63 protein-coding genes and 1 tRNA gene (2 of these 64 only partly in view) are annotated in these 56,555 nt (G+C 58.2%); 10 read left to right on the top strand and 54 right to left on the bottom strand.

Features of this window, described 5'->3' with window-relative positions; all coding sequences use genetic code 11:
* The 7 genes from thiL to nrdR form a co-directional block, all read right to left on the bottom strand.
* A protein-coding gene (gene thiL / locus UIA24_RS10115; protein ID WP_102051704.1) for a thiamine-phosphate kinase crosses the window boundary here: on the bottom strand, positions 1–279 show its start. The gene continues 681 nt to the left of window position 1, outside the view; the window shows 279 of its 960 coding nt (coding positions 1–279); its start codon is at positions 277–279; the stop codon falls past the left edge of the window.
* An 18-nt stretch (positions 280–297) separates the two neighbouring features.
* Entirely contained in the window at positions 298–798 is a 501-nt protein-coding gene (gene nusB, locus UIA24_RS10120; RefSeq protein WP_065759167.1) for a transcription antitermination factor NusB, read from the bottom strand.
* Positions 795–1,271: a 6,7-dimethyl-8-ribityllumazine synthase gene (ribH, locus tag UIA24_RS10125; protein WP_065759168.1), complete on the bottom strand. Its 477-nt coding sequence runs from the start codon at positions 1,269–1,271 to the stop codon at positions 795–797. Before ribH ends, nusB begins: the two co-directional genes overlap by 4 nt.
* 89 nt (positions 1,272–1,360) lie before the next feature.
* Positions 1,361–2,452, bottom strand: coding sequence for a bifunctional 3,4-dihydroxy-2-butanone-4-phosphate synthase/GTP cyclohydrolase II (ribBA, locus tag UIA24_RS10130; RefSeq protein WP_065759169.1), 1,092 nt, complete (start codon positions 2,450–2,452; stop codon positions 1,361–1,363).
* Between the two features lie 18 nt (positions 2,453–2,470).
* Entirely contained in the window at positions 2,471–3,136 is a 666-nt protein-coding gene (locus tag UIA24_RS10135; protein WP_065759170.1) for a riboflavin synthase, read from the bottom strand.
* Between the two features lie 43 nt (positions 3,137–3,179).
* On the bottom strand, positions 3,180–4,310 hold the full coding sequence (ribD, locus tag UIA24_RS10140) for a bifunctional diaminohydroxyphosphoribosylaminopyrimidine deaminase/5-amino-6-(5-phosphoribosylamino)uracil reductase RibD (protein ID WP_330522789.1): 1,131 nt from the start codon (positions 4,308–4,310) through the stop codon (positions 3,180–3,182).
* A gap of 2 nt (positions 4,311–4,312) precedes the next feature.
* Positions 4,313–4,777, bottom strand: a complete 465-nt coding sequence (gene nrdR / locus UIA24_RS10145; RefSeq protein ID WP_065759210.1) for a transcriptional regulator NrdR — start codon at positions 4,775–4,777, stop codon at positions 4,313–4,315.
* Between the two features lie 106 nt (positions 4,778–4,883).
* On the opposite strand from nrdR, the gene UIA24_RS10150 reads away from it, so the two are divergent.
* From UIA24_RS10150 to trxA, 3 genes are read left to right on the top strand one after another with little or no spacing between them, the layout of a single operon-like run.
* Positions 4,884–5,330, top strand: coding sequence for a YbaY family lipoprotein (locus tag UIA24_RS10150; protein ID WP_102051706.1), 447 nt, complete (start codon positions 4,884–4,886; stop codon positions 5,328–5,330).
* Positions 5,327–5,992: a class I SAM-dependent methyltransferase gene (locus tag UIA24_RS10155; RefSeq protein ID WP_330522790.1), complete on the top strand. Its 666-nt coding sequence runs from the start codon at positions 5,327–5,329 to the stop codon at positions 5,990–5,992. Before UIA24_RS10150 ends, UIA24_RS10155 begins: the two co-directional genes overlap by 4 nt.
* Before the next feature lie 31 nt (positions 5,993–6,023).
* Complete coding sequence (gene trxA / locus UIA24_RS10160) at positions 6,024–6,896, top strand: thioredoxin (RefSeq protein ID WP_330522791.1); 873 nt, start codon at positions 6,024–6,026, stop codon at positions 6,894–6,896.
* 44 nt (positions 6,897–6,940) lie between these two features.
* Here the strand turns inward: trxA and UIA24_RS10165 are convergent, their stop codons facing one another.
* Positions 6,941–7,285 (bottom strand): hypothetical protein, encoded by a 345-nt coding sequence (locus UIA24_RS10165; protein ID WP_330522792.1) that lies wholly within the window; start codon positions 7,283–7,285, stop codon positions 6,941–6,943.
* Between the two features lie 130 nt (positions 7,286–7,415).
* Between UIA24_RS10165 and UIA24_RS10170 the strand changes: the two genes are divergently transcribed.
* From UIA24_RS10170 to UIA24_RS10190, 5 genes are all read left to right on the top strand, one after another.
* The gene (locus tag UIA24_RS10170) at positions 7,416–7,997 is read left to right on the top strand and encodes a DUF2796 domain-containing protein (RefSeq protein WP_330522793.1); all 582 of its coding nucleotides are present in this window, start codon (positions 7,416–7,418) and stop codon (positions 7,995–7,997) included.
* Positions 7,998–8,717, top strand: coding sequence for an ABC transporter ATP-binding protein (locus UIA24_RS10175; protein ID WP_330522794.1), 720 nt, complete (start codon positions 7,998–8,000; stop codon positions 8,715–8,717).
* Positions 8,717–9,982: an ABC transporter permease gene (locus tag UIA24_RS10180; RefSeq protein WP_330522796.1), complete on the top strand. Its 1,266-nt coding sequence runs from the start codon at positions 8,717–8,719 to the stop codon at positions 9,980–9,982. The genes UIA24_RS10175 and UIA24_RS10180 overlap by 1 nt, the downstream gene beginning before the upstream one ends.
* A gap of 11 nt (positions 9,983–9,993) precedes the next feature.
* Positions 9,994–10,506 (top strand): DUF3299 domain-containing protein, encoded by a 513-nt coding sequence (locus UIA24_RS10185; protein ID WP_330522797.1) that lies wholly within the window; start codon positions 9,994–9,996, stop codon positions 10,504–10,506.
* Positions 10,507–10,615: 109 nt separating this feature from the next.
* Entirely contained in the window at positions 10,616–11,293 is a 678-nt protein-coding gene (locus UIA24_RS10190; protein ID WP_102051714.1) for an OmpW/AlkL family protein, read from the top strand.
* 48 nt (positions 11,294–11,341) lie between these two features.
* Here the strand turns inward: UIA24_RS10190 and UIA24_RS10195 are convergent, their stop codons facing one another.
* The 9 genes from UIA24_RS10195 to fdnG form a co-directional block, all read right to left on the bottom strand.
* A complete protein-coding gene (locus tag UIA24_RS10195; protein WP_102051715.1) occupies positions 11,342–12,271 on the bottom strand; it encodes an NAD-dependent epimerase/dehydratase family protein in 930 nt (309 codons plus the stop codon).
* A complete protein-coding gene (locus UIA24_RS10200) occupies positions 12,264–13,148 on the bottom strand; it encodes a sugar nucleotide-binding protein (protein WP_065759182.1) in 885 nt (294 codons plus the stop codon). The genes UIA24_RS10195 and UIA24_RS10200 overlap by 8 nt, the downstream gene beginning before the upstream one ends.
* Before the next feature lie 78 nt (positions 13,149–13,226).
* A tRNA-Sec gene (locus tag UIA24_RS10205) sits at positions 13,227–13,322 on the bottom strand.
* A gap of 3 nt (positions 13,323–13,325) precedes the next feature.
* Positions 13,326–15,248, bottom strand: coding sequence for a selenocysteine-specific translation elongation factor (selB, locus tag UIA24_RS10210; protein ID WP_330522798.1), 1,923 nt, complete (start codon positions 15,246–15,248; stop codon positions 13,326–13,328).
* On the bottom strand, positions 15,245–16,675 hold the full coding sequence (selA, locus tag UIA24_RS10215) for an L-seryl-tRNA(Sec) selenium transferase (protein WP_330522799.1): 1,431 nt from the start codon (positions 16,673–16,675) through the stop codon (positions 15,245–15,247). Before selA ends, selB begins: the two co-directional genes overlap by 4 nt.
* Positions 16,676–16,767: 92 nt before the next feature.
* Positions 16,768–17,691: a formate dehydrogenase accessory protein FdhE gene (gene fdhE, locus UIA24_RS10220; protein ID WP_330522800.1), complete on the bottom strand. Its 924-nt coding sequence runs from the start codon at positions 17,689–17,691 to the stop codon at positions 16,768–16,770.
* A 4-nt stretch (positions 17,692–17,695) separates the two neighbouring features.
* The gene (locus tag UIA24_RS10225; protein WP_065759186.1) at positions 17,696–18,349 is read right to left on the bottom strand and encodes a formate dehydrogenase subunit gamma; all 654 of its coding nucleotides are present in this window, start codon (positions 18,347–18,349) and stop codon (positions 17,696–17,698) included.
* Positions 18,346–19,296 carry a formate dehydrogenase subunit beta gene (gene fdxH, locus UIA24_RS10230; RefSeq protein ID WP_099775963.1) on the bottom strand — a complete coding sequence of 317 codons (951 nt, stop codon included), beginning with the start codon at positions 19,294–19,296 and terminating at the stop codon, positions 18,346–18,348. The genes UIA24_RS10225 and fdxH overlap by 4 nt, the downstream gene beginning before the upstream one ends.
* Positions 19,296–22,361 (bottom strand): formate dehydrogenase-N subunit alpha, encoded by a 3,066-nt coding sequence (gene fdnG, locus UIA24_RS10235; RefSeq protein WP_330522801.1) that lies wholly within the window; start codon positions 22,359–22,361, stop codon positions 19,296–19,298. Before fdnG ends, fdxH begins: the two co-directional genes overlap by 1 nt.
* Before the next feature lie 468 nt (positions 22,362–22,829).
* Between fdnG and UIA24_RS10240 the strand changes: the two genes are divergently transcribed.
* A complete protein-coding gene (locus tag UIA24_RS10240) occupies positions 22,830–26,780 on the top strand; it encodes a M10 family metallopeptidase C-terminal domain-containing protein (protein ID WP_330522802.1) in 3,951 nt (1,316 codons plus the stop codon).
* A gap of 808 nt (positions 26,781–27,588) precedes the next feature.
* Here the strand turns inward: UIA24_RS10240 and UIA24_RS10245 are convergent.
* Together UIA24_RS10245 and UIA24_RS10250 are read right to left on the bottom strand one after the other, a co-directional pair.
* On the bottom strand, positions 27,589–28,098 hold the full coding sequence (locus tag UIA24_RS10245; protein WP_065759190.1) for a single-stranded DNA-binding protein: 510 nt from the start codon (positions 28,096–28,098) through the stop codon (positions 27,589–27,591).
* 9 nt (positions 28,099–28,107) lie between these two features.
* Complete coding sequence (locus tag UIA24_RS10250) at positions 28,108–29,502, bottom strand: MFS transporter (RefSeq protein ID WP_102051725.1); 1,395 nt, start codon at positions 29,500–29,502, stop codon at positions 28,108–28,110.
* A gap of 129 nt (positions 29,503–29,631) precedes the next feature.
* On the opposite strand from UIA24_RS10250, the gene uvrA reads away from it, so the two are divergent.
* Entirely contained in the window at positions 29,632–32,466 is a 2,835-nt protein-coding gene (gene uvrA, locus UIA24_RS10255; protein WP_065759192.1) for an excinuclease ABC subunit UvrA, read from the top strand.
* A gap of 58 nt (positions 32,467–32,524) precedes the next feature.
* Here uvrA and bfr read toward each other — a convergent pair whose 3' ends face one another.
* The 35 genes from bfr to rpoC form a co-directional block, all read right to left on the bottom strand.
* Positions 32,525–32,989, bottom strand: a complete 465-nt coding sequence (gene bfr / locus UIA24_RS10260; protein ID WP_065759193.1) for a bacterioferritin — start codon at positions 32,987–32,989, stop codon at positions 32,525–32,527.
* Positions 32,990–33,144: 155 nt separating this feature from the next.
* Complete coding sequence (locus tag UIA24_RS10265) at positions 33,145–34,593, bottom strand: catalase (protein WP_330522803.1); 1,449 nt, start codon at positions 34,591–34,593, stop codon at positions 33,145–33,147.
* Positions 34,594–34,765: 172 nt separating this feature from the next.
* Positions 34,766–35,152, bottom strand: a complete 387-nt coding sequence (gene rplQ / locus UIA24_RS10270) for a 50S ribosomal protein L17 (protein WP_065759195.1) — start codon at positions 35,150–35,152, stop codon at positions 34,766–34,768.
* 41 nt (positions 35,153–35,193) lie between these two features.
* Positions 35,194–36,195, bottom strand: a complete 1,002-nt coding sequence (locus tag UIA24_RS10275) for a DNA-directed RNA polymerase subunit alpha (RefSeq protein ID WP_017901544.1) — start codon at positions 36,193–36,195, stop codon at positions 35,194–35,196.
* A 22-nt stretch (positions 36,196–36,217) separates the two neighbouring features.
* Positions 36,218–36,838, bottom strand: coding sequence for a 30S ribosomal protein S4 (rpsD, locus tag UIA24_RS10280; RefSeq protein WP_065759196.1), 621 nt, complete (start codon positions 36,836–36,838; stop codon positions 36,218–36,220).
* A gap of 15 nt (positions 36,839–36,853) precedes the next feature.
* Positions 36,854–37,243, bottom strand: a complete 390-nt coding sequence (rpsK, locus tag UIA24_RS10285; protein ID WP_065759197.1) for a 30S ribosomal protein S11 — start codon at positions 37,241–37,243, stop codon at positions 36,854–36,856.
* Positions 37,244–37,273: 30 nt separating this feature from the next.
* Positions 37,274–37,630: a 30S ribosomal protein S13 gene (rpsM, locus tag UIA24_RS10290; RefSeq protein WP_095159996.1), complete on the bottom strand. Its 357-nt coding sequence runs from the start codon at positions 37,628–37,630 to the stop codon at positions 37,274–37,276.
* A gap of 131 nt (positions 37,631–37,761) precedes the next feature.
* A complete protein-coding gene (rpmJ, locus tag UIA24_RS10295) occupies positions 37,762–37,878 on the bottom strand; it encodes a 50S ribosomal protein L36 (RefSeq protein ID WP_002555468.1) in 117 nt (38 codons plus the stop codon).
* Positions 37,879–37,906: 28 nt separating this feature from the next.
* On the bottom strand, positions 37,907–39,238 hold the full coding sequence (gene secY, locus UIA24_RS10300; RefSeq protein WP_065759199.1) for a preprotein translocase subunit SecY: 1,332 nt from the start codon (positions 39,236–39,238) through the stop codon (positions 37,907–37,909).
* Entirely contained in the window at positions 39,239–39,673 is a 435-nt protein-coding gene (rplO, locus tag UIA24_RS10305; protein ID WP_065759200.1) for a 50S ribosomal protein L15, read from the bottom strand. It abuts the gene before it with no gap.
* Positions 39,674–39,676: 3 nt separating this feature from the next.
* Positions 39,677–39,853 (bottom strand): 50S ribosomal protein L30, encoded by a 177-nt coding sequence (gene rpmD, locus UIA24_RS10310; RefSeq protein WP_010220317.1) that lies wholly within the window; start codon positions 39,851–39,853, stop codon positions 39,677–39,679.
* A gap of 2 nt (positions 39,854–39,855) precedes the next feature.
* Positions 39,856–40,356: a 30S ribosomal protein S5 gene (gene rpsE, locus UIA24_RS10315; RefSeq protein WP_065759201.1), complete on the bottom strand. Its 501-nt coding sequence runs from the start codon at positions 40,354–40,356 to the stop codon at positions 39,856–39,858.
* Positions 40,357–40,359: 3 nt separating this feature from the next.
* Positions 40,360–40,710, bottom strand: a complete 351-nt coding sequence (rplR, locus tag UIA24_RS10320; protein ID WP_011531893.1) for a 50S ribosomal protein L18 — start codon at positions 40,708–40,710, stop codon at positions 40,360–40,362.
* Between the two features lie 10 nt (positions 40,711–40,720).
* Complete coding sequence (gene rplF / locus UIA24_RS10325; protein WP_065759202.1) at positions 40,721–41,254, bottom strand: 50S ribosomal protein L6; 534 nt, start codon at positions 41,252–41,254, stop codon at positions 40,721–40,723.
* Between the two features lie 12 nt (positions 41,255–41,266).
* Positions 41,267–41,659 carry a 30S ribosomal protein S8 gene (gene rpsH / locus UIA24_RS10330; protein ID WP_010220313.1) on the bottom strand — a complete coding sequence of 131 codons (393 nt, stop codon included), beginning with the start codon at positions 41,657–41,659 and terminating at the stop codon, positions 41,267–41,269.
* A 206-nt stretch (positions 41,660–41,865) separates the two neighbouring features.
* A complete protein-coding gene (gene rpsN, locus UIA24_RS10335; protein ID WP_065759203.1) occupies positions 41,866–42,171 on the bottom strand; it encodes a 30S ribosomal protein S14 in 306 nt (101 codons plus the stop codon).
* Between the two features lie 13 nt (positions 42,172–42,184).
* Entirely contained in the window at positions 42,185–42,724 is a 540-nt protein-coding gene (rplE, locus tag UIA24_RS10340) for a 50S ribosomal protein L5 (RefSeq protein WP_009397500.1), read from the bottom strand.
* Positions 42,725–42,744: 20 nt separating this feature from the next.
* A complete protein-coding gene (rplX, locus tag UIA24_RS10345) occupies positions 42,745–43,059 on the bottom strand; it encodes a 50S ribosomal protein L24 (protein WP_008374158.1) in 315 nt (104 codons plus the stop codon).
* An 11-nt stretch (positions 43,060–43,070) separates the two neighbouring features.
* A complete protein-coding gene (gene rplN, locus UIA24_RS10350) occupies positions 43,071–43,439 on the bottom strand; it encodes a 50S ribosomal protein L14 (protein WP_002555479.1) in 369 nt (122 codons plus the stop codon).
* Between the two features lie 23 nt (positions 43,440–43,462).
* On the bottom strand, positions 43,463–43,729 hold the full coding sequence (gene rpsQ, locus UIA24_RS10355) for a 30S ribosomal protein S17 (RefSeq protein WP_008374160.1): 267 nt from the start codon (positions 43,727–43,729) through the stop codon (positions 43,463–43,465).
* 2 nt (positions 43,730–43,731) lie between these two features.
* Positions 43,732–43,923 (bottom strand): 50S ribosomal protein L29, encoded by a 192-nt coding sequence (gene rpmC / locus UIA24_RS10360; RefSeq protein WP_065759204.1) that lies wholly within the window; start codon positions 43,921–43,923, stop codon positions 43,732–43,734.
* Positions 43,923–44,336 carry a 50S ribosomal protein L16 gene (gene rplP / locus UIA24_RS10365; RefSeq protein WP_003255479.1) on the bottom strand — a complete coding sequence of 138 codons (414 nt, stop codon included), beginning with the start codon at positions 44,334–44,336 and terminating at the stop codon, positions 43,923–43,925. Before rplP ends, rpmC begins: the two co-directional genes overlap by 1 nt.
* A 12-nt stretch (positions 44,337–44,348) precedes the next feature.
* Positions 44,349–45,035 carry a 30S ribosomal protein S3 gene (gene rpsC, locus UIA24_RS10370; protein WP_010220308.1) on the bottom strand — a complete coding sequence of 229 codons (687 nt, stop codon included), beginning with the start codon at positions 45,033–45,035 and terminating at the stop codon, positions 44,349–44,351.
* A gap of 13 nt (positions 45,036–45,048) precedes the next feature.
* The gene (gene rplV, locus UIA24_RS10375; RefSeq protein WP_003103908.1) at positions 45,049–45,381 is read right to left on the bottom strand and encodes a 50S ribosomal protein L22; all 333 of its coding nucleotides are present in this window, start codon (positions 45,379–45,381) and stop codon (positions 45,049–45,051) included.
* A gap of 11 nt (positions 45,382–45,392) precedes the next feature.
* Positions 45,393–45,668, bottom strand: coding sequence for a 30S ribosomal protein S19 (gene rpsS / locus UIA24_RS10380; protein WP_002555486.1), 276 nt, complete (start codon positions 45,666–45,668; stop codon positions 45,393–45,395).
* 16 nt (positions 45,669–45,684) lie between these two features.
* Positions 45,685–46,509 carry a 50S ribosomal protein L2 gene (gene rplB, locus UIA24_RS10385; protein WP_065759205.1) on the bottom strand — a complete coding sequence of 275 codons (825 nt, stop codon included), beginning with the start codon at positions 46,507–46,509 and terminating at the stop codon, positions 45,685–45,687.
* A gap of 14 nt (positions 46,510–46,523) precedes the next feature.
* A complete protein-coding gene (rplW, locus tag UIA24_RS10390; protein ID WP_065759206.1) occupies positions 46,524–46,823 on the bottom strand; it encodes a 50S ribosomal protein L23 in 300 nt (99 codons plus the stop codon).
* Positions 46,820–47,422 (bottom strand): 50S ribosomal protein L4, encoded by a 603-nt coding sequence (gene rplD / locus UIA24_RS10395; RefSeq protein WP_065759207.1) that lies wholly within the window; start codon positions 47,420–47,422, stop codon positions 46,820–46,822. The genes rplW and rplD overlap by 4 nt, the downstream gene beginning before the upstream one ends.
* Before the next feature lie 12 nt (positions 47,423–47,434).
* On the bottom strand, positions 47,435–48,070 hold the full coding sequence (rplC, locus tag UIA24_RS10400) for a 50S ribosomal protein L3 (protein ID WP_065759211.1): 636 nt from the start codon (positions 48,068–48,070) through the stop codon (positions 47,435–47,437).
* Between the two features lie 81 nt (positions 48,071–48,151).
* Positions 48,152–48,463, bottom strand: a complete 312-nt coding sequence (gene rpsJ, locus UIA24_RS10405) for a 30S ribosomal protein S10 (protein ID WP_003186070.1) — start codon at positions 48,461–48,463, stop codon at positions 48,152–48,154.
* A gap of 142 nt (positions 48,464–48,605) precedes the next feature.
* Positions 48,606–49,799, bottom strand: a complete 1,194-nt coding sequence (tuf, locus tag UIA24_RS10410) for an elongation factor Tu (protein WP_099775969.1) — start codon at positions 49,797–49,799, stop codon at positions 48,606–48,608.
* A 30-nt stretch (positions 49,800–49,829) separates the two neighbouring features.
* Positions 49,830–51,962 carry an elongation factor G gene (fusA, locus tag UIA24_RS10415; RefSeq protein ID WP_065761366.1) on the bottom strand — a complete coding sequence of 711 codons (2,133 nt, stop codon included), beginning with the start codon at positions 51,960–51,962 and terminating at the stop codon, positions 49,830–49,832.
* A 30-nt stretch (positions 51,963–51,992) separates the two neighbouring features.
* Positions 51,993–52,463 carry a 30S ribosomal protein S7 gene (gene rpsG, locus UIA24_RS10420; RefSeq protein ID WP_003246741.1) on the bottom strand — a complete coding sequence of 157 codons (471 nt, stop codon included), beginning with the start codon at positions 52,461–52,463 and terminating at the stop codon, positions 51,993–51,995.
* A gap of 120 nt (positions 52,464–52,583) precedes the next feature.
* Positions 52,584–52,955 carry a 30S ribosomal protein S12 gene (gene rpsL / locus UIA24_RS10425; RefSeq protein ID WP_003186084.1) on the bottom strand — a complete coding sequence of 124 codons (372 nt, stop codon included), beginning with the start codon at positions 52,953–52,955 and terminating at the stop codon, positions 52,584–52,586.
* A gap of 203 nt (positions 52,956–53,158) precedes the next feature.
* On the bottom strand, positions 53,159–56,555 hold the 3' portion of the coding sequence (rpoC, locus tag UIA24_RS10430; protein ID WP_065761367.1) for a DNA-directed RNA polymerase subunit beta'. It continues 803 nt past the right edge of the window; only the last 3,397 of its 4,200 coding nucleotides appear in the window; its start codon lies beyond the right edge, outside the window; the stop codon is at positions 53,159–53,161.

Raw genomic sequence — 56,555 nt, forward strand, 5'->3', positions numbered from 1 at the left:
CGGCAGGGTCAGGGCAAGGGTAAACGCGAGGGGGGTAGCGCCCATCGCCGCCAGGTCACTGGCGGCAACGGCCAGCGAACGCTGGCCGAGCAGGAACGGGTCACTGTTGTGCGGGAAATGCACACCGACAACCAGCGTGTCGGTAGACACCGCCAACTGTTCGCCCGCTGGCAAGGCCAGCAGGGCACAGTCGTCACCGATGCCCAAGGCAACTCCTTCGCCACCTTGCGCACACGGTGCGGCGGCGAAGTAGTGACGGATCAGCTCGAACTCACCCATTGGCCAGCAGCGCCGAGATCAGCGCTTGTATGCCCGTACTTCGGCTTCACGAAGCCGTGGAGCCAGCTTGTCGAGCACACCGTTGACGAACTTGTGGCCATCGGTGGCACCGAAGACCTTGGCCAGCTCAACACCTTCGTTGATCACAACGCGAAACGGCACGTCGACCCGCTTGATGAACTCCCAGGTGGACAGCCGCAGCACAGCCAGCTCTACCGGGTCGAGTTCTTCCAGTGGCAGGTCGAGGCACGGAGCCAGGGCCTTGTCGATCTCTTCCTTCATGACCGGAACCCCGTGCAGGATCTCCCGGAAGTAGGCGCCGTCGACATCGCTGAAATCGTTATCGACCCGGAACTGCGCTTCGATCTCGTTCAGCGACTGCTTGGCCATGTGCCACTGATACAGGGCCTGGGTCGCGAGCTGACGGGCTTCGCGACGCTTGGCGCTTTTCGATGGTTTGCCAGCATCCGCAGGTTTTGGATCGCGCGGGTTGAAACGATCGCTTTCGTCGCTAATCACTTGGCCTCCAACTGCGCCAGCAGGCTGACCATTTCCAGGGCGGACAGGGCTGCTTCAGCGCCCTTGTTGCCGGCCTTGGTGCCGGAGCGCTCGATGGCCTGTTCGATCGAATCGACAGTCAAGACACCGAAGGACACCGGTACGCCGAACTCCATGGACACCTGGGCCAGGCCCTTGGTGCACTCGCCTGCCACGTATTCGAAATGCGGAGTGCCGCCACGGATCACCGCGCCCAGGGCGATGATGGCCGCGTATTCACTTTGCTGGGCGACTTTCTGTGCAACCAGCGGGATCTCGAACGCACCCGGGGCACGGATGATGGTGATGTCGCTTTCGCTGACGCCATGGCGAACCAGGGCATCAACGGCACCGCTCACCAGGCTTTCGACGACGAAGCTGTTGAAGCGGCCAACCACCAAAGCATAGCGACCTTTGGGGGCGATGAAGGTACCTTCAATGGTCTTCAGAGTCATTCCGGGATTCTCATCTTAAAGAGCCAGGCCGCACCGACGCGGCCTGTGGGAGGTTTGGTCACGAACACGCAGTGCAATAAACGCCTGCTTTATTCGGAGGGCACGTATTCTACAACTTCCAGATCGAATCCGGATATCGCATTAAATTTCATCGGCGAACTCATCAGGCGCATTTTGCGTACGCCGAGGTCACGGAGAATCTGCGAACCCGCACCGACGGTGCTGTAGGTTGTCGGGGTTTTCACCTGAGCGCTGTCGGCGGTCTCACGGATATGCGCCAACAGCACGTCACCGTCCAACGGGTGGCCGAGCAACAACACAACACCACTGCCCGCCTCTGCCACCGCGCTCATTGCGGCACGCAGGCTCCAGCGGCCGGGCTGCTTGACCATCAGCAGGTCACGCAGCGGGTCCATGTTGTGAACCCGAACCAGGGTCGGTTCTTCTGCGCAGATATTGCCCAGGGTCAGTGCCAGGTGCACATCACCCTCGACCGAGTCACGGTAGGTCACCAGGTTGAATTGGCCCAATTCGCTGTCCAGCGGCTGCTCGGAAATCCGCTGAATGGTACGTTCGTGGATCATCCGGTAGTGAATCAGGTCGGCGATGGTGCCGATCTTGATGCCGTGCTCGGCGGCAAACGCTTCCAGCTCCGGGCGACGGGACATGGTGCCGTCGTCATTCATGACCTCGCAGATCACGCCACTTGGCTCAAAACCGGCCATGCGCGCCAGATCACACGCAGCCTCGGTATGGCCTGCGCGGGCCAGCGTACCGCCGGCTTGCGCCATCAGCGGGAAGATATGGCCTGGGCTGACGATGTCTTCGGCCTTGGCATCACGCGCGGCGGCAGCCTGAACGGTACGCGCACGGTCAGCAGCGGAGATACCGGTAGTGACACCTTCGGCAGCCTCGATCGAGACCGTGAACTTGGTGCCAAAGCCCGAACCGTTGCGCGGTGCCATCAACGGCAACTTGAGCAGTTCACAGCGCTCGCGCGACATCGGCATGCAGATCAGGCCCCTGGCATGCTTGGCCATGAAGTTGATGTGCTCAGCCTTGCAGGCCTCGGCGGCCATGATCAGGTCGCCTTCGTTCTCGCGATCTTCGTCATCCATCAGGATGACCATTTTGCCCTGGCGGATGTCTTCAACCAGTTCTTCGATGCTGTTGAGCGCCACGCGGCACCCCCTTCTCATTCAGGATTTCAGGTAGCCGTTGGCGGCCAGGAAACTTTCAGTGATACCGCTGCCCTTGGTCGACTCGGCGGCTTTGTCGCCGAGCAACAGACGCTCCAGGTAGCGGGCCAGCAGGTCGACCTCAAGGTTGACCCGACGACCAGCGCGGTAGTCGGCCATGATGGTTTCGGCCAGGGTGTGGGGCACGATTGTCAGCTCGAACTCGGCGCCATCGACGGCGTTCACCGTCAGGCTGGTGCCGTCGACGGTAATCGACCCCTTGTGCGCAACGTACTTGGCCAGTTCCTTTGGCGCACGAACACGGAACTGGATGGCGCGAGCGTTATCGCTACGCGATATGATTTCGCCGACACCGTCGACGTGGCCGCTGACCAGATGACCGCCCAATCGGGTGGTCGGCGTCAGGGCTTTTTCCAGGTTGACCCGGCTGCCGCTCTTGAGGTCGGAGAAGGCAGTGCAGTCCAGGGTTTCGCGGCTGACATCGGCCCAGAAGCCGTCGCCAGGCAGCTCGACTGCCGTCAGGCAGACACCATTCACCGCAATGCTGTCGCCAAGTTTCACATCGCCCAGGTCCAGCTTGCCGGTTTCGACATAAACCCGCACATCGCCACCTTTTGGGGTCAACGAGCGAATGCTGCCGATAGATTCGATAATGCCTGTGAACATGAGTCCTCCTCGAGAACAGGCCGCGCGTGGCGCAAGCCGAAAATTATACGCCGGACGTCGGCACAGGGATCGCGGTGACTCGCCAGTCATCGCCAACCGCTCGCATTTCAGTGATTTTCAGCGCCGGCGCCTCGCTCATGCGGGCAAGCGGCCAATCAAGCAGCGGCCTGGCGCTGGAGCCGAGGAACTTGCCGGCAATGAACAGTTGATACTCGTCTACCAGCCCTGACTGCGCAAATGCCCCCGCAAGCCCCGGGCCGGCCTCGACCAGCACCTCATTGACGCCTCGGGCAGCCAGCTCACGCAGCAATGCACGCAAGTCGACGCGCCCCTCCTGAGTGGGCAGTCGCAGCAGCTCCAGGCCCGCCTGAGCATAGCGCTCATCGTGTGCGGCGGCAGTCGCCACCAGCGCAGGACCGGCCTTATAAAACGCTGCCTCCAACGGCAGGCGCAAACGCCCATCGATCAACACCCGCAGCGGCGGGCGAGCCAGCGCCAATGCGGTATTTTCCGCATCCAGCCCCAGTTCTTCGCCACGCACAGTCATCCGGGCATTGTCCGCGATCACACTTTCAGCGCTGGTCAGCACCACACTGGAACGCGCACGCAAACGTTGAACGGCCGAGCGTGCGGCGGGGCCAGTAATCCACTGGCTCTCGCCACTGGCCATGGCGGTGCGGCCATCGAGACTCATCGCCAGTTTGACCCGCACATAAGGCAGGCCGTGCTCCATACGCTTGAGAAAGCCCGGGTTCAACGCGCGTGCCTCGGCCTCAAGCACCCCGCTGGACACCTCAATACCGGCATCGGCCAAGCGCTTCAGGCCTTGACCGGCAACCTGTGGATTGGGGTCCTGCATGGCCGCAACAACCCGCGCCACACCCGCGTTGACCAGCGCTTCGGCGCAAGGCGGTGTGCGGCCATGATGGCTGCACGGCTCAAGGGTGACATAGGCGCAGGCGCCACGGGCCAGTTCGCCCGCCTGGCGCAATGCATGAACCTCAGCATGCGGTTCACCGGCACGGACATGCCAGCCTTCACCCACCACCTGACCATCACGCACAATCACGCAGCCGACGCGAGGATTAGGGTGGGTTGAGTACAGCCCCTTGCGCGCCAGTTCCAGGGCGCGGGCCATGTAGTGAGCATCCAGCACAGCGCGTTCAGTGGGCATGATCACTCTTTAGCCGGCTCTCGGGCCAGACGGTCAATCTCTTCACGGAATTCATCGAGGTCCTGGAAGCGTCGGTAAACCGAGGCGAAACGGATGTAGGCGACTTCATCGAGCTTCTGCAGCTCGGCCATCACCAATTCGCCCACGACCAGCGACTTGACCTCACGCTCGCCGGTTGCCCGCAGCTTGTGCTTGATATGCGCCAGTGCCGCTTCCAGTCGCTCGACGCTGACCGGGCGCTTCTCCAGCGCACGTTGCATACCGGCGCGCAGCTTGTCTTCATCGAACGGCTGTCGGCTACCATCCTGCTTGATCAAGCGAGGCAGGACCAATTCGGCGGTTTCAAAGGTGGTAAATCGTTCACCGCAGGCGACGCATTCGCGCCGACGGCGCACTTGCTCACCCTCGGCGACCAGTCGCGAGTCGATGACTTTGGTGTCGTTGGCACCGCAGAAGGGACAGTGCATGGTGGCAGGCAACAAAAAAAGGGAGGGCCATGGTAGCGCATCTCACTGGCAAGACAAGCCAAAGGGTTTACCATCCAGTGAGGAAACGTCCTCAAGGAACCTCTTCATGCGCTTTCGAGCACTCATTCTGCTCAGTTTTGTCGGCCTGCTCGTCGCCTGCAGTAGCGATGCGCCCAAACAGACGCAGACAGAAACCTCCCCGACCACCGGCACCTTGCCTGCGGCCCCCGGCCCTCTGCCGGCCTATCAGCGCGAACTCAGCGGCACCCTGCTGGGCATACCGGCCAACGCCGATGTTGAGCTGGCGTTGCTGGTCATTGACGAACGCGGTCGTCCGCAGCGCTTGCTGGCCAGCAGCTCACTCGCAGGTAACGGTCAGGCACTGCCCTTTCATTTACGCTTCAACCCGGAAGCCTTCCCCAGTGGAGCACGTGTTGAACTGCGCGGTCGGGCCAGTCAGTCAGGGCAACTGATCCTGCACTTGCCGGCACTGCGGGTTACCCAGGCAACCACCCAGGCCACCGGGCCGCTGCGCTTTGAGAAGGCGCCATGACGGCAGCACCGTCATCACTGCAAGGGGCATTGAGTGGACTGCTCGGCGATGCGCGTCTTGTCGCCAGCCACCTGCCGGGCAGCGATCTGAAGCTCTGGCTGATCGATGCGGACAACATGGACCGCGCCTTCAGCCCCGAAGAGACCCGACGCATCCTCCATGAGCCGCCATATTGGAGCTTTTGCTGGGCCAGCGGCCTGGCCATGGCGCGCTATTTGTGCGAGCGACCGGAGTGGGTTGAGGGCAAGCGCGTGCTCGACTTCGGCGCAGGCTCTGGCGTTGCAGGTATTGCCGCGGCCAAGGCCGGCGCCCTTGAAGTGGTGGCCTGCGACCTCGACCCTCTGGCGCTGGACGCCTGCCGGGCCAATGCCGAACTGAACGGGGTGAACCTGAACTACTCCACGGACTTCTTTGCCGAAGCCGACCGCTTCGACCTGATTCTGGTCGCCGACGTGCTCTACGATCGGGCCAACCTGCCGCTGCTCGACGAATTCCTCAGCCGCGGCCGTGAAGCCTTGGTGGCCGACTCCCGCGTGCGCGACTTCAGCCACCCGTTGTATCAATCACTGGGCGTCCTCGAAGCCCTGACCCTGCCGGACCTGGCCGAGCCTCACGAATTCCGCCGGGTCAGCCTGTACCACGCCAGCCGACAGCCTTTATAGTGCTGCCATTCAAGGATTTGCGAGAGTCGCGATGAGTCAAGAAACGCCGTACATTTTCGACGCCAGCGCTGCCAACTTCGATCAGCTGGTGATCGCCAACTCCCATCACAAACCGGTGCTGGTGGATTTCTGGGCCGAATGGTGTGCGCCGTGCAAAGCGCTGATGCCGCTGCTTGCACAAATCACGGAGAGCTACCAAGGCGAGCTGCTGCTGGCCAAGGTCAACTGTGACATCGAACAGGATATCGTTGCACGCTTCGGTATCCGCAGCCTGCCGACCGTAGTGCTGTTCAAGGATGGTCAACCGGTTGATGGCTTCGCGGGTGCCCAGCCCGAGTCGGCAATCCGAGCGCTGCTCGAGCCTCATGTTCAAATGCCGCCGCCACCAGCCGCCGACCCTATGGTGCTGGCTCAGGCACTGTTTGCTGAAGGGCGCTTTGGTGAAGCCGAGACCACCCTCAAGGCACTGCTCACTGAAGACAACAGCAATGCCGGTGCACTGATTCTCTACGCCCGCTGCCTGGCAGAACGCGGTGAGCTGGGCGAAGCCCAGACCGTCCTCGATGCCGTGAAAAGCGATGAGCACAAGGCCGCACTGGCAGGCGCCAAAGCCCAGTTGACCTTCCTGAGGCAAGTGGTGGACTTGCCTGACGCCGCCACCCTCAAGACGCGCCTGGCGCAGAATGCAGAGGATGATGAAGCGCTTTACCAGCTGGCGATTCACCAACTGTCACGCCAGCAATACGAAGCGGCGCTAGAGGCACTGCTGAAACTGTTCGTGCGCAACCGTGGCTATGACGGTGGCCTGCCGCACAAGACATTGCTGCAGGTGTTCGACCTGCTCGGCAATGATCACCCGCTGGTGGGTACCTATCGACGCAAACTGTTTGCAGCGCTGTACTAAGCAGCCTATCGCCGGCGCCTGCACTCGCGGCAGGCGCCGGACGCTCATCCAAGCCAGCGATACACCGGCGCATCCGCCCCGCTTTCAACCTTCACCTGTGCACTGTGGCGCAAGCGCACCAGCAGTCGCTTGCCGGCCGCCGCACTGCCGGCAAGCGCAGCCAAGCCTTCCAACAACGCCGGCCCATTGAGCTGCCCGGCCTGACGCAACAAGGTCAGCGCCGCTTGCCACTGCACATCATCCGAACGCACGCTCGACACACTGGCTTCGGTAGGCGGAGTCGCGGGCAGAGCACGTTCCAGATGCCCACCCAACTGCGCCCACTCGGCCGGATCAAGCTCCAGTGTCAAGTCCACCGGCCAGTCACCAATATGTCCACGAATACGCACAGGCCTCTCCTTCAGATCATCCGATAGCCCATGCTCCCACGGCGACAGGCTGCCGCCAAGCACACTGGCAACTACTCGACAACTTGTTATAACATTGCGATTCAAGCCCCACCTCTACGGAGACCGTTCCATGCGCCGTCTGCTGCTCGCCTTGCCGTTTGCCCTGTTGCCACTCACGGCAGCACACGCCGAGAAAGACCATGATCATGCCCATGGCAGCCTTGACGCCCACGAGCATGGCGTGGCGCATCTCAATGTCGTGCTCGATGACAAGACACTTGAGCTGGAACTGGAAAGCCCGGCCATGAACCTGGTGGGCTTTGAGCATGCGGCCAACAGTGCGGCCGACAAGGCCAAGGTCGCGGCCGTCCGCAAACAACTGGAGCAGCCGTTGACGCTGTTTGGCTTGGCCAATGCGGCGCAGTGCACGGAAACCGACGAAGCCCTGGAAAGCCCATTGTTTGATGATGCGCCATCTGACGATGACGCCACCGATGATCACCACGCCGCCCACGAACACGAACACGAACACAGCGAGATCCGCGCCCATTACCAACTGACCTGTGAACAGCCAGGCAAACTGGCCAACCTGGATTTGGGCCCACTGTTCAAAGCCTTCCCCGCCACTCAGAAAATTACGGTGCAGTTGATCGGCCCCAATGGCCAGAAAGGCCTGGAAGCAACCCCGAACAAGGCCACGGTTGCGTTCTGAATGCGCCAGCCACTGATCGAGTTGACAGACCTGGCGTTCGCCTGGCCGGGCCATCCACCCTTGCTGGATATCCCGGCCTTCCATTTGGATGCGGGTGAATCGCTATTCCTCAAAGGCCCAAGTGGTAGCGGCAAAACCACCCTGCTCGGCCTGCTTGGCGGCGTGCAGCAACCTGACCGCGGCAGCATTCGCCTGCTCGGTCAGACGCTGAGCAGGCTCAAGCAAGGCGCTCGCGATCGCTTTCGCGTTGACCATACCGGCTACATCTTCCAGCAGTTCAACCTGCTGCCGTTTCTCTCGGTCCGCGAAAACGTCGAACTGCCCTGCCGTTTCTCCAAGGCTCGCGCAGCCAAGGCCTGTGAGCGCTACGGCAGTGTCGATCAGGCTGCTGCCAGCCTGCTGGCTCATCTGGGCCTGAAAGACCCCGCCCTGTTGATGCGTCGTGCCGACAGCCTGTCGATCGGCCAGCAGCAACGCGTCGCCGCAGCCCGCGCATTGATTGGCCAACCTGAGCTGGTGATTGCCGACGAGCCAACCTCGGCCCTCGATGCCGACAGTCGTGAGGCGTTTATCCGCCTGCTGTTCGCAGAGTGCAGAGCGGCCGGCTCCAGTTTGCTGTTTGTCAGCCATGACCAGAGCCTGGCGCCCTTGTTCGACCGCCACCTGTCGCTGCCAGAACTCAACCGCGCGGCCCGTCTGGCCAATGACCTGGAGGCCTGATGTACCTGCTACGCCTTGCACTGGCCAGCCTGGCCAATCGACGCTTCACCGCCTTCCTGACCGCCTTCGCCATTGCTTTGTCTGTATGCCTGCTGCTGGCAGTGGAACGCGTACGCACTGAAGCCCGTGCCAGCTTCGCCAGCACCATCAGCGGCACCGACCTGATCGTCGGCGCACGCTCCGGCTCGGTGAACCTGCTGCTGTATTCGGTGTTTCGCATTGGCAATGCCACCAACAACATTCGCTGGGACAGCTATGAGCATTACGCCAGCGACCCACGGGTGAAATGGGCGATTCCGATTTCCTTGGGTGACTCGCACCGTGGCTACCGCGTGATGGGCACTTCCGAGGCCTACTTTGAGCACTACCAGTACGGCCACAAGCAATCCTTGCAACTGGCTCAAGGCCGCGCCTTTGCCAATGACCCATTTGAAGTGGTACTGGGCGCCGAAGTCGCGCAGGCCCTGCATTACGCCCTGGGCGACAAGCTGGTACTGGCTCACGGCGTGGCGGCAATCAGTCTGGTCAAACATGACGACAAGCCGTTCACGGTGGTCGGTATTCTGCAGCGAACCGGCACACCGGTAGACCGCACACTGCACATCAGCCTGGGCGGCATGGAAGCGATCCACGTTGACTGGCACAACGGTGTTCCCGCGCGCGGGGCCGGCCGTGTCAGTGCCGATCAGGCACGCAACATGAACCTGACGCCCAGCGCCATTACCGCGTTCATGCTCGGCCTGAACAACAAAATCGCCACCTTTGCTCTGCAACGCGAGATCAACGAGTACCGCAATGAACCACTGCAGGCCATTCTGCCAGGCGTCGCCCTGCAGGAACTGTGGAGCCTGATGAGCACTGCCGAGCAGGCACTGTTCGTGGTATCCCTGTTCGTTGTACTGACCGGTCTGATAGGCATGCTGACCGCTATTCTCACCAGCCTGAACGAACGACGCCGGGAAATGGCCATACTGCGCTCGGTGGGTGCCCGCCCTTGGCACATCGCCGGCCTGCTGGTACTGGAAGCCTTTGCGTTGTCAGTTGCAGGCATACTCGCAGGCCTGTCCCTGCTTTACCTGGGTATCGCCCTGGCCCAAGGGTATGTGCAAGCCAACTATGGCCTGTACCTGCCACTGGCCTGGCCCAGCAGCCACGAATGGACATTGCTGGCAGTCATCCTGGGCGCCGCGCTATTGATGGGCAGCGTGCCCGCTTGGCGTGCCTATCGGCAGTCACTGGCGGACGGTCTGTCGATTCACTTATGAGACCGATACCCATGGCACGAGCCCTGTTCCTGTTGCTACTGGTTGCCACATCGCTGTGGGCGGGCGAACCCCGCACCCTGGAATGGCCACAGCTGATCCCTCCCGGCGCACCAGTAATCGAGCCGCAGATGGCTCCCTTGCATGACCTGTCACAACTGGGCAATGCGCTGGCGGCGGAGAGTGCCCCGGCAGCGCACCAGCAAGCACCGGATGCGCCGGTCGTCCAGGCGCTGGACGGTCAGCAGGTCAAGCTACCTGGCTACATCGTACCGCTGGAGGTCAACGAGGAGGGGCGTACGACTGAGTTCCTTCTGGTGCCTTACTACGGCGCGTGCATTCATGTGCCTCCGCCCCCGTCCAACCAGATCGTGCATGTGGTCAGTGAGCTCGGCATCAAGGTCGAGGAGCTTTACCAGCCGTACTGGATCGAAGGCCCGATGCGTGTCCAGTCGTCGAGCAGTGAGCTGGCTGAAGCGGGTTATCAGATGGACGCCGAGAAAATCTACGCCTATGAACTACAATAAGAGCCGCTCTGGAGCGCTATCGCGGTTTCATTGAGCTGAGTCAAATTCTCCCCGCTGCTGGCTCTTTACCATTGGCACATTACATTCTAAATGTCCTTTGGGAGCTTCCATGAACAAGTCCTTGCTTGGCGCCTCGCTGATTGCCCTGGCGCTTACAGCCCCTGTTGCCCACGCCCACAAGGCGGGTGAATTTATTATGCGTGCTGGCGCTATCACCACCGCTCCTAACGAAGACAGCGGCAACCTCAAGCTGGACGGCAACAAGGTTCCCGGCACCAAAGCGACGCTGGACAGCGATACCCAACTGGGCTTGACCTTCGCCTACATGCTGACCGACCACGTTGGCCTGGAACTGCTGGCAGCGACGCCATTCCAGCACACCGTTAGCGTCAAGGGCGCAGGCCTGGACGGCAAACTGGGCGACATCAAGCAACTGCCACCGACCCTGTCGCTGCAGTACTACCCGCTTGACGCGAGCTCCAAGTTCCAGCCGTATGCCGGTATCGGCCTGAACTACACCATGTTCTTCGATGAAGACCTGAGCAGCAACCGCAAGGCCCAGGGCTTCAGCAACCTGAAACTGAAGGACTCGGTGGGCCTGGCTGGCCAACTGGGCATGGACTACATGCTGACCGACAACTTCCTGGTCAACGCCGCGGTCTGGTATGTCGACATCGACACCGAGGCCAGCATCGATGGCCCGAGCTTGCTGAACGTAGGCAAGACCAAGGTCGACGTGGATGTCGATCCATGGGTTTACATGGTCGGTGTCGGCTACAAGTTCTAAGGCCTGGCCTTAATAAAAAAACGGCGATTAAATCGCCGTTTTTTTGTTTCAGCGCCCCAGAAGCCGGGCAAGGCCTTCGGCCATTGGCGTAGGTTCGGGAAAGCGGAAGCGCTGCAGCAGACGGGTATTGTCTGCACGCGAATGGCGGATATCGCCAGAACGCACAGGCCCATGACTGATCGCAGGCAAGCTGCCGACCACCGTTTTCAGGGCAGCCAACAGTTGGTTCAACGAGGTGGCCTGATTCAAGCCGACGTTCACTGCACCCTCTTCCACCTGATCCAGCGTCAGCGCCTGCAGCATCACACTCACCAGATCACCGACATAGACGAAGTCGCGGGTCTGCTCGCCATCACCAAACACAGTAATGGGCTGCCCGCTGAGCGCCCGCTCGCTGAAGATGCTGATCACGCCCGAATACGGCGATGAAGGGTCCTGGCGCGGACCGAAAATATTGAAGAAGCGAAACACTACGGGCTCCAGGCCATGCTGACGGCGGTAGAAGTCCAGGTAGTGTTCACTGGCCAACTTATCCACAGCATAAGGCGTGAGCGGCGCCTTGGGCGTCTCCTCACTGATCGATTCGCCTTCACCGTTGTTGCCATACACGGCTGCACTGGAAGCGAAGAGCACCCGACGAATGCCAGCCAGGCGCATAGCCTCACACACATTCAGCGTGCCGATGAAATTGCTCTGGTGAGTTTTCACCGGGTCTTCGACCGACGCTTGGACCGAGGCCACCGCTGCCAGGTGAACCACCGCCTGGCACCCTGCCGCCGCCTGGGCGACCAGCGCCGCGTCAGCGACATCGCCTTCGATCAGTTGCAGCTTGGGGTGCTGCAACTGCAGGTTGCTGCGCTTGCCGGTGGACAGGTCATCCAGCACCCGCACCGCGTAGCCGTTTGCCAACAGCGCGTCGCTCAAGTGAGAGCCGATGAAGCCTGCGCCGCCGGTAATCAGAATAGGTGCATCAGCCATGTCGGTAGAATCGATCCAGTAGTGTCGGCAGGCCAGCACGCCAGGCGCGCGGCTTGATACCGAAGGTGTGCAGAATTTTCTTGCAGGCCAGCACCGCGTGCTGTGGCTCTTCAGCCGCATCCGGGCGTGCCGCGTGCGCCTGTGCAGTCGGCGCTTCGACAGCAAGCTTGTGAAGCTGCGAGGCCTCACTGAGAATCGCCTGGCCTAGCGCGAGCGGCGTAGTCGCCTCATTGCCGGCGTAATGGTAAGTGCCCCACAGTGGGGCCGCGCAATCCAGCTGCTTGAGCACGGAGAGAATGACCCGTGCGGCATCATCGACCGGCGTCGGGTTTCCACGCCGGTCGTCCGCCAGCAGTAACTCCTGAGCCTGTTCGGCGCGCGTCAGGAAGCGCCCAAGAACGCCGTCCAGGCTTTCGTCGAGCAACCAGCCAAAGCGCAGCAGTACATGCTGCGGGCAGGTGGCGCGGACGCTCTGCTCGATCCGCCAGAGCGCTTGCCCGCGCAGGCCCAACGGCACTGGCTCGTCCTTCTCACTGTAGGCCGTGGCCCGAGAGCCATCGAACACGCGGTAGCTGGAAGGCTGTACCAGGATAATGCCGTGGTGCTGGCACAGCTCAGCCAGACGCTCTACCGAGCGCTCCTGCTGTGCCAGTCGTTGCTCGCTGACCGACTCGGCCTGAAACCAGTCGAAATAATAAGCCAGATTCACCAACGCATCGGGGCGGGTGTCATCCAGTAACTGGGTCAGGCTGGCAGCGTCCCACCCCTTATCCGGCGGACGCGGCGCCAGAAAGCCGATGTCTTCCTCGGCTCCAAGGCGAATCAGCGCTTGCCCGAGGGCACTTCCACCACCCAACAGCATCAGGCGCATTCGCATAGAGTCAGCAGGTCCGGTCAGAAATAGAGGAAAGCGGATATTTTGCGGCTTCCCGCAGGGGATGTCCAACCTGCAGGTTGGCGGAAGGCAGCGGGAGTCGAACCTGCCCGGGAACGGCTGCCGTCCCCAACCGGGTTTGAAGCCCGGCCGCGCCACCGGGCGCGATTGCCTTCCTTGTCATACGTCGCGGGGTACGTGGGCCAGCGCATTGTCCTTCCGGATGCGACGCTGGTCGCCGAGACGGCGGGTCAGGCCGACACGGTCGAAATACTCGAGAATCTGAATACTGCGTTTACGGCCGATCCCCAGCACATCGCGAAAACGCACCACCTGCACACTCAGGTCCTCGGCAGCCACCTGCATGAGCATAGCCGCCATTTGTCGCACTGTGGCGTCCGGGTAAAACAGGTCGCGCACCACCTGATGAACCTGCCCCAAGCGCGCAATCTTGCGTAACAGCAGCCGTACCGCAGCCTCCTCGCTGTGGGTTGCACGGGCCAGGTCACGCACCCAGGGCGGGTCGAAACCGGACGCCTGCACGTACGGCTGCAACTGCTCCCACAACGCCATGTCCGCGTCGCTCAGACGCGCCTGGTGTTCCGGCAGGTGCAACCAAGGCCCACTGCTGGCAAGTAACCCGGCGGCCAGCAGCTCCTCAATCAAGCTGATGAACACCGGGCGCTCCAACGGCAACGCCACGAAACGTCGCAAGCGGTCACGGTCAGGGCCTAGTTGATCCGGCTCCAGCGTATGAAACCGGGCCAATTGCACCAGCACCTCCTGCTTGAGCGCCTGCCAATGGGCTGTCGCGAACAACCGTGCGCCCTGGCGCGTGGCAACAACACTGACGTCCTCAGGTAAACGCCAACTGCTGCGCAGGCGATTGAACTGACGCTCCAGCTGTTGCGGGTCCAGCCCGGTCGCACCCTGCGCAAGCAGGGCCGGCAGCGCCTGCTCCAGGCTCTCGGCCTCGGCCAGCGCGTGCAACTGCGCCAGCCGCGCCGGGCTGCGACGCTGCCTGGCCGGGGCAAAGGGGTCCAGCACCTTACCGCCACCTAGGGTGCGCTGAGCGCGCTGGTCGCGCAGCACAAGGTGATCGCCATGCACGGCGTGCAATGGGGCGTTGAGCAGCAGTTGCGCGAACATGCGCCCACCAGGCGCCAGGTATTCCCCCTGCAACAGAGCGACCCTGGCAGTAACATCCTGGGTGCCAAGGTGCACATGCACCGAACTGAAATGCTCAAACTGGCGTGTTTCGCTGCCCAGCAACTGCAACTCGATATCCACACGCTGAGTCGTGGCATACAACCACTCGGCCAGTAGCCAATCACCTCGGTGAATCTGCTCGACCCCCAGGCGCTCGGCACTGATGTTCAAGGCCACCCGCTGCCCGGCCCATGCTTCGACTGCGGCCTGGTTCTGGGCATGCAGGCCACGCACGCGCACCGGTTTGCCGGCCCTGCCCAACAGCAACGTGTCACTCACCTGCACATGTCCGGCCAATGCCGTGCCGGTCACCACAATACCTGCGCCAGCGACGCTGAATGCGCGGTCGATGGCCAGGCGAAAACCTCCTGCACTGCTGCGCCGTTGAACGTCACGCTGCGCGTTCAACAGCGCCTGACGCAGTGCTTCGATACCGCTACCAGACACACTCGACACCACGAATTGAGCTGCGCCCGCATAAGTCCCTGGCGCCAGCAAGGTGCGCACCTCGCGCTGCACCTCCTGCACCCTGGCAGGCTCGACGCGGTCACACTTGCTGATGACCACCAGCGCCCTCGGGATACCCAGCAGCTCGACAATCGCCAGATGCTCAAGGGTCTGCGGCATCACCCCGTCGTCGGCCGCTACGACCAACAACACAAGGTCAATGCCGTGCGCCCCGGCGAGCATGTTGTGGATAAACCGCTCATGCCCAGGTACATCAATAAAACCGGTCTGTTCGGCCCCCGCCCGCAACGACGCATAGCGATACCCCAAGTCGATGGTGATACCGCGTTCGCGCTCCTCCCGGCGACGATCGCCTGCCTGCCCGGTCAATGCTTCCAGCAGCGCAGTCTTGCCATGATCGATATGCCCGGCCGTTCCGACAATCACCTTGCCATCGCTCCCGGCCGCAGTTGCGGCAACTGCTCAAGCCAGCCTGCTTCGTCATCTAACTGGCGCAGGTCCATCCACAGCGCATCGTCATCAATGCGCCCAAGCACGGGTATCGGCAAGGCGCGCAAGGCCGCCTCCAGCGCGAGCAAGTGACGCCCGCGCAAACGCTTGGACGCTTGTGCGCGCACACACAGGGCGGCGCTGGGCAAGCGGGCCACAGGCTGACTGCCACTGCCGATCATGCCGAGTGCGGGCTGCACACTGACCGCCCACAACTCACCCAGAGCGTGCGCCAGCACCGGTGCCAGGCGCTCGGCTTGCGCCAGAATGTCGGCCTGAGGGCGGGTCAGCAGGCGCAGGCTGGGCAAGCGCTCAGCCAGGCGCTCAGGGTTGCGGTACAAGCCCAGCACAGCTTCCAGTGCAGCGAGAGTCAACTTATCCACACGCAGGGCACGCTTGAGCGGGTTTTTCTTGATCCGTGCAATCAACGCCTTGCGGCCTACGATCAAGCCCGCCTGAGGCCCTCCCAGCAGTTTGTCGCCGCTGAAGGTGACGATATCGGCCCCGTCAGCCAAGGCCTGGCGAACCGTCGGCTCGGCGGGTAGCCCCCAGCGCGTCAGGTCCAGAAGGCTTCCACTGCCCAGGTCCTCCAACAGCGGCAGACCATGCCGGTGGGCCAGTTCCGCCAGCGCTTGGGTCGGTACCTGATGGGTGAACCCCTGGATGCTGTAATTGCTGCAATGTACGCGCATCAACAGGCCGCTGCGCGGGCCGATGGCGGCTTCATAGTCACGCGCATGCGTGCGGTTAGTTGTGCCCACTTCATGCAGTTTTACGCCAGCACGCGCCATGATGTCGGGTATCCGAAAGGCGCCACCGATCTCGATCAACTCACCGCGTGAGATGATCCCCTCCTTGCGCGCCCCCAGACTGTTGAGTGCCAGCAACACCGCTGCAGCATTGTTGTTCACCACCGTGACGGCTTCGGCACCGGTCAGCTCAAGGATCAGGTCCTCGATCAAGTCATCGCGGTCGCCGCGCTTGCCGCTCTCCAGGTCAAACTCCAGGTTCAGTGGATAGCGCGCAGCCTGCTGCACTGCATGAATGGCTTCTTCCGGCAGCAGTGCTCGCCCCAGGTTGGTGTGCAACACCGTACCGGTCAGGTTGAACACCCGACGCACCTGGCTTTGATGCTGCACCGCCAAACGCTCACCCACCCTGCCAGCCAGCACCTCGGGTATCAGCTCAATGGCCTCCAACTGCCCCAGCCGAGCGGGTTCTCGCAGGTCATCGAGTACGTGCCGTAGAACACTGAGTAACGCCTCGCGCCCATAGCGCTCCGCCAACGGCTGGCAGGCCGGACTACGCAACAGGCTATCGACGGAAGGAAGGCGCGCAGGCAGCGGGGCTAAACTGGAAGGCATCAAAGACTCTCCGGTCATCGCGCTCTCGACGTGCGGCAGCGGCCGACTCTGCCGACGAAGGGAGCCGGGAACCCTGAGTGTAGCCGCTGGGCTCAGTCCCCTCCTGGCGCCAGCAGCAGGTTCGGTGCCAGGCGCTGATACCCCTCCTGATCCAGACGCAAATCAAGGGCCAGGCTGGCTAGGTCGGCACTCAAGGCTTCCGCTTCGGCGTCATGCTCCAGATAGACCAGTTTCAAATAGCTGTTACACCCCGCACAGCACTCGGCACGCAGCGGTGCCTGCCCGGTAGGGTGGCGGTCATCCTCGAAGCTGTAGTAACGCAGCCCCTTGCTCTGTTCGCAGTAGATGCATTTCACCCGTACCACATGCCACTCGCAGGCACACAGGGAGCAGACCAGATAACGCAACCCATTGAATTTGCCCCGATGGCGAATCACCCCGGCCATGGCCGGCGAGCCACAGGCCGGGCATTGCCTGAGGGTATCACCGGGCCTGAGTAGATCTTCCGGCAAACTCAACAGCCAGTGGCTCCAGGCCACTTGCAACGCAGCACCGAGAAAGGGCACCAAGGCCGCCGGCAACCCAGCGTACTGCCCGCCGAGCAAGGCCAATGCCCACACCTTGCGCTGCCCGGGGCTGGCAGCGCGCAACTGTGCCAGTGCCGCACGCACAGGCTCCGAAGAGGCCTGATACTGCTGCAGCAATGCCTCCAGGTACGGCTGCCAATCGGCTTCGCGCACCAGGCTGTCTGCGGCCAGCGGTGGCAGACCGTGCTCAAGACACAGGCGAATGCGCTCAGGGTCTGGCGCGCAGATGCCCGGAGGCTGATCCAACAAGCCTTGCTGGAGCTGACAAAGGCTGGCAGCAAAGCGCAGATAATCAGCCAGTGGATGCCCTGCAGCCATGTGCTCAAGACGCACACGGCGCAGGTCAAACAGGTTCGCAGGAGGCAAATGGATGAACGGCGGGGCACTCGCTGCCGCCTCGATATGGCCCGGTTCAAGTATCCTGCTCAAGCCGTCACCCCTTCTTGCCGATGTGGCTGTCCGACCGATCTTCACCGGTCACGTCCCGAAACCATAGCCCATGGTGCTTTTTCGCCCAGGCACGGCTCACCCAGCCATGCACCATGGCACCGTTCGAGCCCTTGATCCAGATACCGGCATAGATATGCACGATGATGCTCAATACCAGCACGAATGCAGCCAATGCATGCAGCAGTGTCGCCAGACGAATACTGCCAATGCCGAAATACTGACTGAAGTAGGCACGCCAAATCACCACGCCGCTGAGCAGCAACACCAGCATGCAAAGCAGCAACGTCCAGAACAGTAGCTTCTGCCCGGCGTTGTACTTACCCACAGGCGGCACGCCCTGCTCTTCATTGCGCATCACCCGGTCGACCCGCCGGAGCCAGAGCCGATCATTCGCTGTGAGCATGTTCGCCCGCCAAAAACGTATTACCAACCCCAGGAACAACACAAACATCAGCACTCCCATAAAAGGGTGCAATATCCGCGTCCAGGGCCCGCCGCCAAACAGATGGCTGAGCCAGAACAATGCAGGATGAAACAGCGCCAGCCCGGACAACGCCGCCATGAAGAACAGAATGGCCACCGCCCAGTGGTTGCTGCGCTCATTCGCGGTGTAACGCAGGATCGGTTTGTCTTTCATGGCCGATCCTCCCCTTGTGCCCCGGGCTTGTTCGGATCGAAGACATGCACTGCCGGGTCAACCTCATGCACGCTGGGGTCCTTGCCAGCCGGATGCTCATCGTCCTCGATCCGCTGCGGGCCAATACGCACATAGTGGAAGAACCCCGCCAACACCGCCGCGCCCATGGCCAGCAACGCCAACGGCTTGCTCATGCCCTTCCACAAACCGACCAAGGGGCTGATCACCGGTTGATTCGGCAGGCCAGCGTAGAGCTGAGGCTGATCGGCATGGTGCAGCACGTACATCACATGAGTACCACCAACACCGTCTGGATCGTACAAGCCGGCCTGCTCGAAACCGCGCGACTTGAGATCGACGATGCGTTCGGCGGCATGCTCCTTCATGTCCGCCTTGCTACCAAAGACAATCGCACCGGTTGGGCAGGTTTTGACACAAGCCGGCTCCAGCCCGACGGCGACCCGATCCGAACACAGGGTGCACTTGTAGGCCTTGTGGTCCTTCTGTGAGATCCGCGGAATATTGAACGGGCAGCCCGTGATGCAATAACCACAGCCGATACAGTGATCCTGGTTGAAGTCGACGATGCCATTGGCGTGCTGGATGATCGCCCCCGGGCTAGGACAAGCCTTCAGGCACCCCGGATCGGCGCAGTGCATGCAACCGTCCTTGCGAATCAACCACTCCAGGTTACCCACCGTATTCTCATGCTCCGTGAAACGCATCAGGGTCCAGGTTTCGGCGCTCAAGTCCTGAGGGTTGTCATAGGTGCCGAGGCTATGCCCAACATCGTCACGCAACTCGTTCCATTCCGAGCACGCCACCTGGCAAGCCTTGCAGCCGATGCACTTGGACGTGTCGATCAGCTTCGCTACCTCCTCTTGCTGGCGCACCGAAGGCGGTAAGGTGGTGGTGGCTGAACGGGCAATAATGTCTTGGCTGGCCATCAGATTTTCTCCAGGTTGACCAGGAACGACTTGGATTCCGGGGTCTGGGTATTACCGTCACCGAGGTACGGCACCAAGGTATTGGTCAGGTAGCCGTGACGGGTGGCACCGGTGAAGCCCCAGTGCAAGGGAATGCCGATTTGATGCACGGTCTGGTTGTTGACCTGCAGTGGGCGGATCCGCTTGGTCACTACGGCCACCGCCTCGATATGCCCTCGCTTGCAGGTCACCCGAACCCGATCCCCTGCGACAATCCCCTTCTCCTTGGCCAGTGCTTCGCCAATTTCAACGAACTGCTCTGGCTGCGTCACAGCGTTGATCGGGCAATGTTTGGTCCAGAAATGGAAGTGCTCGGTCAACCGGTAGCTGGTGGCGGCATAGGGGAAGTCCTTGGCCTGCCCCAGCGAGTCCCAGACCGAATCGAACACGCGTCCGGCCGGGTTGCTGGTCGCCTGTTTGTTGCCCGGGTGCAGCGGGTTGATGCCAATTGGCGTCTCGAACGGTTCGTAATGCTCGGGGAACGGGCCTTCGGCCATCTTGTCCAGCGCGAAGAAGCGCGCTACTCCTTCGGGGTTCATGATGAACGGGTTCATCCCCGCCTCTGGAGCGACATCCGCTTTGTAGTCCGGCACGTCGGTACCGCCCCAGGTCTTGCCGTTCCACCAGACCAGTCGCTTGTTCGGTGCCCAGGGCTTGCCTTGCAGATCAGCCGAGGCCCGGTTGTACAGAATCCTTCGGTTCATCGGCCAGGCCCATGCCCACCCCAGGTTCTGCTTCATGCCATAAGGATCGCTGTTGTCACGCCGGGCCATCTGGTTGCCTTGCTCGGTCCAACTGCCGCAGAAGATCCAGCAGCCCGAGGCGGTGCTACCGTCGTCCCTGAGCTGAGGGAACCCAGACAGTTGTTGCCCCGCCTTGAACGCCATACCACTGGCGTCGGTGAAGTCGGCGGTGACATAGCCGTTGAACTCCTTGGCGATTTCTTCCGGCGACGGCTCATCCGCTACCTTGTAAGGCCAGTTGAGCTTGAGTATCGGTTCTGCCCAGGCCCCGCCCTCGCGCTGGTAGCGCTCGCGCAAACGCAGGAACAGTTCACTCATGATCTTCACGTCGGTGCGAGCCTGGCCCGGGCCTTCGGCACCCTTCCAGTGCCATTGCAGCCAGCGGCTGCTATTGACCAACGAGCCGTCCTCCTCTGCAAAGCAGGTGGTCGGCAGGCGGATGACCTCGGTCTGGATATTGGCGGTCTCAACGTCGTTGTACGGCCCCACATTGCGCCAGAACTCAGATGTCTCGGTGGCCAACGGGTCCATTACCACCAGCCATTTGAGCTTGGCCAGCGACGCCATTACACGGTTCTTGTCGGGCAGCGCAGCAATCGGGTTGAAGCCCTGGCAGAAGTAGCCATTAACCTGCCCCTTGGCCATCATGTCGAACATTTTCAGTACGTCGTAGCCAGGAACATCCAGCTTGGGCAGCCAGTCATAACCCCAGTGGTTTTCCGCTGTCGCGTTGGCTCCGTACCAGGCCTTCATCAAGCTGACATGGAACTTGCCGTAGTTCTGCCAATAAGACATCTGCCCGGGACGTAACGGCTTGAGCGCTCGCTTGGCGATGTAGGCGTCGTAATCCTGCTCGGCATCGGACGGCAGGGTCAGGTAGCCGGGCAACAGATTGGACAGCAGGCCCAAGTCCGTGAGCCCCTGGATATTGGAATGCCCACGCAAGGCGTTGACACCGCCGCCAGGCATACCGACGTTACCCAACAGCAACTGCACCATGGCCGCACTGCGAATGATCTGCGAGCCAATCGAGTGCTGTGTCCAGCCCAGGGCATAGAGAATCGTCATGGTTTTGCCCGGCTGCGAGCAGGTGGCGATCTCTTCCCAGATCTTGCGCATGCTGTCTTCCGGCATGCCGCAAATCTGGCTAGCCAAGGCCGGGGTATAACGGCTGTAGTGCTGCTTCATCAATTGGTAGACGCAACGTGGGTTCTGCAGCGTTGGGTCGACCTTGGCAAAGCCATCCTCACCGATCTCATAGCCCCAGCCGGACTTGTCGGTATAAGTGCGCTTGGCTGCGTCATAGCCTGAAAACAGCCCGTCCTCGAAAGCGAAGCCGGCTTTTACGATGAACGAAACATCGGTGTAGTTACGCACGTACTCGTGCTGAATCTTGTCCTCAGTCAACAGGTAATTGATCAACCCGCCCATGAAGGCAATATCACTGCCCGTGCGAATTGGAGCATAGTAATCCGCTACTGACGCAGTACGGGTGAACCGTGGATCGACCACGATCAAACGAGCCTGGTTGTGCGCCTTGGCTTCGGTCACCCACTTGAAGCCACACGGGTGGGCTTCAGCGGCATTACCGCCCATCACCAGAATCAGATTCGCGTTGGCGATATCGGTCCAGTGGTTGGTCATGGCTCCACGGCCATACGTCGGGGCAAGACTTGCCACCGTCGGGCCATGTCAGACACGTGCCTGGTTATCGAACCCCAGCATGCCGAAACTGCGAACGACCTTATGGGTCATGTAACCGGCTTCGTTGGACGAAGCGGACGCGGCGAGGAAACCCACCGTCAGCCAGCGGTTGACCGTCTGCCCCTGCGCATTCTTCTGCACAAAATTGGCGTCACGGTCGGCCTTCATCAGGTCGGTAATGCGATCCAGTGCATCATCCCAGGAGATTCGCGTCCACTCACTGCTGCCCGGCTTGCGCACCTGTGGGTACTGCAACCGGCTAGGGCTGTGGATAAAGTCGAGCAAGCCCGCGCCTTTCGGGCACAACGTGCCGCGATTGACCGGGTGATCGGCGTCGCCTTCGATATGGATGATGTTCTGCGCGACATTCTTGGCGGCATCGCCCTGGCTGTACATGATCAGGCCGCAGCCGACAGAACAGTAAGGGCAAGTGTTGCGGGTCTCGTGGGCGTGGGCCAGCTTGAAGTGGCGCACCTGCTCGGCGAAGGCCGGGGTCGGGGCCATTCCCAGCGCAGCCAAGCTTGAGCCTCCAAGGCCAATAGCGGCGACCTTGAAGAACTGACGACGGTTGAGGTCCATCGTGCACTCCTGATCAGGTTTGGGACGCCTGGAGCAATGCCAGGCATCTCTTGAACGATCACGGTGGCGACGTTATGGCCATCGCCAGTTGATACTTTAGTCAAGATTGCGCGGGATGGAGTAAAAACGGATCGTCGGGGGGCCTCGTGGCGAGATCAACCTGCATCCGTTAGCGATACTGGTCAACCCGCCCCCTCAGCGTGGTTTGAGTGACGCGCGGGTCGAAGTCGATATCCACAAGCACCATGAACAACTGATAGCAAATTGCCTTCAATCGTGATTGCTGAGGCGGTAGAACAGGGTATGCTGCATCCGCAAACATGGCACCTAAACATAAGTTCAATGCCACGTTAAATGGCGTTCAACAGGGTTTAACTGAAGCAGCGCGACACGATCTGGCACCTCATTAAGTTCAAGAACTAAACCCCACACGTTCTGAACAACACACAATAGCAAGGAGCATCAGCAATGGCATTGAACTATACGGACGCCTCAGGAAACGCATGGGCTGTGGACAACGCTGGAAATTTGACCAAGGCTACCAAATCAGGTACCTACGGCAATACGTTGGACGGTAGCAATATAGCGCTTTACATTGGTGGCTCAACGTCTTCTGCCTACTTGCCATGGTCCACAACAAGTAGTTCAGCCAGTACACAGACGGTCACCGCAACACACTCTACTTCTGGCATTACCATTACGCGCAGTACCTATATCGGCGATGGTTTTGTCCGCACACTGGAAGTCGTAAAAAATACAGGCGCTTCCGCCCAGTCGGTCAACCTTCAACTGGCTGACGACGTTTACTACGATAGCAACACTGTCATAACAGCCACCAGCAGCGGCGACACTGTACGCAATACTGCTGATGACTGGTTCGCCGTCGGCAACCGTACCAACAGCACCGCCACACAACTTGTCCATGTGGTTTCCGGAGGCGCTGGCTCGCCAAACGCCACGAGCGAGCAATACGGCAGCGCTGATCGGCCGCAGACCTCCTACAACATTACGTTGGCGGCTGGTGAAACCAAGGTGGTCATGCATTTTTATGCACTGGCCACCGATGCTGTTGGCGCAAAAGCGATTGGCAGTTCGCTCGCTGGCCTGACAAACAACACCTACCTAGCAGGCATGACCCCGACCGAACTGAACGGTCTTATCAACTTCACCCAGGATATTTCCAGCAGCGAAACCAAAACGCTTGCAGCGTATCAGGCCAACCTCACACTGACGGGTACTTCCGTCATCAACGGTACCGGCAACGAACGCGACAACATCATTACTGGGAACACTGCGGCTAACACGCTCACAGGCAATGGCGGTAACGACACCCTAATCGGCGGGGGCGGCAACGATACCCTGATCGGTGGCGCAGGCAGTGACACACTTGATGGGGGCGTGGCAAATGACAAAATGATGGGCGGTCTCGGTAATGACATTTATGTCGTCGATTCGGTCAGCGACACGATAACCGAGAACGCTAATGAAGGCATTGATACGGTCAAGAGCAGCGTCAATTTCAGTATTGCAACGCTGCAGAATGTCGAAAACATCACGCTGACCGGCACAGCGCTGAGTGCGACCGGTAATGTCAATGCCAATACATTGATCGGCAATGCGTCCAACAACACGCTAAACGGCGGGGATGGCAACGATATTCTCAACGGCGCGGGCGGCGTCGACACATTGAATGGCGGCAATGGTAATGATGTATACATCGTAGATACGACGACCGACAGCATCATTGATAGCGCGGGCACAGACCGCATTGAGTCCTCTGCCACGCTCAGCCTGGCCGCGTATGCAGCTATCGAAAACCTGACACTGACTGGGACTGCCGCCATCAATGGCACTGGCAACGCCCTTGCAAACACTATCGTGGGTAATGCCGCAGCCAACATCATTGATGGCGGTGCAGGTGCAGACATCATGATAGGGGGTGCAGGCAACGATACGTACATCGTACGTGACAGCGGCGATGTCATCACCGAAGGCAGTACGGGTGGTGCCGACACCGTGATAAGTCATCTGAATCACACGCTAGGGGCCTACCTGGAAAACCTGACCCTGGCGGGGGCAGCTGCAATCGGCACAGGCAATGCTGGAAACAACTCGCTCGTGGGCAACGCCAGCAACAATACCCTGAGCGGCCTTGCTGGCAACGACACACTCAATGGTGGAGGCGGAATTGACACACTCAATGGTGGTGACGGTGACGACCTCTATATTGTCGACACGGATACCGACATCATCATCGACACATCAGGTGTGGATACCGTGCAAAGCATGTCCAACTTTTCGCTGGTCACTCGCACGGCCATCGAAAACCTGAAACTGGTCGGCACCGGAACCATGAGCGGCACCGGCAATGCGTTGAATAATGAGATCTCCGCCAACGTCGGTAACAGCATTATCAATGGCGGTAGCGGTGAAGACACCGTCAACTACGCCAGCGCTATCGCGGGCGTCACGGTCACCGTCAATGGCACGAACCAGGTTACTGGCGGCTCAGGTACTGACACGCTGAGCAACATTGAAAACCTTTCTGGGAGCCAGCACAACGATCGCCTGACGGGTGATGGCAATGCCAATACCCTTCGTGGTGGCGACGGCAATGACATGCTGATTGGCGGCGCAGGCAATGACCAACTCTATGGTGATGCAGGCAATGATCGTTTGGTAGATGCTATCGGCGATGACACGCTGAGCGGTGGCGCGGGTGACGATACTTACGTTGTTGCCGGCAACGCTGGGTCGATTCTGATTGAAGACTCAATCGGCATTGACACACTGGATGCTTCGGGAGCCACAGGCGGTGTAACCATCGATCTGACGCCCGGAAGCACCAGCAATATTGATGGACGGATGGTGACGCTTGCCTCTGGAGGCACTGTAGACACAGCACTCGACGTACTATTCCTGCAAGACGCCTCTGGCTCGTTTAGCGATGACGTTACCAAGGTGAAAACGCTAGTACCACAAGTGGTGTCCGCACTGTCTGGAGTTCAAGCAGACAACCGCTTCGGTCTGGCCTCCTTCATCGACAAGGGCGAATACGTTTATCGCACTGATCTGGCGATGACCGCCAATCAAACCAGCCTGATCAACGCACTCAATACATTGACCATTGGAAACGGTGGTGACACTCCCGAGGCGCAAATTGAAGCCCTGATGCAAGCGGCTGTTCGTCAGACCGAACTGGGTTTTCGCACCGACTCTTTCCGCGTTGCGATCGTGATGACCGACGCCAACTATCACAAGGCAGGCGATTCATCCTACGTTGCCAATGATGGTGATGCCGTACTGGAGGTCGAAGACTACCCGACAGTTGAGCTACTCAAGACAAAGCTGCTGGCAAGTGGAATAGTGCCGGTATTTGCAGTCACTGCAGGTAACGAAACCTACTACAACGACCTTGTAAAGCAGTTGGGTTTCGGCACAGTCGTGACGCTGGCGACGGACAGTTCCAATCTGGTTGAGGCCGTGACCGATGGCATGAGTCAGATTACCGAGGCCCGGATCGAGAACGCCATAGGTAGTCTTTACAACGATACCTTGATCGGTAACGGACTCACCAATCGCCTGGAAGGCTTGGCTGGCAACGATACCTACTACGTTCAAGACAGCCGGGACGTCGTGGTTGAAGCCGTCGCGGGCGGAACCGACCTGGTCATCAGCACGGGTAGCTATACGCTCTCGGCCAACGTCGAAAACCTGACACTCACTGGCTCCGGACATATCGATGCCACTGGGAACGCACTGGACAACCAGCTCGTAGGCAATAGCGGAAACAACGTGATTTCCGGCGGAACGGGTGCCGACAGAATGCTGGGTGGACGTGGCAATGACACCTACATCGTTGATAGCGCAGGTGATCGCGTAATCGAGTACTCAGGCGCTGGTACCGATACCGTAACCAGCTCGGTCAGCTATGGACTGAGCGCCAACGTTGAGAACCTAGTCCTTACGGGCACAACGACTATCAACGGAACAGGCAATGAACTGGCCAACATACTGAGCGGCAACAGCGCCGCCAACGTGCTCAACGGCGGTGCCGGCAACGACACCCTTATCGGTGGTGCCGGCCAAGACTCACTCACTGGTGGCACTGGCAACGATACCTTCGACTTCAACTCGCTACAGGAGATGGGAATAACCAGCTCGACCGCTGATGTCATCACTGATTTTTTTCGAGGGCAGGACAAAATCGATCTGTCGACATTGGATGCCATAACCTACACAACCTACAGTAACGAGGCATTCTCGTTCATCGGCAATACAACTGCCTTTACTGCCGCCGGGCAACTGAGGCTGCAGGACAGTGTGCTGTACGGCAACACCGATACAGACAGCGACGCCGAGTTCGCCATCAAGCTCACAGGAGTGACGACCCTGGCGGCGACCGACTTCGTTCTGTGATCTAGCGCGTAAACGGTTACGACGATAGCCACCTCAGGTTGCTAACAACCCCGACAAGCCTTAGCGCTTATCGGGGTTTGTTTTTTGTGTGCGGGCGAGCTGCAACGTTTGCGTCAGGGCCCATCATGACGTGCTGGCGCCAGAGCGAAACCAGAAGCAACGCTGCGGGCATCAACTGCTGCTTTTAAATGTGGGATAGCGCGTAACTCGGCCCGGGGCTTAATACCATCATCTCAAAAAAATTTGGCCCACCAAACGCGCTGACCGATAGCGACTGCGGCCCAAGCATCAATATGAGAAGACCGACTACCAGAATCGCCCAACCTATAAAGCTCAAATAGTCGAAAGGATCACTGTAACGTTCATAATAATCATGATACGCCGATTCAAATCCCTCTACCCTTGCCTCTTCCGGCAACCTTTCCAGCAACACCGGGGTTGCTCTATGGTCTTCAACTGCCCTCCTGCCCTCCTGCCGGTAGCGCGGGGGAAACACCTCGGCCCGCAACCCAAACCGGGTACATCATGTAATAGGAAAAATCGCATAGCGCGCTCAGTGAAAAATTAACAGAGCATGCAATTAATGCCCGAGAAAAATTACTAAATAATAATTCTCAGAAGCCTCCTACACACAAAAAAGAAAAGCAGATCTATGACAAACTTAAAACATAGCGGCATTTCTACCGACCAATAAAAAACCCTGGCCGCCTCATGGCGATCAGGGTTTTTATTCTGAAGCTTAATGCTGGCCCTACAGGACGCCACACCGGGTAACGCCCAATAGAATCTTTACATTTAACCTCATCCGTTAGAACGGAATATCATCATCAAAGCTGTCGAAGTCCGGAGCCGGCTGTGGTGCTGGCTGTTGCGGAGCTGGACGCTGTGGTGCCTGCTGTGGGCGTGGCGCCTGCTGACGCGGTGCCTGGTTGTAGTTGTTACCACCACCCTGCGGAGCACCGTCCTGGTTCTGCGGACGACCGCCGAGCAGCTGCATGGTGCCCTGCATGTCGACGATGATCTCGGTGGTATAACGCTTGATGCCGTCTTTTTCCCACTCGCGGGTTTGCAGCTTGCCCTCGATGTAGACCTGGGAACCCTTACGCAGGTATTCGCCAGCGATCTCGGCAACCTTGCCGAACATCGATACGCGGTGCCACTCGGTGCGCTCGACCTTCTGACCGGTTTGCTTGTCGGTCCACTGCTCGCTGGTCGCCAGGCTCAGGTTGGTCACGGCGTTACCGTTGGGCAGGTAGCGGACTTCGGGATCCTGGCCGCAAGTACCGACCAATATGACTTTGTTAACCCCACGGGCCATAACGTTCTCCTAGGCTTCGCACGCCGCGGATGCCGGATTGACCAGGCGCTCCAGGGTCGAACGATCCAAAATTTTTGTATCCAGTTTGATATAGATGGCGGCTTCATCTGCCACCACCACTGCGTCGGTCACACCCGGGACGGCCATAAGCCGCTCGGTCAGCCCCGCTTCACGGACGGCCTCAGCCGACAGCGGCATGCGCAGGCTGGTCACGTACGGCGGCTCGCGCATGCCTACCGCAACCACCCACCACAGGGCACAGAGCAACGCACATCCGAGGAAGACCATGCTCAAGCCACCGTGCTGGAACAACCAGCCACCGATAATTCCCCCTAGCGCGGCACCCAGGAACTGACTGGTGGAGTAAACCCCCATTGCAGTTCCCTTGCCACCGGCAGGCGACACCTTGCTTACCAGCGAAGGCAACGACGCCTCCAACAGGTTGAAGGCGGTGAAGAATATCACGGTGCCGATCACCAGTTCTTGCAAGTTGTCTGCCGATACCCAGAAGAATAGTTCAGTGAGCATCAATACACTCACCGCCCCGAGCAACACACGCTTCATCTTGCGCTTTTTTTCTCCGTAGATGATGAACGGAATCATTGCGAAGAATGAAATGAGCAGGGCCGTCAGGTACACCCACCAGTGCTCCTCCTTCGGCAAGCCGCCACGCTCGACGAGCGCCAGCGGCAAGGCCACGAAACTGGCCATCAGGATGGCGTGCAGAACAAAGATACCGACATCCAGACGCAACAGATCAGGGTGCCGCAAGGTCGGGCCAAGTGCCTGTTTCGCCACACCCGACTCACGGTGCTGCAAGGCGCCGTGGGAGGCTGGAACGACGAACGCGATCAGCGCGATGCCGACAAGCGCCATCGCCGCTGTGGCCAGAAACAACCCCGACAAGCCAAAGGCCCGCGTCAGCAAGGGCCCTACCACCATGGCCACCGCAAAGGACAAGCCGATACTCATGCCAATCATGGCCATGGCCTTGGTTCGATGTTGCTCACGGGTCAAATCCGACAGCAGCGCCATGACTGCCGCCGAAATAGCACCAGCGCCTTGCAGTACGCGCCCGGCAATCACGCCCCAAATGCTGTCGGCGTTGGCCGCCAACACACTCCCCAGGGCAAAGATGACCAGGCCCAGGTAAATAACCGGACGCCGACCAATCCGATCGGAAATGACCCCGAACGGGATCTGCAGGAATGCCTGGGTCAGGCCATAGGCGCCAATGGCCAGGCCAATCAGTGCCGGCGTGGCGCCGGCCAGGTCCATGCCATAGGTCGCCAGAACCGGCAACACCATGAACATGCCTAGCATACGGAATGCGAACACCAGTGCCAGGCCGCTTGCGGCGCGAGTCTCGCTACCACTCATGCGTTCGCTGTGGGGATCGTGCATGGATAAACCTCGTGTGAACCGGCGGCGATTCTACCAGCCCGATCGATTGTCAGCATATACGTGACGCTTTGCCGCGTGCTGGCATGCAGCCTTATACTCACCGGTTTATGCCCGCCAAGCGAGGCCGCAGTGGACAAGATCCTGATTCGTGGGGCACGAACCCACAACCTTAAGAACATCGACCTGACCCTGCCCCGGGACAAGCTGATCGTCATCACCGGCCTGTCTGGCTCTGGAAAGTCGTCGTTGGCGTTCGACACCCTCTATGCCGAAGGCCAGCGGCGTTATGTCGAATCGCTGTCGGCCTATGCCCGACAGTTCCTATCAATGATGGAAAAGCCCGACGTCGACACCATTGAAGGCCTATCGCCAGCAATTTCCATCGAGCAGAAGTCGACCTCGCACAACCCGCGCTCGACTGTCGGTACCATCACCGAAATCTACGACTACCTGCGCCTGCTTTACGCACGTGTTGGTACGCCACGCTGCCCGGACCACGACATTCCGCTGGAAGCACAGACCGTCAGCCAGATGGTCGATCTGGTGTTGGCGCAGCCTGAAGGTAGCAAGCTGATGCTGCTGGCACCGGTGATTCGAGAGCGCAAGGGCGAACACCTGGCGATCTTCGAGGAGTTGCGCGCTCAGGGCTTTGTCCGCGCCCGGGTCAACGGCAAGCTGTTCGAGCTCGACGAACTGCCCAAGCTGGACAAACAGAAGAAGCACACCATCGAAGTGGTGGTCGATCGCTTCAAGGTTCGCGAGGACCTGCAGCAACGCCTGGCGGAGTCCTTCGAAACGGCTCTGAAGCTGGCCGATGGCATCGCCCTGGTTGCGCCAATGGATGAAGAGCCCGGCGAAGAGCTGATCTTCTCCGCCCGCTTCGCCTGCCCGATCTGCGGCCATGCCATCAGCGAACTGGAACCTAAGCTGTTTTCCTTCAACAACCCCGCCGGCGCATGTCCAACCTGCGACGGCCTCGGCGTGAAACAGTTCTTCGATGTCAAACGCCTGGTCAACAATGAACTGACCTTGGCAGAGGGCGCGATACGCGGCTGGGACCGACGTAACGTCTACTACTTCCAGATGCTTGGCTCCTTGGCCGCGCACTATGGGTTCAGTCTCGAGGTGCCCTTCGGCGAGCTGCCAGCTGACCAGCAGAAGGTCATTCTGCACGGCAGCGGCAACCAGAATGTCGACTTCAAGTACCTCAACGACCGCGGCGATATCGTCAAGCGGTCACACCCCTTCGAAGGCATCGTGCCGAACCTGGAGCGCCGCTACCGGGAAACCGAATCGGCCACCGTCCGCGAAGAGTTGGCCAAGTTCCTCAGCACTCAGCCCTGCCCTGACTGCCGCGGCACACGGTTGCGACGCGAAGCACGGCACGTATGGGTTGGCGAGAAAACCCTGCCAGCCGTTACCAGCCTGCCAATCGGCGATGCCAGCGAGTACTTCGGCGGCCTGAAGCTGACCGGGCGACGCGGTGAAATCGCCGACAAGATCCTCAAGGAAATCTGTGAGCGCCTGCAGTTCCTGGTGAACGTGGGCCTGGATTACCTGACGCTAGACCGTAGTGCCGACACCCTGTCGGGCGGCGAAGCACAGCGTATTCGGCTAGCCAGCCAGATCGGTGCCGGGTTGGTCGGGGTGATGTATATCCTCGACGAGCCGTCCATCGGCCTGCATCAACGGGACAACGACCGTCTCCTGGCGACCCTCAACCACCTGCGCGATATCGGCAACACCGTGATCGTGGTGGAACATGACGAGGATGCCATTCGTCTGGCTGACTATGTGGTGGATATTGGGCCTGGTGCTGGCGTACACGGTGGACAAATCGTCGCCGAAGGCACGCCCGCCGAGGTAATGGCACACCCTGATTCGCTGACCGGTAAATACCTCTCGGGCCGGGTCAAAATTGCCGTACCGGCCACCCGCACGCCGCGTGACAAGAAGCGCTCACTGAAGCTCAAGGGCGCGCGCGGCAACAACCTGCAGAACGTTGACCTGGAGATTCCGATTGGCCTGCTGACCTGCGTGACCGGCGTTTCCGGCTCAGGCAAGTCAACCCTGATCAACAACACGCTGTTCCCCTTGGCCGCGACCGCCCTTAATGGTGCGACCAGCCTCGAAGCGGCACCGCATAGCAGTTGTGATGGCCTGCAGCACCTAGACAAGGTCGTGGACATCGATCAAAGCCCGATCGGTCGCACGCCGCGCTCCAACCCGGCCACGTATACCGGCCTGTTCACACCGATTCGTGAACTGTTCTCCGGCGTGCCGGAGTCGCGCTCACGCGGCTATGGCCCGGGACGCTTCTCCTTCAACGTCAAGGGCGGACGCTGTGAAGCGTGCCAGGGCGATGGCCTGATCAAAGTCGAGATGCACTTTCTACCTGACATCTATGTGCCGTGCGATGTCTGCAAGAGCAAACGCTACAACCGCGAAACCCTGGAGATCAAATACAAGGGCAAGAACATCCACGAAGTTCTTGAGATGACCATCGAGGAAGCGCGGGAGTTCTTCGATGCGGTACCGGCGCTGGCGCGCAAGCTGCAAACGCTGATGGACGTGGGGCTCTCCTACATCAAGCTGGGGCAATCTGCGACCACCTTGTCCGGTGGTGAGGCTCAGCGGGTGAAGCTGTCGCGCGAACTGTCCAAGCGCGATACTGGCAAGACGCTGTACATCCTCGATGAGCCGACTACCGGTTTGCACTTCGCCGATATTCAGCAGTTGCTCGATGTGCTGCACAGGCTTCGTGACCACGGCAACACCGTGGTAGTGATCGAACACAACCTGGATGTGATCAAGACGGCCGACTGGCTGGTCGATCTCGGCCCGGAGGGTGGCTCCCGAGGAGGCCAGATCATCGCCTGCGGGACGCCTGAAGAGGTCTCGGAGATGGAGCAGTCGCACACAGGTCATTACCTAAAACCGTTGTTACTGCGCGACAGGGCCTGACGCCCATGAAAAAGCCCCTGCCGCGCAAACGGCAGGGGCTTTTTTGCAGCTTCGCAAACTACATCTGCGATTGAAGGTAGTTTTCCAGGCCGATGGACTTGATCAGGCCCAACTGCTTCTCCAGCCAGTAGGTGTGATCTTCCTCGGTGTCAGCCAGTTGCGCACGCAAGATATCGCGGCTGATGTAGTCCTTATGCAGTTCGCACAACTCGATGCCTTTGCACAGTGCTGCACGGACTTTGTACTCGAGGCGCAAATCGGCTGCGAACATATCCGGCACGGTAGCACCTATGTCCAGATCGTCAGGACGCATACGCGGTGTGCCTTCAAGCATGAGAATACGGCGAATCAGGGCGTCAGCGTGTTGTGCCTCTTCTTCCATCTCATGGTTGATACGCTCGTAGAGCTTGCTCAAGCCCCAGTCTTCATACATGCGCGAGTGGATGAAATACTGATCACGTGCCGCCAGTTCTCCCGTCAGCAACGTGTTGAGGTAGTCGATTACGTCCGGGTGACCTTGCATCGCCCTGCTTCTCCCTAAGTGAAAGTGACAGTGTGAACCAGGATGACGGAGAGGTCACTGCGATTAACGTAAAATCAGGTAAAAAGGGGCGCAAACAGTAGTCAATTGCATTGAAAAACCGCCCTAATGCGGGCGGTTCTGCTTATCACTTCGACTTATGCCAGTTTGACCCCCAACGCCTTGGCGACACCTTCACCGTAGGCCGCATCAGCCTTGAGGAAGTGCTGCAACTGACGTTGAACAACATCCTGCGACACACCCTTCATCGCGCCCGCGATATTACTGATCAGCAGCGCTTTCTGTTCACTGTTCATCAAACGGAACAGGGCACCGGCATAGCTGTAGTAGTCACCATCCTCACGATGATCGTAACGGTCCGCAGCGCCATTGAGTGCAAGCGCTGGTTCGGCGTACTGAGGCGCCTGCTTGGGGGCGTTGCTGTAGCTGTTTGGCTCATAGTTCGGTGCTGCTCCGCCATTACTGCCCAGGGCCATCGCACCATCACGCTGGTAACTGTTCACAGGGCTCTTCGGAGCGTTAACAGGCAACTGCTGATGGTTGGTCCCTACACGGTAGCGGTGAGCATCGGCATAAGCGAACACACGCCCCTGCAGCATACGGTCTGGCGATAGGCCAACACCCGGCACCTGATTGCTCGGCGCGAAAGCCGCCTGCTCAACCTCGGCAAAGTAGTTCAGCGGGTTACGATTGAGCTCAAGCTCACCCACTTCAATCAGCGGGAACGCCTTCTGCGACCAGGTCTTGGTGACATCGAATGGGTTATCGCTGTGCGCAGCGGCCTGATCCTCGGTCATGACCTGGATACAGACACTCCATTTAGGGAAGTCGCCTCGTTCAATCGCCTCGAACAGATCCCGCTGGGCGTAGTCCGGATCGGTGCCAGCAAGGCGAGTCGCCTCGGCCGGCGCCAGGTTCTTGATACCTTGCTTGGTCTTGAAGTGCCACTTGACCCAATGACGCACACCAGCCGCGTTGATCAGGCTGAAGGTATGGCTACCAAAGCCGTGCATATGACGGTAGCCATCCGGAATGCCCCGATCAGAGAACAGGATGGTGACCTGGTGCAATGCCTCTGGCGAATGCGACCAGAAGTCCCACATCGCCTGCGGGCTCTTCAGGTTACTTTGTGGCAAGCGCTTCTGGGTATGGATGAAGTCGGGGAACTTCAGCGGGTCCCGAATGAAGAAAACCGGCGTGTTGTTGCCCACAATGTCCCAGTTACCTTCCTCGGTGTAGAACTTCACGGCAAACCCACGAGGATCGCGCTCGGTATCGGCAGAGCCCCGCTCGCCGCCCACCGTAGAGAATCGCAGGAACGTTGGCGTCTGCTTGCCTACTGCCTCGAACAGTTTGGCACTGGTGTATTGGCTGATATCCCGGGTGACGGTGAAGGTGCCATAAGCGCCCGAGCCTTTAGCATGTACACGACGCTCCGGAATGTTCTCACGGTTGAAGTGCGCGAGCTTTTCAATCAGGTGAAAATCTTCCAGCAGCAGCGGACCACGTGGGCCGGCAGAACGCGAGTTCTGGTTATCGGCAACCGGAGCACCGCTGGCGGTGGTCAGTGTCTTGTTCTGGCTCATGCTCTCTCCCTTTTCAGAATAATGCTGCCGGCTAGTCGGCTGAGAGGGAGTATTGAGCATGAAGACGACACGATCAAATTCATTAATTGATCAAGATCAATAGCTTATTTCAATCACAATGAAAACAAAAAACCGGGCACTAGGCCCGGTTCCTTGTTTCAGACTGTTCGTCTTACTCAGCAGCTTCTACTACGCCACCGACAGGACGATCAACCAGCTCGACGTACGCCATAGGTGCGTTATCGCCAGCGCGGAAACCGCACTTGAGGATACGCAGGTAGCCGCCCTGACGGGTGGCATAGCGCTTGCCCAGATCGTTGAACAGCTTACCAACGATGGCTTTCGAACGAGTACGGTCGAAGGCCAGACGACGGTTAGCTACGCTGTCTTCCTTGGCCAGGGTGATCAGCGGCTCGGCAACGCGGCGCAGTTCCTTGGCTTTAGGCAGGGTAGTTTTGATCAGCTCGTGCTCGAACAGCGACACCGCCATGTTTTGGAACATGGCTTTGCGGTGCGCGCTGGTGCGGCTCAGGTGACGACCACTTTTACGATGACGCATGGTTCATTCCTTACCAAACTTACGTTCGGTGATTACGACGATCAGGCAGTCGCCTTGTCGTCTTTCTTAAGACTTGCAGGCGGCCAGTTGTCGAGGCGCATGCCGAGGGACAGACCACGGGAAGCCAGAACGTCCTTGATTTCAGTCAGGGACTTCTTACCCAGGTTCGGAGTTTTCAACAGCTCTACTTCGGTGCGCTGAATCAGATCACCGATGTAGTAGATGTTCTCCGCCTTCAGGCAGTTGGCCGAACGTACGGTCAATTCCAGATCGTCAACCGGGCGAAGCAGGATCGGATCGATCTCGTCTTCCTGCTCCACTACCACAGGCTCACTGTCACCTTTGAGGTCGACGAACGCAGCCAACTGCTGTTGCAGAATGGTTGCTGCACGACGGATTGCCTCTTCAGGATCCAGAGTACCGTTGGTTTCCAGATCGATAACCAGCTTATCCAGGTTGGTACGCTGCTCGACACGGGCGTTTTCCACCACGTAGGCGATACGGCGAACCGGGCTGAACGAAGCGTCAAGCTGCAAGCGACCAATGCTGCGGCTCTCGTCTTCATCGCTCTGACGCGAATCGGCCGGCTCATAACCACGACCACGAGCTACGGTGAGCTTCATGTTCAAAGCGCCGTTAGACGCCAGGTTAGCGATTACGTGATCGGGGTTAACGATCTCGACATCATGATCCAGCTGAATATCGGCAGCGGTAACCACCCCCGAACCCTTTTTCGACAAGGTCAGCGTAACTTCGTCACGACCATGCAGTTTGATAGCCAGGCCTTTCAGGTTCAACAGGATCTCAATAACATCTTCCTGTACACCTTCAATTGCCGAGTACTCATGGAGTACGCCGTCAATTTCGGCCTCGACTACTGCACAGCCAGGCATAGAGGACAACAGGATGCGACGCAGCGCGTTGCCCAGGGTATGGCCGAAGCCACGCTCGAGAGGCTCGAGCGTGATCTTGGCGCGGGTTGGACTGACGACCTGCACATCAATGTGGCGGGGCGTCAGAAACTCATTTACCGAAATCTGCATGGATGCACCTATTTTCTAGCCCTTACTTGGAGTAGAGCTCGACAATCAGGTTTTCGTTGATGTCGGCAGACAGGTCGCTGCGAGCCGGGACGTTCTTGAAAACACCGGATTTTTTAGCAGCATCTACTTCTACCCACTCAACGCGGCCACGCTGGGCGCACAGTTCAAGGGCTTGAACAATGCGCAGCTGGTTCAACGATTTCTCGCGAACTGCGACCACGTCACCCGGACGAACTTGGTAGGACGGAACGTTTACAGTCTTGCCGTTGATGCTGATCGCTTTATGCGAAACCAGCTGACGGGATTCGGCACGAGTAGCGCCAAAGCCCATACGATAAACGACGTTGTCCAGACGGCACTCGAGCAGTTGCAGCAGGTTCTCGCCGGTAGCACCCTTCTTGGAGGCTGCTTCCTTGTAGTAACCGCTGAACTGACGCTCGAGAACGCCGTAGATACGACGGACTTTTTGCTTCTCACGCAGCTGGGTGCCGTAGTCGGACTGACGACCACGACGCTGACCGTGAATACCTGGGGCTGCTTCGATGTTGCACTTCGATTCCAGAGCGCGAACGCCGCTCTTCAGGAACAGATCAGTGCCTTCACGACGAGACAGTTTGCATTTTGGACCAATGTAACGTGCCATTTATCTGTCTCCTGATTACACGCGGCGCTTCTTCGGCGGACGGCACCCGTTGTGCGGGATTGGCGTCACGTCGGTGATGCTGGCGATCTTATAGCCACAGCTGTTCAAAGCACGAACAGCGGACTCACGACCTGGACCTGGACCCTTGACGTTAACGTCGAGGTTTTTCAGACCGTACTCCAGCGCAGCTTGACCAGCACGCTCTGCAGCAACTTGGGCCGCGAACGGGGTGGATTTGCGCGAACCACGGAAACCCGAACCGCCGGAGGTAGCCCACGACAGTGCGTTACCTTGACGATCGGTGATGGTCACGATGGTGTTGTTGAAAGACGCGTGGATGTGGGCGATCCCATCAACCACTGTCTTTTTGACTTTTTTACGAGGACGAGCAGCAGGTTTTGCCATGTCTATTTTCCTGTCGATTCGCTGGTGCGATTACTTGCGGATCGGCTTACGCGGACCTTTACGGGTACGCGCGTTGGTCTTGGTACGCTGACCGCGTACTGGCAGACCCCGACGATGACGCAGACCGCGGTAGCAGCCCAGGTCCATCAACCGCTTGATTTTCATGTTGATGTCGCGACGCAGATCACCTTCGGTGGTGAACTTCGCAACTTCGCTACGCAGCTGTTCAATCTGCTCGTCGCTCAGATCTTTGATCTTTGCGGCTGGGTTGACCCCAGTGTCTGCACAGATTTTCTGTGCAGTAGTGCGACCAACACCATAGATGTAGGTCAGCGAGATAACAGTGTGCTTGTTATCTGGAATGTTGACGCCTGCAATACGGGCCATTCAGTGGGACTCCAATTGACAGCTACCTACGCCCCGGAAGCCAAGAAATAGGGCGCGAGATAATATCGCTGTAGAAACAAATAATCAACCCAGCAGCGCACTAGCTGCTGGGCTTGAAGCACAGATCACACTCAGCCTTGGCGCTGTTTGTGACGTGGTTCCGCGCTGCAAATTACTCGAACGACACCTTCGCGGCGAATAATTTTGCAGTTACGGCACAGCTTTTTCACCGATGCACGAACTTTCATCACCAACTCCTCGAACCTTAAGGGACTATCAACGCAGCAGACCGCTGCCACCGTAGCCTTTCAGGTTGGCTTTCTTCATCAGGGATTCGTACTGGTGCGAAACGAGGTGCGATTGTACTTGGGACATGAAGTCCATCACAACCACTACCACAATCAGCAACGAGGTCCCGCCAAGGTAGAACGGAACGTTTGCAGCCACCACCAGGAACTGGGGCAGAAGGCAGACGGCCGTCATATAAAGAGCACCGAACATGGTCAAACGGGTCAGAACGCCATCAATGTAGCGCGCCGACTGCTCGCCTGGACGGATGCCCGGAATAAAGGCACCGGACTTCTTCAGGTTTTCCGCTACGTCTTTCGGATTGAACATCAACGCCGTATAGAAGAAGCAGAAGAAAATGATCCCTGCACTAAACAGCAGAATATTCAATGGATGACCAGGAGCGATCGACTCCGAGATGTCCTGCAGCCAGCCCATACCTTCGGACTGACCGAACCAGGCACCCAGCGAAGCCGGGAACAGCAAGATGCTGCTCGCGAAAATGGCTGGGATAACCCCGGCCATGTTCACCTTCAACGGCAGGTGGCTGGTCTGCGCAGCAAAGACCTTACGGCCCTGCTGACGCTTGGCGTAATGAACGGCGATACGACGCTGACCACGCTCAATGAACACCACAAAACCGATGATCGCTACTGCCAGAAGACCGATAACGATCAGGGCGATAATGTTGATATCACCCGTACGCGCAGACTCGAAAGACTGCCCGATTGCTCTCGGAAGACCGGCAACGATACCCGCGAAGATCAACATCGAGATACCGTTGCCGACACCGCGCTCCGTGATCTGCTCACCCAGCCACATCATGAACATCGCGCCCGCCACAAAAGTGGAGACCGCAACGAAATGGAAGCCAAAATCAGCAGAAAACGCTACGCCCTGACCGGCCAAGCCAATGGACATGCCAATAGCTTGAACCAGCGCCAGAACGACGGTGCCGTAGCGGGTGTACTGGCTAATCTTGCGACGGCCAGATTCACCTTCCTTCTTCAACTGCTCCAGCTGCGGGCTGACGGTGGTCATCAGCTGCATGATGATCGATGCCGAAATGTACGGCATGATCCCCAATGCAAAGATGCTCATCCGCTCCAGCGCGCCGCCGGAAAACATGTTGAACAAGCTAAGAATGGTCCCCTCATTCTGTCGAAACAGTTCCGCCAGCCGGTCCGGATTGATACCTGGAACAGGGATGTGTGCGCCGATCCGATAGACGATAATCGCCAGGAACAGAAAACGCAGACGAGCCCAGAGTTCAGACATCCCGCCCTTGCCGAGCGAAGAGAGAGCACCTTGCTTAGCCATTTATTCCTCGAACTTGCCGCCAGCTGCTTCGATAGCCGCACGCGCACCTTTGGTGGCAGCGACGCCCTTGATGGTGACTGCGCGAGTAACTTCACCGGACAGCATGATTTTCACGCGCTGTACGTTTTGGTTAATCACGTTGGCATCCTTCAGGGATTGCACGGTGACGACGTCGCCTTCCACTTTAGCCAGCTCGGACAGACGCACTTCTGCGCGGTCCATGGCTTTCAGCGAAACGAAGCCGAACTTCGGCAGACGACGATGCAGCGGCTGTTGACCGCCTTCAAAGCCTGGAGCGATGGTGCCACCGGAACGGGAGGTCTGACCTTTGTGGCCACGGCCACCAGTCTTACCCAAACCGCTACCGATACCACGACCCGGACGATGCTTCTCGCGACGGGAACCCGGCGCTGGACTCAGATCATTGAGTTTCATCGATTAACCCTCGACGCGCAGCATGTAGTAAGCCTTGTTGATCATCCCGCGGTTCTCGGGAGTATCCAGGACTTCTACAGTGTGACCGATGCGACGCAGACCCAGGCCTTTAACACACAGTTTGTGGTTAGGCAGACGGCCAGCGGTACTTTTGATCAACGTTACTTTAACGGTAGCCATGATCAGATGATCTCCTCAACACTCTTGCCACGCTTGGCGGCAATGGACTCAGGAGATTGCATGGCTTTCAGACCCTTGAAAGTGGCATGAACCACGTTCACTGGGTTGGTCGAACCGTAGCACTTGGCCAGAACGTTCTGAACACCAGCAACTTCCAGGACAGCACGCATTGCGCCGCCAGCGATGATACCGGTACCGTTAGAGGCAGGCTGCATGTAAACCTTCGAGGCGCCGTGGGCGGCCTTGGTAGCGTACTGCAGAGTGGTGCCGTTCAGGTCCACTTGAATCATGTTGCGACGAGCAGCTTCCATTGCCTTCTGGATCGCAGCAGGCACTTCACGCGACTTGCCACGGCCGAAGCCAACACGACCTTTACCATCACCAACCACGGTCAACGCGGTGAAAGTGAAGATACGGCCGCCTTTTACGGTTTTAGCTACGCGGTTAACTTGAACCAGCTTCTCGATGTAGCCTTCGTCGCGCTTTTGGTCGTTATTTGACATAACTTAGAACTCCAGCCCGCCTTCACGAGCAGCATCAGCCAGTGCCTTGACACGGCCGTGGTACTTGAAGCCAGAACGGTCGAAAGCAACTTGAGAAACGCCAGCGGCTTTCGCACGCTCGGCAACCAGCTTGCCAACCTTAGTGGCCGCGTCGATGTTGCCAGTGGCGCCATCACGCAGTTCTTTGTCCAAAGTCGAGGCGCTGGCCAGGACTTTGCTGCCGTCGGCCGAAATGACCTGGGCGTAGATGTGCTGCGAAGAGCGGAACACGCAGAGACGCACGGCTTCGAGCTCGTGCATTTTCAGACGTGCTTTGCGAGCGCGACGCAGTCGAGTAACTTTTTTGTCGGTCATTTGCTAGGCCCTACTTCTTCTTGGCTTCTTTACGACGGACGACTTCATCCGCGTAACGCACACCCTTACCTTTGTAAGGCTCTGGCGGACGGAAATCGCGAATTTCAGCGGCCACTTGACCAACCAGTTGCTTATCGATGCCCTTGATCAGGATATCGGTCTGGCTTGGGGTCTCAGCAGTGACGCCTTGCGGCAGCTGATAATCAACCGGGTGGGAGAAACCGAGAGCCAGGGACAGCACTTCGCCTTTGGCCTGAGCCTTGTAACCAACACCGACCAGCTGGAGCTTACGCTCGAAGCCTTGGCTTACGCCCTGGACCATGTTGTTAACCAGAGCACGGGTAGTACCGGCCATGGCGCGAGTCTGTTGATCGCCATTGCGAGCAGCGAAACGCAGCTCACCGGCTTCTTCGACGACTTCTACGGACGAGTGAACATTCAGTTCGAGAGTGCCCTTGGCACCCTTCACCGAAAGCTGTTGGCCGGCGAACTTAACTTCGACGCCTGCTGGCAGCTTTACGGGGTTCTTAGCGACGCGAGACATGCTTATCCCCCCTTAGAACACAGTGCAGAGAACTTCGCCGCCGACACCGGCAGCGCGCGCAGCACGATCAGTCATCACACCTTTGTTGGTGGAGACGATAGACACGCCCAGACCGCCACGTACTTTCGGCAGTTCTTCGACGGACTTGTACTGACGCAGGCCTGGACGACTTACGCGCTTGACTTCTTCGATGACTGGACGGCCTTCGAAGTATTTCAGCTCGATGGACAGCGACGGTTTAACTTCGCTGCTGACCTGGTAACCCGCGATGTAACCTTCGTCTTTCAGAACTTTGGCTACAGCCACCTTCAGGGTAGAAGAAGGCATGCTTACGACGGACTTTTCAGCCATCTGGGCATTACGGATTCGAGTTAGCATGTCCGCTAACGGGTCCTGCATACTCATGGGCTAGACGCTCCTGATACAAGAATAATTAGCCTTTCGGCTACTACAGACACCCGAACGACCCAGGAAAAACCCGGGCTCAGGTGAGCCGGTCATTCTAGACACATCCCAGAAACGAAACAAGCCCCATAAGGGGCTTGTTTCGTTGCCAGGTCACCGGCGGTCGGAAGATTGCTCCTCCTCCGCCAGGACACTGTCGGCACGTCTTACCAGCTGGCTTTAACCAGACCTGGAACGTCACCGCGCATTGCTGCTTCACGCAGCTTGTTACGGCCCAGGCCGAACTTGCGGTAAACGCCGTGTGGACGGCCGGTGATGCGGCAGCGGTTACGCATGCGCGAGGCGCTTGCGTCACGTGGCTGCTTCTGCAGAGCTACAGCTGCTGCCCAACGCTCTTCTGGAGTTGCATTCAGATTAACGATGGTAGCTTTGAGCTCAGCACGCTTCTTGGCGTATTTAGCAACCGTGAGCTGACGCTTCAGCTCGCGGTTTTTCATGCTCTTCTTGGCCATTTTCCTACTCCAATCAGTTGCGGAACGGGAATTTGAAAGCACGCAGCAGGGCGCGACCTTCGTCATCCGTACGAGCAGTAGTGGTCAGGGTAATGTCCAGACCGCGGAGAGCATCGATCTTGTCGTAATCGATTTCCGGGAAGATGATCTGCTCTTTCACGCCCATGCTGTAGTTGCCACGACCATCGAAGGACTTGGCATTCAGGCCGCGGAAGTCGCGAACCCGAGGCAGGGAGATCGCCAGCAGGCGGTCCAGGAATTCGTACATACGATCGCGGCGCAGAGTAACTTTAACGCCAATCGGCCAGCCCTCACGGACTTTGAAGCCCGCGATGGATTTCCGTGCGAAAGTCACAACGGCTTTTTGACCGGTGATCTTTTCCAGGTCAGCAACAGCGTGCTCGATGACTTTTTTGTCGCCGATCGCTTCGCCCAGACCCATGTTCAGGGTGATTTTGGTAACGCGCGGAACTTCCATCACGTTCGCCAGCTTAAGTTCTTCCTTAAGCTTGGGAGCGATTTCCTTCCGATAAATCTCTTTCAGTCGTGCCATGGTCTTCTACCTAGCAGTGTTCAAGCATCAACCGCTTTTTGGGTCGACTTGAAGACACGAATTTTTTTGCCTTCTTCTACTTTGAAACCAACGCGGTCAGCCTTGTTGGTTTCGCCGTTGAAAATGGCGACGTTGGAAGCGTGCAGTGGCGCTTCTTTCTCGACGATACCGCCTTGTACGCCCGACATAGGGTTAGGCTTGGTATGACGCTTCACCAGGTTGATCCCACCAACGACCAGACGGTCATCAGCGAGCACCTTCAGCACCTTACCGCGCTTACCTTTGTCTTTGCCGGCGATCACGATGATCTCGTCGTCACGACGAATCTTTTGCATGTCGGATCTCCTTACAGCACTTCTGGGGCGAGCGAGACGATCTTCATGAACTTCTCAGTACGAAGTTCACGGGTCACTGGCCCAAAGATACGGGTGCCGATTGGCTCTTGCTTGTTGTTCAACAGAACAGCAGCGTTGCCATCAAAGCGGATAATCGAACCATCGGCACGGCGAACGCCGTGACGGGTGCGGACTACAACAGCAGTCATCACCTGGCCCTTTTTCACTTTACCGCGAGGAATTGCTTCCTTGACGGTTACTTTGATGATGTCACCGATACCGGCGTAACGACGGTGGGAACCGCCGAGCACCTTGATGCACATGACGCGACGAGCGCCGCTGTTATCGGCCACATCGAGCATGGATTGAGTCTGAATCATAAAATTTCTCCGACCCTTAGCCCTTAGACTTCAACAGCGCGTTCGAGAACTTCAACCAGTGCCCAGGACTTGGTCTTGGCCAGCGGACGGGTCTCGCGAATGGAGACCTTGTCGCCGATGTGGCACTGATTGGTTTCGTCGTGCGCGTGCAGCTTAGTCGAACGCTTAACGTATTTACCGTAGATCGGGTGCTTAACGCGACGCTCGATCAGTACGGTGATGGTCTTGTCCATTTTGTCGCTGACGACACGGCCAGTCAGCGTACGGACGGTTTTTTCAGCTTCAGCCATGATCACTTACCTGCCTGCTGGTTGAGCACAGTTTTCACGCGAGCGATGTCACGCTTAACTTGCGAGAGCAGGTGCGACTGCCCCAACTGGCCAGTTGCTTTCTGCATGCGCAGATTGAACTGGTCGCGCAGCAAGCCGAGCAGTTGCTCGTTCAGTTGCTGTGCTGATTTGTCACGAAGTTCATTCGCTTTCATCACATCACCGTCCGCTTAACAAAGGAGGTGGCGAGAGGCAGCTTTGCAGCCGCCAAGGCGAATGCCTCACGCGCCAGCTCTTCAGAAACACCCTCGATCTCGTACAGGACTTTGCCTGGCTGGATCTGGGCAACCCAGTACTCCACGGAACCCTTACCTTTACCCATCCGCACTTCGAGAGGCTTCTTGGAGATCGGCTTGTCCGGGAATACACGGATCCAGATCTTGCCGCCACGTTTTACGTGACGAGTCAGAGCACGACGTGCCGACTCGATCTGGCGAGCGGTGAGACGACCGCGAGCAACAGCTTTCAGAGCAAATTCGCCGAAGCTGACTTTGCTACCGCGCAGTGCCAGACCACGGTTGTGGCCGGTCATCTGCTTGCGGAATTTTGTACGCTTTGGTTGCAACATTTGGCGTACCCCTTACTTAGCAGCTTTTTTACGAGGCGCTGGTGCTTGTGGTTTCAGTTCTTCTTGGCGACCACCGATAACTTCGCCTTTGAAGATCCAAACCTTGACACCGATCACACCATAAGTGGTGTGAGCTTCGTAGGTGGCATAGTCGATATCGGCACGCAGGGTGTGCAGTGGCACACGACCTTCGCGATACCATTCAGTACGTGCGATTTCAGCACCGCCGAGACGACCGCTCACTTGGATTTTGATGCCTTTGGCACCAATACGCATGGCGTTCTGTACAGCGCGCTTCATGGCGCGACGGAACATCACACGACGCTCCAGCTGCTGAGCTACGCTCTGAGCAACCAGCATACCGTCGAGTTCCGGCTTGCGGATCTCTTCGATATTGATGTGCACAGGCACACCCATTTGCTTGGTCAGGTCCTGACGCAGTTTTTCAACATCCTCACCTTTCTTCCCGATAACGATACCTGGACGAGCGGTGTGGATGGTGATGCGTGCAGTTTGGGCCGGACGATGGATATCGATACGGCTAACGGACGCGCTTTTTAGTTTGTCTTGGAGATACTCACGCACGTTCAGATCTGCGAGCAAATAGTCCGCATAAGTCCGACCGTCTGCATACCAGACGGAGGTGTGCTCCTTGACGATTCCCAGGCGAATGCCAGTGGGATGTACTTTCTGACCCATCTGATCGACTCCGTTACTTGTCCGCAACCTTGACAGTGATATGGCAAGACCGCTTGACGATGCGATCAGCGCGGCCTTTGGCACGCGGCATGATACGCTTCAGCGAACGCCCTTCGTTGACGAAAACGGTGGAGACCTTCAGGTCATCAACGTCTGCGCCTTCGTTATGCTCGGCGTTGGCTACGGCCGACTCGAGGACTTTCTTCATGATTTCAGCGGCTTTCTTGCTGCTGAAGGCCAACAGGTTGAGCGCTTCGCCCACCTTCTTCCCGCGGATCTGGTCGGCGACCAAGCGGGCTTTCTGGGCGGAGATGCGAGCGCCCGACAACTTAGCGGCTACTTCCATTTCCTTACCCCTTAACGCTTGGCTTTCTTGTCAGCCACGTGCCCGCGGTAGGTGCGGGTACCGGCGAACTCGCCCAGTTTATGGCCGACCATGTCTTCGTTCACGAGAACTGGGACGTGTTGGCGACCGTTGTGTACCGCGATGGTCAGACCGACCATTTGTGGCAGGATCATGGAACGGCGCGACCAGGTTTTAACTGGTTTGCGATCGTTCTTTTCCGCCGCCACTTCGATCTTCTTCAGTAGGTGAAGATCAATAAAAGGACCTTTTTTCAGAGAACGTGGCACTGTCGTATCCCTCTATTTACTTGCGACGACGGACGATCATATTGTCGGTACGCTTATTACCACGAGTCTTAGCACCCTTAGTCGGGAAGCCCCATGGCGATACCGGATGACGACCACCGGAGGTACGACCTTCACCACCACCGTGCGGGTGGTCAACCGGGTTCATGGCAACACCACGAACGGTTGGGCGAACGCCACGCCAGCGTTTAGCACCAGCTTTACCCAGCGAACGCAGGCTGTGCTCGGAGTTCGAGACTTCACCCAGGGTCGCACGGCATTCAGCCAGGACTTTACGCATTTCACCAGAGCGCAGACGCAGGGTCACGTAGACACCTTCGCGAGCGATCAGCTGAGCCGAAGCACCAGCGGAACGAGCGATTTGTGCACCTTTGCCCGGCTTCAGTTCGATGCCGTGAATGGTGCTACCCACTGGGATGTTACGCAGCTGCAGGGAGTTGCCTGGCTTGATTGGAGCCAGAGCACCTGCGATCAGCTGGTCGCCAGCACTCACGCCTTTAGGGGCGATGATGTAGCGGCGCTCGCCGTCTGCATAGCAAAGCAGTGCGATGTGAGCAGTACGGTTTGGATCGTATTCAATACGCTCGACAGTGGCGGCGATGCCGTCCTTGTCGTTGCGACGGAAGTCGACCATACGGTAATGCTGCTTATGACCACCACCTACGTGACGAGTAGTGATGCGGCCATTGTTGTTACGACCACCAGTCTTCGATTTCTTCTCGAGCAGCGGTGCGTGAGGAGCGCCTTTGTGCAGCTCCTGGTTGACCACCTTGACCACGAAACGGCGGCCAGGGGAAGTCGGTTTGCATTTAACGATTGCCATGATGCACCCCTTCCTTACTCAGCACTGCTGCTGAAATCGAGATCTTGGCCTGGCTGAAGGGATACGATCGCCTTCTTCCAGTCATTGCGCTTGCCCAGACCACGAGCGGTGCGCTTGGTCTTACCCAGAACGTTCACGGTAGTGACGTTCTCGACCTTGACACCGAACAGACCTTCGACAGCCTTCTTGATTTCCAGCTTGGTTGCATCAGTAGCAACCTTGAATACGAACTGGCCTTTCTTCTCAGCCAGAACCGTGGCCTTCTCGGAAACGTGCGGGCCAAGTAGAACTTTAAATACGCGTTCCTGGTTCATCCCAGCAGCTCCTCGAATTTCTTCACGGCCGACACAGTGATCAACACTTTGTCGTATGCGATCAGACTGACCGGATCGGAACCTTGTACGTCACGTACATCGACGTGCGGCAGGTTGCGAGCAGCCAGGTACAGATTCTGATCAACAGCCTCAGAAACGATCAGTACGTCGGTCAGACCCATACCGTTCAGCTTGTTCAGCAGGTCTTTGGTTTTCGGTGCTTCAACAGCGAAGTCCTGAACCACGACCAGACGGTCGGTACGCACCAGCTCAGCGAGGATGGAGCGCAGTGCTGCGCGGTACATCTTCTTGTTGAGCTTCTGCGAGTGATCCTGAGGACGAGCTGCGAAAGTGGTACCGCCGCCACGCCAGATTGGGCTACGGATAGTACCGGCACGAGCACGGCCAGTACCTTTCTGACGCCATGGGCGCTTACCGCCACCAGCAACGTCGGAACGGGTTTTCTGCTGCTTGGTACCCTGACGGCCGCCAGCCATGTAGGCCACGACTGCTTGGTGAACCAGCGTCTCGTTGAATTCGCCGCCGAAAGTCAGTTCGGAAACTTCGATCGCTTGAGCGTCATTTACATTTAGTTGCATGTCAGCTTCCCCTTAACCGCGAGCCTTGGCAGCCGGACGCACAACCAGATCGCCGCCAGTAGCGCCAGGAACGGCACCCTTGACAAGCAACAGATTGCGTTCAGCGTCGACGCGCACTACTTCGAGGGACTGAACGGTCACGCGCTCGGCGCCCATATGACCGGACATTTTTTTGCCCTTGAATACACGACCAGGAGTCTGGCACTGGCCGATAGAGCCCGGGACGCGGTGGGAAACGGAGTTACCGTGGGTGTTATCTTGACCGCGGAAATTCCAACGCTTGATGGTACCGGCAAAGCCTTTACCTTTGGACTGACCGGTAACATCTACCAGTTGGCCTGCAGCGAAGAGTTCAGCATTGATCAAGTCGCCAGCCTGGTACTCGCCTTCTTCAAGGCGGAATTCCCAGACACCGCGACCAGCGGCAACGTTCGCTTTAGCGAAGTGACCTGCTTGAGCAGCAGTCACGCGCGAAGCACGACGCTCACCTACAGTGACTTGCACTGCACGATAGCCATCGGTTTCTTCAGTTTTGAACTGGGTGACGCGATTCGGCTCGATCTCAATGACCGTGACCGGAATGGAGACACCTTCTTCGGTGAAAATACGGGTCATACCGCATTTACGACCGACTACACCAATAGTCATGTTGTAAACCTCATGAGTGTACGGGGCTTTCACCCGCTATGGCCGCCCATTTCAGAGCGTTACACGACTAAGACCCGAGTCTTAGCCGAGGCTGATCTGCACTTCCACACCTGCCGCAAGATCAAGCTTCATAAGTGCATCAACGGTTTTATCCGTTGGCTGGACGATGTCCAGTACGCGCTTATGAGTACGGATCTCGTACTGGTCACGCGCGTCTTTGTTGACGTGCGGGGAGACCAGAACGGTGAACCGCTCTTTACGGGTAGGCAGTGGAATTGGACCACGCACTTGAGCACCAGTACGTTTCGCGGTTTCCACGATTTCCTGGGTGGATTGGTCGATCAGGCGATGGTCAAAAGCCTTCAACCTGATACGGATTTGCTGATTTTGCATTGGATTTCAGACTCCAGGCTGCTATTCCCACCGGGCGCACTACGCCCGTTAAAAGGAGGCGTGATTCTATAGACGCCCCAGTTGGGTGTCAACCCAATAAAAAAAGCCCCCGCTGAGCGGGGGCTTTTCAAAGCATCGAATATTACTCGATGATTTTGGCTACGACGCCAGCGCCGACGGTACGACCGCCTTCACGGATAGCGAAACGCAGACCATCTTCCATTGCGATGGTTTTGATCAGAGTGACAGTCATCTGGATGTTGTCACCTGGCATTACCATTTCAACGCCTTCTGGCAGCTCGCAGTTACCAGTCACGTCAGTAGTACGGAAGTAGAACTGTGGACGGTAGCCTTTGAAGAAAGGAGTATGACGGCCGCCTTCTTCCTTGCTCAGAACGTAAACTTCTGCGGTGAACTTGGTGTGCGGCTTAACCGAACCTGGCTTAACCAGAACCTGACCACGCTCAACGTCGTCACGCTTGGTACCACGCAGCAGAACGCCGCAGTTCTCGCCAGCACGACCTTCGTCCAGCAGCTTGCGGAACATCTCAACACCGGTGCAGGTGGTGGTGGTGGTGTCACGCAGACCAACGATTTCCAGAGCGTCTTGAACGCGGACGATACCACGCTCGATACGACCGGTAACAACAGTACCACGACCCGAGATCGAGAATACGTCTTCGATTGGCATCAGGAACGGCTTGTCGATAGCGCGCTCTGGCTCTGGGATGTAGCTGTCCAGAGTTTCAACCAGCTTCTTGACAGCGGTGGTGCCCATGCCGTTGTCGTCTTTGCCTTCCAGCGCCATACGAGCAGAACCGATGATGATCGGAGTGTCGTCGCCTGGGAAGTCATAGGTGGACAGCAGGTCGCGAACTTCCATCTCAACCAGTTCCAGCAGCTCTGCGTCGTCTACCAGGTCAGCCTTGTTCAGGAAGACCACGATGTACGGAACGCCTACCTGACGGGACAGCAGGATGTGCTCACGGGTTTGTGGCATCGGACCATCGGCGGCCGAGCAAACCAGGATAGCGCCGTCCATCTGAGCAGCACCGGTGATCATGTTCTTCACGTAGTCAGCGTGACCTGGGCAGTCAACGTGAGCGTAGTGACGAATGTTCGAGTTGTACTCGACGTGCGCGGTGTTGATGGTGATACCGCGAGCTTTCTCTTCTGGAGCGCTGTCGATCTTGTCGAATTCGACAACAGCCGAACCGAAAACTTCGGAGCAGACGCGAGTCAGAGCAGCAGTCAGAGTGGTTTTACCATGGTCAACGTGACCGATGGTGCCAACGTTGACGTGCGGAAGGGAACGATCAAATTTTTCTTTAGCCACGACAATTAACTCCTAGCCTAAAGGACTGAATCAGCCTTGTTTTTTAACGAGCGCTTCGACGATGTTCGACGGAGCCTCAGCGTATTTGGAGAATTCCATGGAGTAGCTCGCGCGACCCTGAGACATGGAACGAACGTCGGTCGCATAACCGAACATCTCTCCGAGCGGAACTTCAGCACGGACAACCTTGCCGGACACCGAATCTTCCATACCCTGGATCAGACCACGACGACGGTTCAGGTCACCCATCACGTCACCCATGTAGTCCTCAGGGGTCACAACTTCCACCTTCATGATCGGCTCAAGCACTTTACCGCCGCCTTTCGTGGCCAGCTGCTTGGTCGCCATGGAGGCCGCCACCTTGAACGCCATCTCGTTGGAGTCGACGTCGTGGTAGGAACCATCAAACACGGTTGCCTTCAGGCCGATCAGCGGATAGCCGGCAACGATGCCGTTCTTCATCTGCTCTTCGATACCCTTCTGGATAGCCGGGATGTATTCCTTCGGAACCACACCACCCACAACCTCGTTAGTGAAAACCAGGCCTTCAGTGATGTTGCCCTTATCGTCCACGTCTGGCTGCGAGAAGCGAATCCAGCAGTGACCGAACTGACCGCGACCACCGGACTGACGGACGAACTTACCTTCGATCTCGACGTTGTCCTTGGTGATCTGCTCGCGGTAGGAAACCTGCGGCTTACCGATGTTGGCTTCAACGTTGAACTCGCGCTTCATGCGGTCAACGAGGATGTCCAGGTGAAGCTCGCCCATACCCGAGATAATGGTCTGGCCGGTTTCTTCGTCGGTCTTGACGCGGAACGACGGGTCTTCCTGAGCCAACTTGCCCAGTGCGATACCCATCTTTTCCTGATCCTGCTTGGTTTTCGGCTCAACAGCTACCGAAATTACTGGCTCAGGGAAATCCATACGCTCAAGGATTACCGGCTTGTCGGCATCACAGAGGGTATCACCAGTGGTGACATCTTTCATGCCGATCAGCGCAGCGATGTCGCCTGCACGTACTTCCTTGATCTCTTCACGCTGGTTGGCGTGCATCTGCACCATACGACCAACGCGCTCTTTCTTGCCCTTGACCGAGTTGATCACGGAGTCACCAGAGCTCAGGAAGCCCGAGTAGACGCGCACGAAAGTCAGAGTACCAACGAATGGGTCGGTAGCGATCTTGAACGCCAAAGCCGAGAACGGCTCATCATCGCTAGCGTGACGCTCGATTTTCGGAGCGCTTTCGTCGTCGATGTTATCCGGGTGGATACCCTGAATTGCAGGGATCTCGGTCGGAGCAGGCAGGAAGTCGATAACGGCGTCAAGAACCAGAGGAACACCCTTGTTCTTGAAGGAAGAGCCGCAGACAGCCGGAACGATCTCGCTAGCCAGGGTGCGAGCACGCAGACCAGCCTTGATTTCTTCGACGGACAGCTCACCTTCTTCAAGGTACTTGTTCATCAGCTCTTCGTTGGCCTCAGCAGCAGCTTCGACCATATTGGCGCGCCACTCTTCAGCCAGCTCCAGCATATCAGCAGGAATTTCTTCCTCGCGATAGGTGGTGCCCTTGTCGTCTTCGTTCCAGTAGATTGCCTTCATCTTGATCAGATCAACCTGACCTTCGAAGTTCTCTTCCGAACCGATAGCCAGCTGGACAGGAACCGGGGTGTGACCCAGACGGTTCTTGATCTGACCAACTACGCGCAGGAAGTTAGCACCTGCACGGTCCATCTTGTTCACGTAAACAACACGTGGAACACCGTACTTGTTGGCCTGACGCCATACGGTTTCGGACTGAGGCTCAACACCGGAGGTACCGCAGAACACAACGACAGCGCCGTCGAGTACACGCAGGGAACGCTCTACTTCAATAGTGAAGTCAACGTGGCCTGGTGTATCAATGACGTTTACGCGGTAGTTGTCGTACTGACCACGGGAACCTTTCCAGAAGGTAGTAACGGCAGCAGAGGTAATGGTAATACCCCGCTCCTGCTCCTGAACCATCCAGTCGGTGGTCGCGGCGCCATCATGCACCTCGCCCATTTTGTGGCTCAGGCCTGTGTAGAACAGGATCCGCTCGGTAGTGGTAGTCTTGCCCGCATCAACGTGCGCACAGATACCGATGTTACGGTAGCGGTTAATTGCTGTAGTACGAGCCATAAAGCCCTCGCAAAAAAATTGATGCTGTGATTAGAAGCGGTAGTGCGAGAAAGCCTTGTTGGCTTCAGCCATACGGTGTACGTCTTCACGCTTCTTGACTGCAGCACCTTTGCCTTCAGCAGCATCCAGCAGTTCGCCGGCCAGGCGCAGCGCCATGGACTTCTCGCCACGCTTGCGGGCGTAGTCTACCAGCCAGCGCATTGCCAGCGCGTTACGACGGGATGGACGAACTTCAACAGGAACCTGGTAAGTGGCACCGCCAACACGGCGCGACTTTACTTCGACCAGCGGAGCGATGGCGTCGAGAGCTTTCTCGAAGATTTCCAGGGGATCGCTGTTCTTGCGTGCTTTGACGGTATCCAGAGCACCGTAAACGATGCGCTCGGCTACGGCCTTCTTGCCGCTTTCCATCACGTGGTTCATGAACTTGGCGAGAATCTGGCTTCCGTATTTCGGATCGTCCAGAATCTCACGCTTGGCTGCTACACGACGTCTTGGCATTGATAAGCCCTCAAACGGTCTTCAGGTTAGCCCGGGACACCTGACCCACTGGGTGCGTGCCCGACCTTACTCTTATCGACTCAATAAAATGAATAACTGCAAACTGCTGCAAACGGCCGATTACTTCGGACGCTTGGTACCGTACTTCGAACGGCCTTGGTTACGACCTTTGACGCCGGAGGTATCCAGGGAACCGCGAACGGTGTGGTAACGAACACCTGGCAAGTCTTTTACACGACCGCCACGAATCAGCACCACGCTGTGCTCTTGCAGGTTGTGGCCTTCACCACCGATGTACGAGGAAACCTCGAAACCGTTGGTCAGACGCACACGGCATACTTTACGCAGTGCCGAGTTAGGTTTTTTCGGCGTGGTGGTGTACACACGAGTGCATACGCCACGACGTTGCGGGCAGTTCTGCAGCGCAGGAACGTCGGATTTCTCGACGATACGCTTACGCGGCTGACGTACCAGCTGGTTGATAGTTGCCATCTACTAGCTCCACTGTTGTCTTGCGACGCTATTGTCTTGCAAGAAAAGCAAAATGGCAGGACGAAGTCCCACCAAATTTAGGGGTACAAGAGTCTAAAGAGGATCTTGCCCCCAGTCAAGGCAAGGCCCCAGCCTCCCCTCCCCGGCTGTCGGTGACAATAACAGTCACCGACGACTGGAGTGAGGCCACCAGGGCCCTACGCTTAGTTGCCGCTGGAGTTCAGCGCTTCAGTCAGTGCGGCTTCCACCTCACTGGCACTTACACGCAGCGGCTTGTCGGCATCACGGCGACGCTTGCGCTCGCTGTGGTAAGCCAGACCGGTACCGGCCGGGATCAGACGACCTACGACCACGTTCTCTTTCAGGCCGCGCAGGTAATCGCGCTTGCCGGTTACCGCAGCTTCGGTCAGCACTCGGGTGGTCTCCTGGAAGGAGGCCGCCGAGATGAACGACTCGGTGGAGAGCGAAGCCTTGGTGATACCCAACAGTACGCGCGAGAACTTGGAGACGAACTTGTCTTCAGAAGCCAAGCGCTCGTTCTCTACCAGTACCTGGGTCAACTCCATCTGGTCGCCCTTGATGAAGCTGGAATCACCCGACTCGGCGATCTCAACCTTACGCAGCATCTGACGCAGGATGGTCTCGATGTGCTTGTCGTTGATCTTAACGCCTTGCAGACGGTAAACGTCCTGAATCTCGTTGACGATGTACTTGGCCAGCGCGCTCACACCCAGCAAACGCAGGATGTCGTGCGGATCGCTTGGACCGTCGGAGATAACTTCACCACGGTTCACTTGTTCGCCTTCGAAGACGTTCAGGTGACGCCACTTCGGAATCAGCTCTTCGTACGGCTCGCTGCCATCGTTCGGAGTGATAACCAGGCGGCGCTTGCCCTTGGTTTCTTTACCGAATGCAATGGTACCGCTGACTTCCGCGAGAATCGACGCTTCCTTCGGACGACGCGCTTCGAACAAGTCGGCAACGCGCGGCAGACCACCGGTGATGTCACGGGTCTTGGAAGTTTCTTGCGGGATACGTGCAATAACGTCACCCACACCGATTTGCGCACCGTCAGCAACACCAACCAGGGCGTTCGCCGGCAGGAAGTACTGAGCTGGTACATCGGTACCCGGCAGCAGCAGATCCTTGCCATTGGCGTCGACCATCTTGATTGCAGGACGAATTTCCTTACCTGCAGCCGGACGGTCTTTAACGTCCAATACTTCGATGTTGGTCAAACCAGTCAATTCGTCGGTCTGACGCTTGATGGTAATGCCTTCTTCCATGCCCACGAAGGTCACGGTACCTTTCATTTCGGTAACGATCGGGTGGGTGTGCGGGTCCCACTTGGCAACGATCGCGCCAGCGTCGACCTTGTCACCTTCCTTGACCGAAATCACAGCACCGTAAGGCAGCTTGTAGCGCTCACGCTCACGACCGAATTCGTCGGCAATGGCCAGCTCGCCGGAACGCGAGACCGCGACCAGATTGCCATCGGCACGCTCAACCTGCTTGAGGTTGTGCAGGCGAACCATACCGCCGTTCTTCACCTGGACGCTGTCGGCAGCCGAAGTACGGCTCGCAGCACCACCGATGTGGAACGTACGCATGGTCAGCTGGGTACCAGGCTCACCGATCGACTGGGCAGCGATAACGCCGACAGCCTCACCGATGTTGACCTGATGACCGCGAGCCAGGTCACGACCGTAGCACTTGGCACAGATACCGTAACGGGTTTCACAGCTGATCGGCGAGCGCACGATAACTTCATCGATGCTGTTCAGCTCGATGAACTCAACCCACTTCTCGTCTACCAGAGTGCCAGCAGGGACGATGACTTCGTCGGTGCCAGGCTTGAATACGTCACGGGCAATTACACGACCAAGTACACGCTCACCCAGCGGCTCAACGACGTCGCCACCTTCAATGTGCGGCGTCATCAGCAGGCCCTGTTCGGTGCCGCAATCGATCTCGGTCACTACCAGATCCTGCGCAACGTCTACCAGACGACGCGTCAGATAACCGGAGTTCGCAGTCTTCAACGCGGTATCCGCAAGACCCTTACGAGCACCGTGAGTCGAGATGAAGTACTGCAGTACGCTCAGACCTTCACGGAAGTTCGCGGTGATCGGCGTCTCGATGATCGAGCCGTCCGGCTTGGCCATCAGACCACGCATACCGGCCAACTGACGAATCTGAGCTGCCGAACCCCGAGCACCGGAGTCAGCCATCATGTACATGGAGTTGAAGGACTCTTGCTCGACTTCGTTGCCATCACGGTCGATAACCTTCTCTTTCGAGAGGTTGGCCATCATCGCCTTGGAAACTTCGTCGTTCGCCTTCGACCACAGGTCGATTACCTTGTTGTACTTCTCGCCCTGGGTTACCAGGCCGGAAGCGTACTGGCTCTCGATCTCTTTCACTTCGTCGGTAGCAGTACCGATGATGCGGGCTTTCTCATCCGGGATAACGAAGTCGTTAACACCGATGGAAACGCCAGAAATGGTCGAGTAGGCAAAACCGGTGTACATCAACTGGTCAGCGAAGATCACGGTCTCTTTCAGACCAACAACGCGGTAGCATTGGTTGATCAGCTTGGAGATCGCCTTTTTCTTCATCGGCTGGTTGACTACGTCGTACGACAGGCCGGCCGGAACCACCTGGAACAGCAGCGCACGGCCAACGGTTGTGTCGACGATACGGGTGTTCTTGACGCTGCCACCATCACGATCATTGACGGTTTCGTTGATACGAACCTTGATCTTGGCGTGCAGAGCGGCCTCACCAGCGCGGAACACGCGGTCGACTTCCTGCAGGTCAGCAAAAACGCGACCTTCGCCCTTGGCGTTGATGGCTTCACGGGTCATGTAGTACAGACCCAGTACCACGTCCTGCGAAGGAACGATGATCGGCTCACCGTTGGCTGGCGACAGGATGTTGTTGGTCGACATCATCAGCGCGCGCGCTTCCAGCTGGGCTTCCAGCGTCAGCGGCACGTGAACGGCCATCTGGTCACCGTCGAAGTCGGCGTTGTACGCAGCACAGACCAACGGGTGCAGCTGGATAGCCTTACCTTCGATCAGTACCGGTTCAAAAGCCTGGATACCCAGACGGTGAAGGGTCGGTGCACGGTTAAGCAGTACGGGGTGTTCGCGAATCACTTCGGCAAGAACGTCCCAGACCTCTGGCAGCTCGCGCTCGACCATTTTCTTGGCCGCTTTGATGGTGGTCGCCAGACCGCGCATCTCTAGCTTGCCGAAAATGAATGGTTTGAACAGCTCCAGAGCCATCTTCTTCGGCAGACCGCACTGGTGCAGACGCAGGGTCGGACCTACGGTAATTACCGAACGGCCAGAGTAGTCAACGCGCTTACCGAGCAAGTTCTGACGGAAACGACCTTGCTTACCCTTGATCATGTCAGCCAGGGATTTCAGAGGACGCTTGTTCGAGCCAGTGATGGCGCGGCCACGACGGCCGTTGTCGAGCAGTGCGTCGACCGCTTCCTGCAGCATGCGCTTTTCGTTGCGCACGATGATATCTGGCGCGGACAGGTCGAGCAGGCGCTTCAGACGGTTGTTACGGTTGATCACCCGACGATAC

It is taken from the genome of Pseudomonas sp. AL 58 (genome assembly GCF_036348395.1).
GTDB classification, from domain to species: Bacteria; Pseudomonadota; Gammaproteobacteria; order Pseudomonadales; family Pseudomonadaceae; genus Aquipseudomonas; species Aquipseudomonas defluvii.

Bases quoted from the DNA above. Each gene is read 5' to 3' on its own strand.
- ribD (WP_330522789.1), bottom strand. From the start codon at position 4,310: ATGCCCACTGAACGCGCTGTGCTGGATGCTCACTACATGGCCCGCGCC.
- nrdR (WP_065759210.1), bottom strand. From the start codon at position 4,777: ATGCACTGTCCCTTCTGCGGTGCCAACGACACCAAAGTCATCGACTCG.
- rpsM (WP_095159996.1), bottom strand. From the start codon at position 37,630: ATGGCCCGTATTGCAGGCGTCAACATTCCAGATAACAAGCACACTGTT.
- rpsE (WP_065759201.1), bottom strand. From the start codon at position 40,356: ATGTCAAATAACGACCAAAAGCGCGACGAAGGCTACATCGAGAAGCTG.
- UIA24_RS10195 (WP_102051715.1), bottom strand. From the start codon at position 12,271: ATGGCTGATGCACCTATTCTGATTACCGGCGGCGCAGGCTTCATCGGC.
- rplB (WP_065759205.1), bottom strand. From the start codon at position 46,509: ATGGCAATCGTTAAATGCAAACCGACTTCCCCTGGCCGCCGTTTCGTG.
- UIA24_RS10175 (WP_330522794.1), top strand. From the start codon at position 7,998: ATGCGCCAGCCACTGATCGAGTTGACAGACCTGGCGTTCGCCTGGCCG.
- rplP (WP_003255479.1), bottom strand. From the start codon at position 44,336: ATGTTGCAACCAAAGCGTACAAAATTCCGCAAGCAGATGACCGGCCAC.
- rpmC (WP_065759204.1), bottom strand. From the start codon at position 43,923: ATGAAAGCGAATGAACTTCGTGACAAATCAGCACAGCAACTGAACGAG.
- selA (WP_330522799.1), bottom strand. From the start codon at position 16,675: ATGCCTTCCAGTTTAGCCCCGCTGCCTGCGCGCCTTCCTTCCGTCGAT.
- rplX (WP_008374158.1), bottom strand. From the start codon at position 43,059: ATGCAAAAGATTCGTCGTGACGACGAGATCATCGTGATCGCCGGCAAA.
- UIA24_RS10250 (WP_102051725.1), bottom strand. From the start codon at position 29,502: ATGCACGATCCCCACAGCGAACGCATGAGTGGTAGCGAGACTCGCGCC.
- rpsN (WP_065759203.1), bottom strand. From the start codon at position 42,171: ATGGCCAAGAAGAGCATGAAAAACCGCGAGCTGAAGCGTCAGCTCACG.
- UIA24_RS10180 (WP_330522796.1), top strand. From the start codon at position 8,717: ATGTACCTGCTACGCCTTGCACTGGCCAGCCTGGCCAATCGACGCTTC.
- UIA24_RS10275 (WP_017901544.1), bottom strand. From the start codon at position 36,195: ATGCAGATTTCGGTAAATGAGTTTCTGACGCCCCGCCACATTGATGTG.
- UIA24_RS10190 (WP_102051714.1), top strand. From the start codon at position 10,616: ATGAACAAGTCCTTGCTTGGCGCCTCGCTGATTGCCCTGGCGCTTACA.
- fdxH (WP_099775963.1), bottom strand. From the start codon at position 19,296: ATGGCCAGCCAAGACATTATTGCCCGTTCAGCCACCACCACCTTACCG.
- UIA24_RS10150 (WP_102051706.1), top strand. From the start codon at position 4,884: ATGCGCTTTCGAGCACTCATTCTGCTCAGTTTTGTCGGCCTGCTCGTC.
- rplD (WP_065759207.1), bottom strand. From the start codon at position 47,422: ATGCAACTAAATGTAAATGACGCTCAAGCGATCGAAGTTTCCGAACTG.
- rpmJ (WP_002555468.1), bottom strand. From the start codon at position 37,878: ATGAAAGTTCGTGCATCGGTGAAAAAGCTGTGCCGTAACTGCAAAATT.
- rpsK (WP_065759197.1), bottom strand. From the start codon at position 37,243: ATGGCAAAACCTGCTGCTCGTCCTCGTAAAAAAGTCAAAAAGACAGTG.
- UIA24_RS10225 (WP_065759186.1), bottom strand. From the start codon at position 18,349: ATGAAAGACAAACCGATCCTGCGTTACACCGCGAATGAGCGCAGCAAC.
- rpsQ (WP_008374160.1), bottom strand. From the start codon at position 43,729: ATGGCTGAAGCTGAAAAAACCGTCCGTACGCTGACTGGCCGTGTCGTC.
- rplC (WP_065759211.1), bottom strand. From the start codon at position 48,070: ATGACTATTGGTGTAGTCGGTCGTAAATGCGGTATGACCCGTATTTTC.
- secY (WP_065759199.1), bottom strand. From the start codon at position 39,238: ATGGCTAAGCAAGGTGCTCTCTCTTCGCTCGGCAAGGGCGGGATGTCT.
- rplE (WP_009397500.1), bottom strand. From the start codon at position 42,724: ATGGCACGACTGAAAGAGATTTATCGGAAGGAAATCGCTCCCAAGCTT.
- UIA24_RS10155 (WP_330522790.1), top strand. From the start codon at position 5,327: ATGACGGCAGCACCGTCATCACTGCAAGGGGCATTGAGTGGACTGCTC.
- rplQ (WP_065759195.1), bottom strand. From the start codon at position 35,152: ATGCGTCATCGTAAAAGTGGTCGTCACCTGAGCCGCACCAGCGCGCAC.
- rpsG (WP_003246741.1), bottom strand. From the start codon at position 52,463: ATGCCAAGACGTCGTGTAGCAGCCAAGCGTGAGATTCTGGACGATCCG.
- rplV (WP_003103908.1), bottom strand. From the start codon at position 45,381: ATGGAAGTAGCCGCTAAGTTGTCGGGCGCTCGCATCTCCGCCCAGAAA.
- rpmD (WP_010220317.1), bottom strand. From the start codon at position 39,853: ATGGCTACCGTTAAAGTAACGTTGATCAAAAGTACCGCTGGCCGTCTG.
- rpsC (WP_010220308.1), bottom strand. From the start codon at position 45,035: ATGGGTCAGAAAGTACATCCCACTGGCATTCGCCTGGGAATCGTCAAG.
- UIA24_RS10265 (WP_330522803.1), bottom strand. From the start codon at position 34,593: ATGAGCCAGAACAAGACACTGACCACCGCCAGCGGTGCTCCGGTTGCC.
- UIA24_RS10135 (WP_065759170.1), bottom strand. From the start codon at position 3,136: ATGTTCACAGGCATTATCGAATCTATCGGCAGCATTCGCTCGTTGACC.
- UIA24_RS10185 (WP_330522797.1), top strand. From the start codon at position 9,994: ATGGCACGAGCCCTGTTCCTGTTGCTACTGGTTGCCACATCGCTGTGG.
- rplR (WP_011531893.1), bottom strand. From the start codon at position 40,710: ATGACCGACAAAAAAGTTACTCGACTGCGTCGCGCTCGCAAAGCACGT.
- trxA (WP_330522791.1), top strand. From the start codon at position 6,024: ATGAGTCAAGAAACGCCGTACATTTTCGACGCCAGCGCTGCCAACTTC.
- rplW (WP_065759206.1), bottom strand. From the start codon at position 46,823: ATGAACCAGGAACGCGTATTTAAAGTTCTACTTGGCCCGCACGTTTCC.
- UIA24_RS10200 (WP_065759182.1), bottom strand. From the start codon at position 13,148: ATGCGAATGCGCCTGATGCTGTTGGGTGGTGGAAGTGCCCTCGGGCAA.
- rplF (WP_065759202.1), bottom strand. From the start codon at position 41,254: ATGTCTCGCGTCGCTAAGAACCCCGTAAAGCTGCCAGCAGGCGTCGAA.
- rpsH (WP_010220313.1), bottom strand. From the start codon at position 41,659: ATGAGTATGCAGGACCCGTTAGCGGACATGCTAACTCGAATCCGTAAT.
- UIA24_RS10170 (WP_330522793.1), top strand. From the start codon at position 7,416: ATGCGCCGTCTGCTGCTCGCCTTGCCGTTTGCCCTGTTGCCACTCACG.
- rplO (WP_065759200.1), bottom strand. From the start codon at position 39,673: ATGAAACTCAATGATCTGAGTCCAGCGCCGGGTTCCCGTCGCGAGAAG.
- rpsJ (WP_003186070.1), bottom strand. From the start codon at position 48,463: ATGCAAAATCAGCAAATCCGTATCAGGTTGAAGGCTTTTGACCATCGC.
- fusA (WP_065761366.1), bottom strand. From the start codon at position 51,962: ATGGCTCGTACTACAGCAATTAACCGCTACCGTAACATCGGTATCTGT.
- UIA24_RS10240 (WP_330522802.1), top strand. From the start codon at position 22,830: ATGGCATTGAACTATACGGACGCCTCAGGAAACGCATGGGCTGTGGAC.
- bfr (WP_065759193.1), bottom strand. From the start codon at position 32,989: ATGCAAGGTCACCCGGACGTAATCGACTACCTCAACACGTTGCTGACG.
- rplN (WP_002555479.1), bottom strand. From the start codon at position 43,439: ATGATTCAGACTCAATCCATGCTCGATGTGGCCGATAACAGCGGCGCT.
- UIA24_RS10245 (WP_065759190.1), bottom strand. From the start codon at position 28,098: ATGGCCCGTGGGGTTAACAAAGTCATATTGGTCGGTACTTGCGGCCAG.
- rpsD (WP_065759196.1), bottom strand. From the start codon at position 36,838: ATGGCACGTTACATTGGTCCAAAATGCAAACTGTCTCGTCGTGAAGGC.
- rpsL (WP_003186084.1), bottom strand. From the start codon at position 52,955: ATGGCAACTATCAACCAGCTGGTACGTCAGCCGCGTAAGCGTATCGTC.
- ribH (WP_065759168.1), bottom strand. From the start codon at position 1,271: ATGACTCTGAAGACCATTGAAGGTACCTTCATCGCCCCCAAAGGTCGC.